Here is a 57,671-nt window from a genome sequence, read left to right on the forward strand (position 1 = left end):
CCTGCCGGATGAAACTATTCCTATCCGCGCCCAGGCCGTGTCGCTACCGGATTACCGAGCACCCAGACTCAATGATGTTTATCTGGCCGAAGGACGGCGACTGGACCCCACCCACAAAAATGAAATTTTGCTATTGCAAGGTTTTGCCAATGCCCGAGGGATTAAACCCGGTGACCATTTGACCGCAACACTGAACGGCACCAGGCGTAGTTTCCATGTGGTGGGACTGGCGCAGGCCCCTGAGTTTCTCTATACCCCGGCGCCAGGGGAAATAGTCCCGGATGACAAACGTTTTGCGGTGTTCTGGATGAGTGAGGATGCACTGGCCGCAGCACTGGATATGGATGGAGCCTTTAATGAAGTTTTGCTGACATTGCCGCTGGGGGCCAACAGCGCGCATATCCTCCATCAACTTGACCAGTTGCTGATGTCCTATGGTGCGCTGGGCGCTTATACCCTGGATGATCATCTTTCTAACCGCTTTATCAGTGAAGAAATACAGCAACTGGCAAATTCAAACCAGGTTGTTCCCCCCGTGTTTATGGGGGTGGCGGCGTTTTTACTTTATATAGTCATATCGCGCATGGTGCAGTCTGAGCGCGAGCAGATAGGCCTGCTTAAAGCCTTCGGTTACACCGGCTGGGAAATTAGCCTGCATTACTTGAAGTTTGTGCTGCTGATTGCCATTTTGGGCGCACTATTGGGCTGCGTTTTAGGGGTGTTGGGGGGGCGCGGTTTAAGCGGGGTCTATCAGCTTTATTATAAATTTCCCTTTTTGCTGTTCAGGCTGGACCCGGCCACGGTTATAAGCTCTTTGCTGGTGTCGATCATGGTGGCTTGTACCGGCGCTGCGTGGGTAGTGCAGCGGGTGTTTGCTTTGACTCCGGCACAGGCTATGCGCCCACCAACGCCCACGGATTTCAGCACCAGCCTGCGCTTTGGGCAAGGGTTGCTGGCCAAATTTGACCAGCCCACCCGTATGGTGCTGCGTACTCTTAATCGCCATCCGTTGAAAACCTTGATGTCGATAAGTGGCATCGCCTTGGGGATGGCCCTGTCGGCCGGTATGCTTAACGTGTTGAGTGCCTTTGACCGCACCCTGGCATTTAGCTTTGAGCAAGTCGATCGCAGTGATCTCAATGTTAGTTTTGTTGAGCCGTTAGGCCCGGACAGTCTGTATTACCTGGCGCGTTTACCCGGTGTACTGGCGGTGGAAGGTGTGCGCGATGTACCAGCGATTTTTCATTTTGGCCGCGAGCGTTATCGGGGCGCCGTTACTGCACTGACGCCAGCACCACAATTGTTCCGGGCGCTGGATAAACATAGCCAGCCGATTGCATTGCCGCAGCAGGGCATAGTGTTATCCAAAGCCCTGGCGGGTCAGTTAAAGGTGCAAACCGGGGATACGCTACTCGTGGATATTCGTCAGGGACGTCGGCCTAAATTACCAATACAAGTGGCGGCTATTGCTGAAACTATGACCGGCGCGCCTGCCTATATGGACCTCAACGCCCTTAACCGCTTGATGTTTGAGCCCGGCCGGGTGAGTGGCGCCCATTTACGAATTGATATGCACTATGCGCAAGACTTATATGCCAAGCTCAAAGATATGCCGGCCATTGCCAGTGTAAACCTGAAAAATCAAAGCCGCCAGGCAATGGAAAAAATGATGGATGAAGGGGCTGGCGCAACCCGCTATGTGATGATGATTATTGCTGCCGTTATTACCTTTGGCATTGTGTATAACAGCGCCAGAATCGCCTTTGCCGAACGGGCTCGTGACCTGGCCAGTTTGCGGGTAATGGGGCTGACCAAAAGCGAAGCGGCCTTTGTACTGCTGGGCGAACTGGGCATTATTACGTTGCTGGCTATTCCATTGGGCTGTGCTTTTGGCTATGGCTTATCCGCCTTGATCTCGGCAGGCTTCAGTAATGATTTGTATCAGGTGCCTGTGACTGTGGTGCCTACCGCTTATGGCAGTGCTGCCATTGCCGTACTGCTGGCAGCGCTGGGATCCGGTTTTCTGATCAAGCGCGATTTGGACCGACTTGATTTGGTTGGGGCTTTAAAAACACGTGAATAAACAGCGAGTATCAGGATGACAACGAAGAGAGGATCACGCTACTGGTTAAGTTGGGCGGCGTTGCTTGTGGTGGCCTTATTGCTGGCGACGGCTTTCTGGCCACAAGCCGTGCCAGTGGATATGGGCAAAGTCAGTCGGGAAGCCCTGCGCATCACCATAAACGAAGAAGGGCGCACCCGGGTACACGACGCGTATGCGGTATCGGCGCCGGTAGCTGGGCGTTTGCTGCGGGTTGAAGCTGAGCCGGGCGATAAGGTGGAAGCCGACAAAACCGTTATCGCCCATATTCTGCCATTGGACCCGGCATTATTGGATATTCGCACCCTAGAACAAGCTCGAGCGGCGGTGGATGCTGCCAATGCCGCGCTACGCATGAGTAAAGCGGATTTAAATAAGGCCTTCGCCGACGAACAGCTGGCGCGCAGCGAACAGTTGCGTTTGCAAGAGTTGTTGGCCAGCGGCGGGGTGAGCCAATCAGCTTATGATGTTGGCGTGCGGCAGTTGCGGGCGGCCTCCGCATCGCTGGATACCGCCAAAGCCGCGGTGTCACTTCGGGAGGCGGAGTTGGCTAATGCCAGGGCCAGATTAGTAGGGTTTGATGGTGGCCAGTCTGGTACCGCTGTCCCCTTAGCGGAACACGCCTCACCTTTTGCTATTAAGGCGCCTATTGATGGACAAGTGCTGCAACTACTGCAAAAGAGCGAAACCATCCTCAGCGCAGGTACGCCTATTATGGAAATCGGCGATATAGGCAACGATTTGGAAGTTATTGTTGAGCTGCTGTCCACTGATGCGGTAAAAGTCGAGCCGGGTAATCAGGTGATTATCGATAGCTGGGGCGGGCCTCAGCAGCTTGAAGGCGAAGTGGTGCGGGTTGAGCCTTGGGGTTATACCAAGTACTCGGCTTTGGGCGTTGAAGAGCAGCGGGTATTGGCGCTGATTCGTTTTACCGGGCCGTCAGAGCCAAGACAAAAGCTCGGTCATGGTTATCGGGTTGAGGTGAAAATTGTGCTCTGGCAGCAACAGGATGCGTTGTCATTGCCATCCAGTGCATTGTTCCGCCAAGGCGAGCAATGGATGGTATTTAAGGTAGTTAAAGACAAAGCCCGTTTAGTGCCGGTCACTGTAGGTTATAACAACGGCACCCGTGCACAGTTGATTAGTGGCTTAAACCAGGATGATATGGTGATACTTTACCCAGGGCCTGAGCTGGTAGATGGTATGAAGGTTCAACCCCGGGTTAATTAGTGCAGCAGTCTTCCCGGGGATCGGTTTATTCGTTCTAAAAAAAGCCCCGTTAAGGGGCTTTTTGTAAATCTACGTGGAATTAAGCGGATTTTCTTCTGCGCATTAAGCCAAGACCAGCTAAGCCTAAAGCCAGTAATGCCAAAGGTGCTGGCTCTGGTACAGGCGTTGATGTGTTGTGATTTAACGCCAGGTTATCTACCAGGAAATTGTTGCCAAAGCCCAAACGCAGTTCATCGATCAGGCCGCTTTGCGCGCCAAAATATTTATAGCTGCCGTTTAAACTGGTATTGATTGACCAGGCCAGAACGCCATCTTTGTAGCCCTGTAGTGTGCCAAACAATGAGTCAGTACCACCTGAATTCTTGCTAGTACCCCATTTCTTAGCCCATAAACCATCAAAGGTGAAATAAGCACCGCTTTCTTCAGTGATGATGCCGATACCATGATAGTTATTGAGAAGCGCGAAATCATTGCTGTAGGCGCCATGGTTCCAGTTAGAACTCTCAACATCAATCCAGTTTAAGGTCGAGGAGAATACGAAACCATTATATACAGGCATACCGCCGACACTATTTTGTTTGCTACCGCCGGGTATATCATCAAAAGTCAATAAAGCTGCATTAGCCTGACTGGTAAGCATGAGTAGAGTGAGCAAAAACATGATCTTTTTCATCGTTACATCCTAAAACGGTTAATCATATGCATGGCAGCTTAAGCAAAGAGCAAGCCATACTTTTATTCTCAATAAATACAGTTGGTTATATGTATTTTTTGCATCGCCGTTTAGTTTTGCTGTAAAGAAAATAGACACATTATCAGCGACCTGAGCAGCTTTATACGCAGTTCTTAATGGGATCAGGTCAGATCTTCATACGCACTGATCACAGGGAATCAGCCCACGCTTTTTTTGTGAATTACGACGGGATTAGCCGGCCGGGCGAGTGATACGAACCGAATTGAATACTTGCTTGGCCAGCTTGTGGTCTACCTCGCCGCTAAATGTCAGCATCATGGATAACGCCATGTCGGCATTCATCACCTCAATATGTTCTACCTTACCTATATATAGGGCGAGCTGACCTGGGCTGGTGATAAGCTCTGCGTCAAAGCCGTCAATTACCAAAGCTTGTCGTTTGGCATCAGGCAACGCAGAAAAATTATCTGAATATATGCCGTAATCGTAAGACAGCTGGACATTTTCACCCTGCATAATGCCGGCCGTGGAATCTACCATACGAAGCTGTTTGGGCTGCCAGTCAGCCGGGTGGGAAAAGCAAAAATGCTGTGCAGGACAGGTTTGTAGCCAAGTGTCAGCCATAGTGGTTTGAATGATAACGAAGCCTGCGATAAGCAGACTTCGTATTAGAAGATTAGTGATCTTAAGCACGGCGACGTAAAGTAGGGAACATCATAAGACCAATCAGCATCAGCAATAGTGGTGGAACAACAGGCACTTCTGCGGCAGCTACAATCAGCACTGGGATAATCTCAATAAAGAGTCTGCCCGCGGTGTCTGTTTGAATTAGTCCGCTCGCCAGAATGGTAGCTACTTCAGCCGCACTCAAATCTGTGCCACCATTAATAAAGGGATCCATAAGATTGGTCGCGCCACTACTATGGCCCAAGCCCAGATTGTGGCCTAGTTCATGAGCCAATAACTCCGCATTAAAACCGCTGTCTGCAAAGACTGACTCAACAACAAAATCGTTTCCTGGGGTTTCACCGCAGCCAACGTAACCGGGATTAATATTGCCACACCAAGTCAGGTCATCCAAAAACCAGAAGTTTACGACATTAGCGGCACCATAATGGGCACCGGTTAGGGTTGCCCATTTGCCGGCCGTGTCCATATTCAACAAGCTCGCATCGACATGCTGAACCGATGGTCCAATACGAATATCAACAGGTGTGTTGCCAAAACTGGCTTGAGAGAAGATAGCGTCCATACCAGTCTCATCAATAGTGATGTATGCCGCGTTTGCAAATCCACTTATGCAAACCAACAACAGGCATAAACCTTGCCGCGTTAGCGACTTGAGTGAGTGAATCTTGGTATTAAACATTGTTTGCCCTTATATGGTGTTTAGTGAAACCTGGGCCCTTGGTGCTTTTAAGTACTTCAACTACTCACTGGGGTGCCGACGAATTTACGAGCATAAAATAAGCCATAAATTTTTTATCTATATATCAAATGGTTAAATTTAAATCTGAAACATAGATGTGTCGAAGTGTAAAAAAATACGACAGATCGTTGAGCGCTTTCTGATAACTCATTCCGCTTTTCTTAGCACTATGCTGCCTGTTTTGCTTGTGCTAAAGGTGAGCCCGAGCGTATCTGCTACCTAAAAAGTCAGTGTAAAGCAGGCACCACCATCTGGTTTATTCGTTGCTTTTACCTGACCGCCGTGGGCAATCATAACCTGACGAGTTAAGGCCAGACCCACGCCTGAGCCATCACGCTTGGTGGTAAAAAACGGTACAAAAATTTTGTCCAGCTGTGCCTCGCTAATACCGGGACCATTGTCTGTAACATCCAGTACCACATGACCTCGCCGATTGGCCGCCGCGTTCAACCAAACCTGACCATTGTTTTGCTCTTGCAGCGCCTGTTCGGCATTCTTCAACAGATTGAGCAGCACCTGCTCCAGCATATGTGGGTCGGCGTTGACTTTTAGACCTTCTGGTTCAACCTGCACATGCAGGGTCAATCCTTTTTCCGGCCAGTCCTGACAAGCCATCTGTGTTAACTGTGCGAATAGCGCGGCAATCTCCAGAGGTTGACGATTAGGTGAGGGCAGGCGGGTTAATCGTCGGTAACTGCTGACAAATTGCATCAGGCTATCACTACGTCTGGCGACTGTGGCAATGGAGTCGCGGATATCACCCAGCTCATGTTTAATAGAGGGGTCTAATACTTTATTGGACAAGTCCTCACTCAACTCTGCTGCCGTGGCTGCCAGCGACGCCACGGGCGTAATGCTGTTCATAATTTCATGGGTCAGTACGCGCACCAGTTCCTGCCATGCCTGCAGTTGTGCCGCATCCAACTCGCTGCCGATATCCAATACACTCAGCAGTTTTTCCCGCTGACCGGCCAAGATAATTTCTGTGGCAAACACCAATAATTGCTGTGGCATCCCGTCAGCATCGAAGCTACAAAGCTGGCGTTGCCCAGGTTGCAGCTTTTGCCACTGTTCTGCCAGTTCCAAACCAAAGGGGGTTAAGTCGTCAAGTTTACAGACCTGAGCTGAACCAAACAGGCGTCGGGCGCTGTTGTTCCATTGGCTTAAACGCCCATCGCTGTGCAGGCTGAGCAGAGGTATGGGGGTATGTTCCACCATAGCCTTAAAATGCCGTAATTGTTGTTCTTGATGCTCGCGCTCTTGCAAAAATCGTTGCATCAACTCGGTAAAAGCCTCGCCAAGCTGTTCAAAGCCGCTGCCAAATCGCTGATAGTCGAAGCGCTGGGTAAATTCACTGTAACGCACTGCGTCTAAAAAGCGTTTTAACTCAGCATTGGTTTTACCCACGAATTTGACGGTTTCCCAAACGCCAAATATGAGGAGTAACAGCAATAATATTTGGGTGGCGTGATAACCGGATGCTACGAGAAGCCAGGCGTTGCTTAATGCCAGCAGCACAATCAACGTGATACGAGCGCTTAGAAGCAGAGAAAAGCGGTTAAAGACCATGTTTTTCCATTCTCCTGTACAGCGCAGCGCGGGTCAAACCCAGTGCCTTGGCGGCATGACTGATATTGTAGCGATGGGTCTTTAGTGCTCCTTCAACTGCCTGGCGCTCAAGCTCCTCAAGATTGAAGGTTTGCATGTTAGATTGCACTGTTGGCACCATGGCTCTATTACTTAGCTGAAAATCTGTGGCGTCGAGTGTCTGATGTTCCGACAAGATCACAGCTCGCTCCAGCGCATGACGAAGTTCACGGATGTTGCCGGGCCAATGGTAGGCCTGTAATTGTGCCATTGCTTCCTGGCTGAGCTGTTTTGCGGGCTTTTGGTACTTACGGCAATAATGCTTCAGATAGTATTCGGCAATCGCGGCAATGTCTTCCTGGCGTTCACGCAAAGCCGGCAAGTGAATTTCGACGGTATTTAAGCGAAATAACAGATCCTGACGGAAACGTTGTTCATCATGTAATTGTTCGAGGGGCAGGTTGGTGGCGGCAATGACTCTGACATCAAAGGACTTTGCCTGGTTACTGCCTAGGGGCGTGACTTGACGTTGGGCCAGGACGGTTAGCAACTTGGCTTGTAAATGCAACGGCAGATTGCCTATCTCGTCCAAAAATAAGGTGCCGCCATCAGCAGCCAGTAAACGCCCTGTCCTGTCCTCATTGGCACCGGTAAACGCGCCTTTACGATGTCCGAACAGCTCGCTTTCAAACAAGCTCTCTGCCACGGCGCCCAAGTCGACCGACATAAACACTTTATGGTGTCTGGGGCTTTGCCCATGAATGGCCCGGGCTATGAGTTCTTTTCCTGTGCCATTTTCACCCAGAATCAATACGTTAGCGTCAGTTGGCGCACTGCGTTCAAGCAGATTCAGGGCCTGACGCATTGCGCCTGACCCGGCGATAATGGGCTGGCTTGATTGACTGGTTACTTCAGCAAGCAGGTTGTTGGCGGTGCGTAACTCGCTGGCTTCTGTGCGCGAGTGAGACAGCTTGACTGCCGAGGACACCGTGGCCAGCACTTTATTGTTGTGCCAGGGTTTAGCCACAAAATCCGTGGCACCGCGTTTCATCGCCTCAACGGCCACTTCCATATCCCCATGTGCGGTGATCATGATCACCACGGCTTGGGGGTCGATGGCCAGAATTTTTTCCAGCCAGCGATAGCCTTGTTCGCCGCTACTTTCACCGGGGCCGAAATTCATATCCAGCAAAATGGCATCGTAACGACTTTCAGCCAGTAGTGCAGGGATCTGTTCTGGTCTGTTACAAATGTCGATCTTGCTGAAATGACGTTTTAACAGCATTTTGCCTGCCACCAGAATGTCCTGATCGTCATCCACAATCAGTATGCGTCCGTCCTGCAGCATGTTCGTTTCCCAATACCCAAACTGTTCAATAGCGTACAGCGAGTGTTCATATTCGTACAGTTTTGTGTCTTTAAACTAGATGTTAATTCATTAAGTAATTGAAAATTAACTTTTTTTAAAGTTGGAACGGGATTTGTTTATATCCAGCCAGTCACTATCACAATATCAATACAAGCAGACGACAATGCAAAAACTCAGTGCAATACAAAATGCCGCCAAACCATCTGGAGCTGACTCGGTCTCAGGGGCTGCAATGGATCGCAAAATCAATAAAGCACGCAATCCGTGGACAGGTCGGTTGGGAGTTGGTGCGGCCATCATTGGGATTGCTGTTGTGGCCTATCTAATCCCTGGCTTTTCGGGCAAAGCCCTGAGTGTGAATGGGGAGCGTATTCTGGTTTCTTCCGTGTCCCGTGGCACCTTTGAGGACTTTATTCCGGTTCGTGCCCGTGTAACGCCGGCCAAAACTCTGTATCTGGATGCGATCGAGGGCGGACGAGTTGAACGCATTTTGGTGGAAGATGGGGCTATGTTGGAAGCCGGGCAACTGATTGTTGAATTGTCTAATGCCAGCTTGCAGTTAAGCGTATTGGGTAACGAAGCCAGGGTGGCCGAACAGCTCAATAACATTCGCTCCATCGAACTGAGCTTGGAACAGAATCGTTTGCAACATAAGCGCGATATTGTCGATATTGAATACCAAATCAAATTGCTGAAACGCAAGCTGCAGCGAGAGGCGCAACTGCTTAATACCCAGGCCATTAGCCAGTCCCAGCATGATGACACCAGGGACACTCTGCATTGGTATGAACAACGTTTGCTACTAACCAGGGAAAGTCAGCAGTCAGACGCCAGTATGCAGGAAGAGCAATTGGCCTTCTTGAAAGCATCGGGTGCCCGTTTGGAGCACAACCTTGAGCTGTCAAGGCAAAACCTGGCCAACATGAATGTGCGCGCGCCGGTGGCCGGCAAACTCTCTGGCTTTGATGTGGAAGTGGGGCAGAGCATTGGCCGCGGTGAGCGCCTGGGGCAAATTGATACCCCTGACGACTACAAACTGACCGCCCAGATTGATGAGTTCTACCTTAGCCGGATTGCCATGGGTCAAACCGCACAGGTGGATGGCTATCAGCTACAGATCAGCAAAATTTATCCACAGGTCAGCAATGGTCAGTTTGAGGTGGATTTGACCTTTATCGGCGAGCAGCCAGCGACTATTCGCCGCGGGCAGACCATGCAACTTAAATTGACCCTGGGGGATGCCAGTCAGGCGCTGCTGATTCCCAACGGCGCGTTTTATCAGGATACCGGGGGCAATTGGATTTTTGTGCTGAGCGCTGATGGGGCAAAGGCCGAACGACGCGACGTACGTATGGGGCGACGCAATAACAACGTCATCGAAGTGCTGGACGGGCTGAACGAAGGAGAGCGGGTGGTAACCAGTTCTTACAGCCAATACCAGGATATCCAGCAACTGAATATTAATAACTAAGGAATCACCATGTTGAAACTAACCAATCTTAGCCGTCATTACCTATCCGATGACGTTGAAACCCTGGCGCTGAATAAGGTCAACATTGAGATCGCCGTCGGTGAGTTTGTCGCCATCATGGGCCCCAGTGGCTGTGGTAAATCTACCTTGTTGAACATTATTGGCATGCTGGATAACCCGAGCAGCGGTGAATACTGGTTCAACGGCGAGAATGTGGCGGGCTATAAAGAAGCGCAACTGGCAGCTATACGTAAGCACCATATAGGCTTCATTTTCCAGAATTTTAATCTGATTGATGAGCTTAGTGTTCGCGACAATATTGAGTTGGCGCTGCTTTATCATGATGTACCAGCGTCTGAACGCCGCCGCCGAGTCGCAGAGGTAATGGATAAGGTGGGTATTGCACATCGCGCCAATCATTTACCCAGCCAGTTATCCGGTGGCCAACAACAACGGGTAGCTGTCGCCAGGGCGGTGGTAGGAGGACAGTCCATGATTCTGGCGGATGAACCGACCGGGAATTTGGACAGTGCCCACGGTCAGGAAGTCATGGCCATGCTGCAGGGTTTGAATGAAGAAGGCACCACTATTGTTATGGTAACCCACAGCCCGGCACATGCAGATTATGCGCGCCGCACTATTAACTTGTTTGATGGTCATGTGGTGACCGAAGACGTCAAAGCGGCCTGAGGCACAGGAGAAGCCAATGTTTGCTAATTATTTTCTGACCGCTTGGCGCAATCTGTTAAAAAACAGGGCGTTCTCGGCAATTAATATCATAGGGCTGGCCGTAGGCCTGGCCAGTTGTATCCTGATCATGCTGTACGTTAAGTCGGAAAGCGGCTACGACCAATGGATACCAGATAATGAACGGATAGTGCGTTTGCATACAGCCTATGAGTCCCCTGGCCGGGCCCCCTTTCTGACCGTGCGCAGCGCTGGCCGGATGATGCCAGCCGTGCGGGATTACCTTAGTGCGGAAATTGAAGACGGCATGCGTTTGGTGGTTTGGGATACAACAGTCCAACAAAATGGCGAAGCCTTTTCTGAGCAGGTGGCTTTTGCTGACAGTAGCTTCTTCAATGTGCTGAATTTACCCTTTGCCAATGGCAGTGCACAAAGCAGTTTTAATAAACCTAATGATTTACTCATTAGTCGGGAAATGGCGCAGAAGTACTTCGGGAGTACCGATGCTATTGGTAAAACTCTGACGGTGTGCTGTTTACGGGGGCAGACGGTTGAGCTGACCGTGAGCGGTGTACTCGAAGATCTGCCGGATAACACACATTTGGCGCTGGATATGTTGGTGTATATGGACACCGAGGTGTTTGGTCAGTTTCCAGGGGTATTGGATACCTGGACCAGCGTCAACGTCTATACCTACTTCAAACTGCGCCCAGGCGTTTCCCTTGAACAGGCTCAGCTGCGCTTGACCTGGTGGGTAGATAATGAAAGTCCTTTCTTGGAATTTGCCAAACAAAACAGCGGTATGCTGCCCGATGGCACGAAGATATCCGACACTATGAAGCATAAGCTGATGAGGTTGCCAGATCTGCATCTGGATGCCCACAATGATGCTGGCAATATGGGCGACTTAACCCCCATGGGTAACCGTAAACTGGTTGCCACATTCAGCTTGGTCGCCGTGCTCATTCTGGTCATCGCCTGTATTAATTTTATGAATCTGGCCACCGCCAGGGCTGGACAGCGAGCCAAAGAAGTTGCCATGCGCAAAGTGTTGGGTGCCAGTAGGGCGCAGGTAGCTGTACAGTTTTTACTGGAAGCTATTGGCCTGGTGATGATTTCACTGCTGTTCGCTCTGGTCGCAGTAGAATTGGTATTGCCCTGGTACAACCAATTGCTTGGCAAGGTATTCGAATTTCGCCTCTTCAGCGAACCAAGTCTCCTGTTTACTTTACTCGGATTGGGTCTGCTGGTGGGGCTGATTGCCGGCAGTTATCCGGCGCTGGTGTTGTCTGGCTATTTGCCAGGACAAATCCTCAAAGCCAGCAAAAGTAACGAGAGTAGCGCCTCGGTGAAATTACGCCATGTGCTGGTGGTGTTTCAATTTGCTGTGTCGGTAACGCTGCTTGTATGCACTGCGGTGGTGTACCTGCAAACTCAACATGCCAATAACCTGGATTTGGGCTATAGCACGGAGCGCAAGCTGGTTGTGGGTATCCGTGCCGCCAGAGATAACCTGGATAGTCTTAAACAACAGTGGCAGGCCATTCCAGGCGTGCAATCTGTAGTGTATTCCTCTGAGGCCCCGACTCAGGATAACGAAAACAACAACTTTGTGACCTTGCTGGGCAGTAATCAGGGCGACAAACCTGTTGAAGAGTTGCTCAATTATCACAATATGGACTACGGCTTTTTTCAAGCCTATCAGGTTCAGCCTCTGGCTGGCCGTTTGTTTGATAAGGCTTATGGCTCTGACACCCTAACACCAGCCGAGCAAAATCAGATTTCTCAGGCTGCCGCCATTCTTAACGAAGGCGCAGTGCGTCGACTGGGCTTCAATAGCCCGCAGGAAGCCATAGGCAGGACCCTGCAAATCAGTGCAAGTGGTGACGGCCTGAATCATCTGACGGTAGTGGGCGTCATTCCTGATATCTATTTTCGTTCGGTTAAATTCGCCATTCGCCCCAGCTTATACATGTTAAACCCACAGCGCTTTAACGTGGCTACTATTACCTATAACCAGGGACAGGCAAGCCAGGTGACAGCTGAGATTGAGCGAGTATGGAAGCAGGCGGTACCGATGCAGCCTATTGATATGCAGTATCTGTCTGACATGCTGGCTGCACAGTATCAAAGTGAAAATGTGCAGATGCAGTTGTTTAGCGTATTTTCGCTGTTAGCTGTGTTGGTGGCCTGCCTTGGCCTATACGGATTGGCTGCCTTTACGGCCGAGCGTAAAACCCGGGAAATCGGTATACGTAAGGTAATGGGGGCCAGCGTTAAGCAGATCATGTTGTTACTTATTTGGCAATTTTCACGGCCGATTATGCTTGCCAACCTGGTAGCCTGGCCGCTGTCTATTTGGTTGATGCTCAATTGGTTGCAGGTTTTTGTGAATCGTATCGACACCTGGTGGTTGTTGCCAATTTGCCTGATGGCTACCCTGGTGTCAGTCTGTATTGCGTGGCTGACGGTGGGGGGAAATGCCGCCAAGGTTGCCAAAGCCAACCCTATCAAAGCCCTGCGCCATGAATAGGGGCAAGCTTCAGGCATTTGTTTGATAACCGAGATTTCAAGGGGCGCTGTAGCGCCCCTTTTTTACACCTGACTCAGCTTTGATCTGCTTTTCTGCCCATATTCATTCCATCGCTTAAAGACCATCAACAGGGTGTTGAGGATAAGTGGCCGTGTTATTTGATAAAAATGGATTTAGGATAGGTGTTTGGTTGTGAAAAAATAAAAACAGGTCAACACGTGCAACTCTCTAAACGACGTTTCTTACAGCTCAGTGCCGGTGTACTGGGTAGCTTACCTTTTGCCTCTTTAGCCTCAGCGAATGCCTCTTCCAGTAGGGATAACGCCCTAGCCGATCTTACCAACGATGTGCAGCCCATCAGCGCCCAGGAGCGTTTGCTTAGAATAGATAAAGCCAGAAGCTTAATGCGAGCCAATAATATGGCCGCTATGGTATTGGAGCCAGGTCCGGCCATGGATTACTTCACGGGTATTCAATGGTGGCGCAGTGAGCGGCTCACAGCCGTGGTGATCCCGGCTGACGGCGACATTGCTGTGATTTGCCCCTTCTTTGAAGAACCCAGTATTCGCGAGTCCTTGGAAGTTGGTGATGATGTCAGAGTCTGGCTGGAGCATGAAAGTCCCTTTGCGTTAGTGGCGCAGGTGCTTAAAGACAGAGGTATTAGCAAAGGCCAAATCGGCTTTGAAGAGTCGGTGCGCTACTTTGTATTGGATGGTGTAATGAGCCAGCTTGGCAATTTTACCCATACCAGTGCCGACCCGGTTACCCGTGGTTGTCGCATGTACAAAACGCCTCATGAGCTGGCATTGATGCACAAGGCCAATGAAATCACCCTGACCGCGTACGCCTATGTGTGGAAAAACCTGCAACTGGGCATGACGCAACAGGATGTTAAGGCATTAATGCAAGGTGCGCAGGCTAAATTGGGCGGTAGCGGTATTTGGAATATGGCCTTGTTTGATCAGGCCAGCGCTTACCCCCATGGCACTAAACAGCAGCATGTCCTGAAAGAAGGTTCGGTGGTGCTGATGGATTGCGGTTGTGCGGTTGAAGGCTATCAATCGGATATCAGTCGCACCTTTGTGTTTGGTGAGCCATCGGCCAAAGTGCGTAAGATCTGGAATACCGTGCGTGAAGGGCAGAATGTGGCATTTGCTGCTGCTCAGCTTGGTAAAGCTGCGGGTACGGTGGACGATGCGGTAAGGGCCTATTACACCAAGCAGGGCCTGGGGCCTGACTATAAACTGCCTGGCTTGTCGCACCGCACCGGGCATGGCATCGGCATGCAGGGCCATGAGCCGGTCAATTTTGTTCGTGGTGAAACCGCGCTGCTAAAACCCGGAATGTGTTTTTCTAACGAACCGGGCATTTATCTGCCGGGTGAGTTCGGTGTGCGTCTGGAAGACTGTATTTATATGACCGAAAACGGCCCGCGTTGGTTTACTGAACCTGCAGAGTCGCTGGAGTCGCCTATTGGTAAGTTGGCAACACCTGTGACTTAAAATAAAACAACAACACGCAACAACGAGGTGAACATGCAAAAATCCATAGTGACCCTGGCATGCCTGCTCGGCATGCCAGCTCTGGCCGCCGACAAGCTCGGTGATGAGCAGGCGCTGTATGACATTGCCGGCCAGGTATCGGCCGCCCGTATTGAACAGGATGTTCGCAAGTTGGTGAGTTTTGGTACCCGCCATACCTTATCTGACACTCAGTCGGACAGCCGCGGCATCGGCGCCGCCAGGCGCTGGATTAAGGCTGAGTTTGATAGGATTTCTGCCCAATGTGGGGGCTGTCTTGAGGTGTATTATCAGTCGCAAACCATTCAGGGCGAAAAGCGCATTCCTGAGCCTGTTGAAGTAGTGAGTGTCATCGCCATACAAAAAGGTCAGACTGACCCAAGCCGTTATGTGGTGATGTCCGGCGATATCGACTCGCGAGTTTCCGATGTAATGGATGCGGTATCGGACGCACCGGGGGCCAACGACAACGCTTCTGGCCTGGCCGGGGTACTCGAAGCGGCCCGCGTGCTCAGTCAATACCAATTCCATGGCTCTGTGGTGTATGCAGCACTGGCGGGGGAAGAGCAGGGGCTGTTCGGCGGCAAGATTATGGCCGAACAGGCGCTTAAAGACGGCTGGCGGGTTAAAGCTGTGCTTAATAACGATATGATAGGCAATATTGCCGGTATCAATGGGGTAATAAACAACACCAGTGCCCGTTTGTTTTCTGAAGGCACCTGGGTAGTGGAAACCCCGCAAGAGGCGAACAAACGCCGTTTTACCGGTGGCGAAGTAGATTCACCCTCTCGCAATCTGGCCCGTTATATCGACAAGATTGCCGATACCTATATTCCCAATCTGGATACCATGATGGTCTATCGTCTGGACCGATTTGGCCGCGGTGGCCATCATCGTCCCTTCAATGATGCCGGTTTTCCTGCTATCCGTATAATGGAAACCAACGAGCATTATGATCGTCAGCATCAGGATTTACGCAGCGAAAACGGCACTGTGTATGGCGATACCCTGGATGGCGTGAATTTTCCATATGCGGCCAAGCTAACGGCCCTAAATGCAGTAAGCTTAGCCAGTATGGCCTGGGCTCCCAGTCCGCCAGCTAAGGTAGAAATCAAAGGGGCAGTGCAGCCTTCAACTACCCTAAGCTGGGCACCCGCCGCCAATGCTGAACGAGACCTGGTGAAAGGCTACAAGATTTACTGGCGTTATACCGACCAGCCGCAGTGGCAGTTCAGCCGTTATGTTGGCAAGGTCAATAGCTTTACCCTGGAAAATGTGGTGATTGACAATTATTTCTTCGGCGTGGCCAGCGTGGGGCAAAATGGCCTGGAAAGCCCGGTGGTATTTCCCGGTGTAGCCGGCGCTTTTGGCGAGTAATGATTTAGTGGCGATCAGTTAGCTGTTTAACTTTGATAGCCGCTAACCGATTGCCGGGATGAGATGTCCAGCTTCCTTATCGTTTCCTTTCCAAATCGCAGGTATCTGTTGGGAAGGGAAAATCCATAGGTTCAGCGTATTATTCAGTAGGCTGAGCGGTAAAACCCTGCTAGTCTGAATGGTGTACTTGCAGCCTTTCGTGAAGTCAGCCGTAGCCGAAAGTCTTTTGCCTCTGAGTCATAAGCTGTTTCACTGTTTCGATGAATATACAACAAAACTTAGCCATTCGGCTGTTACGGGTTCTACGCTACAACAAAGCCCGACATGAGCGCGCTCTGGCATTATTGCCCGAAAACAAGCGTCCGATATTCCATGTGTTGCCCTTTCTTTTGCATGTTAATCATCCTGCTTTGCCTGGTTTTGTTGCCGATGATGATGTTGCTTTTGGTCTGACTAACTATTCCCTGCGTGAGTCCGTGGTCAATTCACTTAAGAGTGTGTTCCCACAGCAGCTATCGTTATTTGATGATTTTCGCCAGCTTTGGCCAAAACAGCGACTGATTGACTCCTTAGTATTGATGGGCAGCGTTGGCACTATTGCGCAGTCGGATGACTCGGACTTTGATTACTGGGTGTGTATTGACCCACAAGTGGTAAAACCTAACGCGCGTAAGCTATTGCAACAAAAACTGCAACTGGTTGAACAATGGGCTGCTCAACATGACATGGAAGTGCATTTCTTTTTATCGGATATCGACAAAATAAGACGCAACGACTTCGGAGAAGCGGATGGCGAAAGCTCTGGCTCGGCACAAGCGGTGTTCTTAAAAGCTGAGTTTTATACCACCAATCTGGTGGTGGCCGGTAAGCTACCTTTTTGGTGGTTGATGCCCGATAAGGTTAATGACAAGCAGTATCAGGAGTTGATGAACAGTCTAAAGCCTGGCGAACCACCTGATCCCAAACTCTTTATGGACTTTGGCAATTTACAGGAGATGGACTCTCGAGAGTTGTTCGGTGCTGCTATTTGGCAGATAGTCAAAGGCATGGATTCGCCGTTTAAGTCGGTGCTGAAGATGGCCAAGCTAGAAGTGTTTTTGGAGAATATTCAGCACAAGCAGCCATTGTGTAACCTACTTAAAAAGTACGTACATACCGGTGCTAACCCTTTGGCACATCAGGAATATGTTGATCCTTATGCGCTGATGTTTGACGAACTCATTGCCCATTACCAGCAGCAGGATAACCAGCAGGTTGTGCAACTTTTACAGTTAAGTCTGTATTTAAAGTGCGGTTGTACGCTCAGCCAGGAAACGGGCGATAAACACCATAGTTTTAAGCGCGAGATGATTAGTCGATATGTTTGGGAGTGGGGGTGGAGTGCAGATAAGCTGCGTAAGATTGATAATATTGCCAGTTGGAATTTTAGTGAGAAGTCCCTGCTTAGTCGCCAGGTGCATGCCTTTTTAATCAACTGTTATCGTCGTATGTCCAGCCGTATTGCCGGACAGAAACAAACCGTTAGTCAGGAAGATATGACGGTTATCGGGCGAAAACTGGATACTTTCTACTCCAAAAAAACGGATAAAGTCGAATATCTACGCAGCGTGTTCGACGACGAGCTGTATTGTCGTACTGTGAGTATTAAAGCCGACCCCGATACCATGCTTAAGCGCAATTGGTCTATGTATGCCGGGGATCAGATTTCGGCTAAGGCCAGCACACTGCGTAATGAACACCTCAAGTCCAGCGATAACCCTATTGATCTGGTCGTCTGGGCGGTTTGGAACAGGATTATGGATAGTAAGACCCGCATCCAACTGGACTACCATACCGAACCGGTTACAGAAGAGGATTTGTATAAGCTGGTCAGTAAGGCTGAAGAGCTATTTCCTCCACTACGGGTCTCCGAATTGCCTCGTCAGGCATTGTTGTCACCGGCTAAAGTAACCAGCTGTCTGGTGGTGCTGAATTTTGAAAGTCGCCGTTTAAAGCCGGAAGTGGATACGGTCAGGGTGATATACAGCAATAGTTGGGGAGAATTGTACTCGCAGTCTGGGATGCAGGCACTGGAGCCTTTGCGTAGGGAGTTGGGCAATGATGGATTGGCCAGATTGGCGCATTTACTGGTGCCGGATGGTTCCCATAAGCAGCGCCTGTACGACAATTTTGTGATGCGTACCGGTCTGGAATTTCGTCATATTGTTTAGCCGTGCCTATCTCGCTTTGTGGCGTGATATTTGGTACTGGAAAGGCCGCACGGCTACCGCTACCATGAGCGTTTTCAGCTAAGGGAACGCCATGATTATCCAACAGCAAACCCAGGACCTGCCCGCACCAACCGGGCTGATGCGTACTACCCTATACCGACCCCAGCAAGCAGGTCGTTTCCCCGCCGTGATCTTTTATTCTGAGATTTTCCAGCAAACCGCACCTATTGCCCGCACTGCTGCCCTGTTAGCCGGTCATGGCTTTGTGGTGCTGGTGCCAGAAGTATTTCATGAGCTAAATCCCATAGGCACTGTGCTGGCTTACGATGATGCTGGAAAAGACAAAGGGAATCAGGATAAGTGGACAAAGCCGCTAGAGGCGCACGATAGCGACACTCAAGTGTTAGTAGATTTTGTCCGGCAGCAAGCCTACTGCAATGGCAATGTTGGTGCTATGGGTGTTTGCATTGGTGGGCACCTTGCTTACCGGGCGGCACTTAACCCAGATATTAAGGCGGCATTTTGCCTGTATGCGACCGATATTCACAGCGACACTTTGCCCGCGAAGCCAGGCAATCAGTCGTTTGAGCGTATGACGGATATCCAGGGTGAAATTCACTTTATCTGGGGCCGGCAGGATCCGCATGTGCCGGCTGATGGACGCTTGAAGATTTATCAGGCGCTACTGACTAGCGGTATCAATTATCAATGGACGGAAGTGAATGCTCAGCATGCTTTTATGCGTGATGAGGGGGAACGTTATGATCCGGCCCTGGCGATGATTATGTATCAACAAGCGGTTGCGCTGTTTCAACGGGTACTCTGGCAATAGTCATTCACTGGCCCGGCGCCCGCGAGGGCCAGTGATAGTCTCATTTATATGGATTTCTTGACTCTCTGCCTTTCTGTGTTAAACAAATAGTTACCTTCAGCCCGCGGAATTCAGGGGAGCACCTAAGGACCGCGGGCATTAACTTGGTAGTACAAAGCCCACGACTTCTCATCATCAGCCTTTGATGAACACCTGTTTTATGGGGCTTGTGCAAGGGCAAACAGCATCTGTGCACCCCGCCTTTGATAAGATAAATAAAACGTCTGTCGACGACGCAGCCTTATCGTCACCATCTTAACGCCAGTTTGCCTGAATTCATTGGCAGTAAAGGGATTATCTGCATATTGCCATTGGCCGTTGAAGCATAGCCTCAGCAGCAGACAGGGGGAAATTAAAGTTGGATGTGCCCCCGGTTTGACTGGCGGATAAAATATCTATGGGGGAAGTTTAGGTAATTAACCTGGCAACCTATGACTTGTCCTGATTTCTCGTCTAAGCTGGAACAACCATCAGTTTTAGGCAGTAACAGAATGATAAACCTAGATAATTTAAGGCTGAAAACCCTACTGGCCGGCGCCATGGTATTGGCATTGTTTCTAACCATATTGATTAGCTCATTTATCAATATTCGGCAGTTCTCGGGGATGTTTTATGAAGTCACTGAAAATGAGCATCTGCCTAATGTCACTGAACGCGCCCGAGCCCAGATAAAAGCAGAGCTGCAAGCGCCCATCGCATTTTCTCAAGGCATTGCGCAAAACGACTACATACAGCAATGGATCTTAAATGGTGAGGATCCTGCGAAGCTCCCGGATTTGCTTAATTATACGCAGCGTTTTATTCGCGACTATGGCGCCGCCTCGGTCTTTTGGGTTTCCAAACCCAGTAACAACTACTACAACCAGGATGGACTGTTCAAACAGGTGTCGGAGCAAGTCGCCCGCGACTCATGGTTTTTTGACTTTGTCAGAGGCAGCCAGGATATCGCATTGAGCATGGACATTGATGAAGTCACAAATAGCCTGACGGTGTTCGTGAATGTGCTTGCCAAGAGCAAGGATGGGCAAGTGTTGGGTGTAGCGGGGTTGGGTTACGATGTGTCTGCCATTATCCGCATGGTGCAGGAACACAAGGTTGGTGAAAATGGCTATATGTTTTTACTGGATGGCGACGGCAATGTGGCGGCACATCGTGAAAATGCCATGCTCAACAAATCCCTGGCACAATTGTCTGCTTACACTGATGTAGCAGGAAAAATTACAGCAAGCTCAGGCGACTTTACTTTATTTGACGGCCAGATTGCCGATGAATCCGTATATATTGCCACCTCTGATCTTAAAGACGTAGGCTGGAAACTGGTTACCGTTCTGCCTAAGGCTGAAATCAGCGATAAGGTAAATGCGGTGGTGCAGCTGTCGGTTATTACCGCAGTGGTGCTGGCGGTGATTTTTATCCTGTTGTCTTTGTATATCGCCAATCGGGTCAGCGGGGCTATCAGTCAGGTTGGAGACAAGCTGCTGAGTATGTCTGCATCAGGCGGGGACCTAACCCAACGCCTGGATGCCAGTACTGACAATGAACTGGGCTACCTTGCCAAGGGGTTTAACGCCATATTGGCAAAGTTTTCCGATCTTGTCAGAGAGATTAAAGAGGCCGAATCGGCAATCAATAGCGGCGTTGGCAATCTGAAAAACACCTCGCTGCAATCGGTGGAGTATTCCGAGGATCAGCGTCGACAGACAGAAATGGTTGCTACTGCCATTACCGAAATGGGGCAAACCATCGGCGAGGTATCTTCTGTTGCACACAAGACTGCGGCGGATACCAGCACGGCGGTTAAGGATACGCACGATACCAACGAAGTTATGCTGAGCCTTGCTGCGACCATGAACGAGTTGGCCGGGGCAATGAAACAAAGTGAAGCCTCAATAACGGAATTGGCGGGCCAGGCTGAAGCCATCAACTCGGTGGTGGATGTGATTAGCAGTATTTCTGAGCAAACCAATTTATTAGCCCTGAATGCCGCTATTGAGGCCGCCCGAGCTGGTGAACAAGGGCGTGGCTTTGCTGTAGTTGCAGATGAGGTACGTACTCTGGCCAGTCGCACACAGGATTCCACTAAAGAAATCCGTGCCCAGATTGAGCAACTGCAAAGCGCGGCTTCAGCCAGTTTGACTACTATAAAAAGTGGCGCGCAAAGTAGTTTGGAGCTGGCCGATAGTGCACAGTCGGCTTCTTCAGCGTTGACCGCTATTCGCCATCGCTTTGACAGTATCAGTGACGGCAACCATCAGGTCGCTGCCGCAACAGAGGAGCAAACGTCGGTAGTGGACCATATCAATGAGTCGGCACAAACTATTGCTACCATGGCTAACAATATTCACTCGAGCGCAGAAAGCCAGTTGCAGGAGATTGACAGGTTGACAGCACGTGCTCAGCATATGCGCCAAATCGTTAGTCAGTTTAAGGTGTAATGACAATGAAAAAACTTATGTATCTAGGCTTATTAGCCCTGCCTACGCAAGCTGATGTGTTATGGTCGGATTTTAGTCTCTCTTACCTAAATGGCAGTCATTACGAAGTAGGGGATACAGACCGAGAGGTCGCTACCTTTGAATATGTGACTGGCACAAGCTGGGGCGGTATGTTTATGTTTATTGACCGCCTTCACTCTGATAATGGCGATAAAGAAACCTACGGCGAGTTTTCACCCAAGTTCACCTTGCTTGAATTTGACCAGTCAAGCTGGGTTAAGAGCATATCGGCAGCTGCCACCATCGAGATTGGTGAAGATTTTACCCATTATTTATACGGGGTTGGGGCGGGTTTTAAACCTGTGGGATTCAATTATCTGAATGTCGATCTGTATCGTCGCAATAACGACAGCGGGAAGGATAACTGGCAAACCACCATTACCTGGGCGGTGCCTTTTGAAGTGGCCTCAAGTGAATGGTTGTTTGACGGTTTTCTGGATTGGAGCTCCGCGATTGGTGAGCAGGGCACAGCGGCCAGCATGAATTGGACATCTCAGCTCAAGTGGAATTTGGCGCCATATGTGGGGCTGAAATCACCACTGTATATTGGGATGGAGTATGTTTTTTGGAACAACAAATACGGCATTCAAGGGGTTGATGAACGCAATGCCAATTTGCTGCTGAAGTGGCACTTCTAAATATCTCTAAAAGTGGGAGCTTAGGCTCCCACTCTCGTTGCTAAGGCATACTTTTCATAAAGCGGTGGAATTTTTCCTGGCCTTTAACCAGCCATCTTGGGGCGGTATCGCCAATGCCGACCAATTTTAATTTCGGGTGATGTGCGACTACTGCGCCAACCAACGGTTCCTGTTCGGGATCAAGATCGACAAACAGCAGATGCTTACCCGCTTTGAGCAAACGTCTGAATCGGCGAAAGCGACGATTCGGCACCTGAATACCGATAAGTCCACCTTCCCAGGTGCAAAAACCTAAAACAACAACGGCCAAAAACACAAAGGGCAACCAGCCCGCGGCGGTGCTCGCCCAACCCAGCCAGTACGCCAGTCCCAATATGAGTGCCGCGCCTAGCGTACCTATTAAGGCACCCGTTTCTGTGGCATGCACCACATCTTGTTTAAATACCGATTCGATGGCATTGAGGTGGTGCTGTTCTACCTCTGCATCTTTATCACTAAGTACATGAAAATGAGGTTTACTGACGCCAAGAGCAAGCATCTCATGCTCTACCACTGACAAGTCACGCAAGTCGTCACTTAAATAGTAGTGTCTTAACATCTCCCACTCCTTTTCTGTTGTAACTAACTCTTATTGCAATACAGCTCGGCCAATCCGCGCTAGTTATGCAGTAAGCTAGTTATTGAAAGTATAGTCTGTGGTGGGAAAGGCGCATTTACATGCGACCAATGGTGGGTTGAACAATATTCGCACCGCCACTAACATCTCGACGCGCTAATGGTCTAGCCCGTCGCAAGCCACTCTAAACCGTGGATTTTGTAAGGGTATAATTATTGGATTTCCTGATAGATCAGGTCGGGAATTGACGGAAATAGCAATTGGAGGGCACTTGTCCAACCCGGAACTACAGTTTGAAGCTATTCAGCAGGCCATAATGGATGCTGCGGTAGATGCCATTATCATCATTAATGATAAAGGGTTGATCAGCTATTTTTCGTCGTCTGCCGAGCGCTTGTTTGGTTATGACAGGGTTGAGGTATTGGGGCAGAACGTCAAAGTTCTGATGCCTGCCAAAGATGCACATGCCCATGACGGATATTTAGAGAATTACACCCGCAGCGGTCGAGCTAAGGTTATCGGTATTGGTCGCGATGTGCTTGGTCGTCGCAAAGATGGGAGTATCTTTCCTATGCATTTGAGCGTTGGAGAGGCTCAGACGGCGGAAGGACGTTTGTTTGTTGGCATTTGCCATGACCTCAGCGAATTCAAAGGCCTTTTGGAACAGCTGAGCTCCGCCGAAAGACGCTACAAAGACATCATCCAATATCAGCGGGAATTTATTTGTCGCTTGAGCAGCAGTTTGCGCCTTAGCTTCGTCAATAATGCCTTTTGTGAACAGCTAGGCTACCAAGAATCCGAAGTGCTGGGGATTTCTCTGATGGAGTTCATCCATGAGGATGACCGCCAAAAGGTGGAGTCGATTCTCAACCGATTGCGTGCTGAACAGGATGAAGCCAGCTTGAGTCTTTCTTGTGCCGTGCTGGACCAACAAGGCAGTACACATTTTATCGACTGGACCTTTAGAACCCTGCCAGCCAGTTCCGAGTTTCACTACGAGATTCAAGCAATTGGTAACAATATTACCGAGCAGGTGAAGGCCAAGCAGCACGCCAAGTTCTTGGCCGAATACGATAGTTTGACCGGCTTTTTCAACAAGGATGGTCTTAACCGGGCTTTTGCGCGCACTTTAGGTAACGCTGAGCATTACGCAGTATTTTTCACCGACTGCTATCGCTTTCGTCTAATTAATGAAAAGTATGGCCAGGATGTAGGCGACCTGATGCTGATTGAGGCGGCGCAGCGTATTAAATCATGCATGCCTGCTGACAGTTTGATATGCCGCCCTGGCGCCGACGATTTTCTTCTGGTTGTACCTCTGGAGGATAAAGCTCAAGCCTTGCAGCTGGCTGAAACCCTGTTGCAGAGCATTATCGAACCTTACGTCCTGGCGGGAGAAAAACTGGTGTTGTCGGCTGTGGTAGGCATCAGCTTTTACGGAGATGGGGCAACAGATCTGCCAGTGTTGGTTCGCCAGGCCGAGTCCGCCATGTTTGAGGCCAAGGCCAGCCATCATCCCGTGCGGGTTTATCATCAGGATATCCATCAGCAACTCACCATGCGTTTGGAGATTGAGCAAGGTATACGCAGAGCCTTGGACTTAAATCTGTTCGAAGTGGTTCTGCAGGCCAAATATAATCTGGCGGACATGAGTCTGGACGGCTATGAAGCCTTGATTCGCTGGCATGATCCGGAGCTCGGTACCGTCAGTCCTCAGGTGTTTGTGGCGATTGCCGAAAAAGTCAATTTGGGTATCGAACTTGACCTTTGGGTGTTGTCCAATGTGCTACAGCAGATTTCCACTTGGCGGAACGCCGGTTTTAAGGTCAAGCCTATTGCGGTGAATATTACCGCCGCGCATTTCTCTTTGCCGGGATTGTTCAGTCAGGTCGAACGAATGACAGCCGAGCTGAATTTGCCCATGAATTGTATTGAGCTTGAGATTACCGAAGGGGTAGCGATGGGAAATTCTCAGGTTATCATGGACAACTTGCAACTGTTCAAACGACACGGCGTCAACATCGCCATCGATGACTTTGGTACAGGCTATTCTTCATTGGGGTATCTCAAAGACTTGCCGGTACAGTTGTTAAAGATAGACAGAGTGTTTATCAAAGATATTGAACATCCGAAGAACTATGGTCTGGTAAATGCCATGATCGCTATGGCCGACGCGGTAGGTATGCGAGTATTGGCTGAAGGCATAGAGACAGAGCGTCAGCGTGATATCTTGTTGAAGATGGGGTGCGATTTAGGGCAGGGTTACTTGTTTGCCAAGCCAGTAAGCTATGCAGAGATTGAAGCTACTCTCCTCTCAGCTTAAGGGCTGGCAAACAATTCAGGATTCATAATAATCAATATTTTGTAAGACTCGACTTTGCTGCTAAGGATGACATTTTCCAGCTCTGTTTCACCGAGCCTGAGGCTGTCGATAATCTCTGCATTGATCAAGTGATCGGTACATTTTTCATTTGGCAGAGCACATTGTAAGGCCAGCCGTACAGCAAGATAAACGATGGCAATATCGGTTTGCTTGAGCGCCAATGCTTCATTGTGCTGATTAGCGATAGGGGTAAAGAGGTTCGACGGCAGATTCCACAGCATGAGAATCTGAGCGCTGCATTCCGCATAGGTAAAGCCCAACAGTTGCTTTTGTTTATCCCAAGGTCGTATCTTTTGTTCAAACTGCTCACATTGAGAAGCCAGCTCAGGGGAACGATTGGCCACTGCCAGTTCACCAAAGTTATGCAATAAGCCAAGTAAAAAGAAACGCTCGGTATCTTTTTGCCCGGTTTCAAGGGCCAGATGTTTCGCGATTAACCCTGCGTACACGCTTTGCTGCCAAAAGCGCTCCAGATCAATAGCATTGTTTTCAAAATGCTTGAAGGCGCTACGCGCAGTTTCGGTCATGACCAGGCTATACAGAGCTTTGGCTCCTATGGCGCTGACAGCACGGCTGATGGTACTGATCTCTGTATTAAAGTTGTACAGCGCACTGTTTGCCAGCTTGAGCAATTTGCTGCTTAGTGAAGGGTCCAAAGAAACGACATTGGCAATATCGGCTGCAGTTGAACTGGGATCTTCCAGTAATTCCTTAATACGCGTACAGGCGTCCGGCAAGGCAAATGAGTCGGTCACGGCCATAGCGTAATCAGTGGCTTGCATAAGTTAATTAGTCCTTTTTAGTCTTCTGATCTCAGGATAGTCGAAAGGTCGAAACTTTAACCACCTAACAACAGTATTTCCCTGGCTAATTATCTCATTGTGCAACATATCTTGCTTGCCAGATGTTCATGCCACGGTATGATTTGACATATCCTTACTAAAGGGAAGTCATGTTGTTGGACTTGTTACGTCACTACTTTACCTACCCTCAGGACAATTTGCTGATGTTCGGCAATTACGATTCCTGGCTAGTACTACTGTCCATTCTGGTTTCTATTTTTTCCTCCTCCATGGCTATGCAACTGGCTGGCCAAGCACGGCAAACAACACAGCGAAGCGCTTTACTCTTATTCGCAGGCAGTGTGGCATTGGGAGCCGGTGTGTGGTCTATGCATTTCATCGGCATGTTGGCCTTTCAATTATGCACAGAAGTAAATTACGCTACTAATCTGACCTTGCTATCCATGCTGCCAAGTATGGGAGCATCCTGGGTAGCCTTGTCATTGATCAGCCGTAAGCAGGTTAGCCTGCTGCAGCTCACATTAGGTGCGGTACTAATGGGGGCTGGCATAGGCACTATGCACTATGTTGGCATGGCGGCCATGCAAATGGCGCCAGCACTGAAATACGACCCCTGGTTGTTCGGGCTATCTATCTTTGTGGCGGTGGCCCTGGCTTGGTTATCGTTGTGGGTACGCTTTGGTATCAGACGTTTTACGGCGGCTCAGCTTTCACCCACCGCATTGAATCTGTTCAGTGGTACCGTGATGGGGCTGGCTATCAGCGGTATGCACTATACCGGTATGGCGGCGGCACGTTTTGTGCCACCGGAGGGGATGCAACTTAGCGAGCAGATTAACCATTCTGAAGTGATGGCGCTCGGTATCGCGATTACCACTATTTTGATGACGACTATGGTGGTCATCGTTAACTTGCTGTTCAAATATAGACAAATCAGTCAGGTGGCAAGACGCAATGAAACACGTCTAAAAGCCATGATGGATACAGCGGTTGATGGTGTCGTTACAATAAGTGAAAAAGGCTTAGTGCTGGGTATAAACCAGGCTGCGGAGAAAATCTTCGGTTGGCGGGCTGACGATATTCAGGGCAAAAATGTCAGCATGTTAATGCCTCAGCCGTTTTCTGATGAGCACGATGATTATCTGGGGCGCTATTTGCGTACCGGCGAGGCCAAAATTATTGGCACTGGACGTGAGGTGCTGGCGCTGCACAAATCCGGCGTCACCTTGCCGGTGAGATTGGCTATTGGCCATGCCAGGCTGCCGGGTGAAAACTTATTTGTCGCCTTTATTACTGATATCAGTCAGCGGCTGCGCATGGAAAAGGCGCTAAAAGACAATGAAGCCAAATACCGTTCTTTAATCAGTAACATTCCAGGTGCTGCTTATCGCTGCCAGGCAGATATTGGTTTTGCCATGATATTTATCAGCGAGGCGGTAGAGCAACTGACGGGCTTTGCTGCCGAGGACTTCATCCTGCCCAATCCCAAGCGAAACTTCTCTGATTTATTTCATCCTGAAGACAGAGACAGACTCTTGGAAATGTCCTGCTATGAAGAGCATTTTTGCGTGGAGTACCGGATTATTGACCGCTTCGGCAATGTGCGTTGGATGCTGGACAATGGCGGCCCGGTGCGCAATGAACAAGGGGAAGTGGTTTGGCTGGATGGTTTCATTATGGACATTACCAGCAGAAAACAGATGGAGCAGGAATTACTGGTGGCCAAGGAGCGTGCTGAGCAGGCTGCTGCGGCTCGTTCGGCGTTTCTGGCGAACATGAGTCATGAGATCCGTACACCCATGAATGCCATCATTGGCTTTAGCGATGTGTTGGTGAATAGTCAGCTTGATCAAGAGCAGCAACGGCATCTGAAAACCATCAATCAGTCAGCCCGATCACTGTTGCATCTACTCAACGACATTCTTGACAGTGCCAAGTTAGAAAAGGGCAAGCTGGAACTAGAGTGGCGGGATTTCTCTATGATGGAGTTAACCGACCAAGTGGTGTCTACCTTGTGGTTACAAGCGCGCAAAAAAGGTTTGGAGCTGACTCTGCATCTTGCCCCTGAATTACATGAATTTTATCGAGGGGCACCTGACAGAATTCGCCAAGTTTTGACTAATTTAGTCGGCAATGCCATTAAATTTACTGAACAAGGCCAGGTTAGGCTGGACGTCGGTGTTGAGCAGGAAGGGGTAGTGCGCTTTTGTATCACCGATACCGGTATGGGGATAGAAGCCGAGCGCTTAAGATATATCTTTGAGCCTTTCACCCAGGCGGATGCTTCCATGAGTCGGCGCTTTGGCGGAACGGGTTTGGGTACAACCATCAGCAAGCAATTAGTGGAACTGATGGGCGGGCAGATTTGGGCCAACAGTACTCCAGGTATGGGAAGCACGTTCGGTTTCAGCCTGCCCCTGAATGAAGGCCAACCTGTTGTCGCCGTTGATAAACGTACGGCGGCCAGATTACCTAGTCTGCGCATATTGGTGGCCGACGATATTCAGCAGAACCAGGATTTGCTGAAGCTGTTGCTTGGCAATGCTGGTCATCAGGTTGTGGTGGCTAGCAATGGACTTGAGGCTCTGGAGCAGGTTAAGCAGCAGAGCTTTGATCTGGTGTTGATGGATATTCAAATGCCCGAGTTGGATGGGTTGGCTGCCAGCAGGGCGATTCGTGCCTGGGAAGCAGAGGTTGGCCGCGGGGCCTTACCTATCATTGCCTTAACGGCCAGTGTTCTGGATGAAGACAAACAGGCTGCCAAGGACGCAGACATGCAAGGCTTTGCCAGTAAGCCTGTGGATATGCCGGCTTTAATCCTTGAGATAGCTAAGGTTCTTGGGCTTGATTTAAAGCCCGAGATTGAGCATAAGCAACCCAATGGTGAAGCCAAGTTGGTTAATATGGGGAAGGCTTTGCAACTGTGGGGGCAGGAAGCCACTTATATTAAAGAGCTGCTTAGTTTCGTTGGTCGCTATTCAAGCTTGCCAGAACAACTCCAACAGATGCTTGAGAATGCTGATACGGCAGCTCTGCTGGAACGAGCCCATGCGCTAACGGGACTCTGTGGTAATTTGGCGCTTGAGACCCTGGCGGAGTTATCCATGCAGTTGGAGCGTCAGGCCAGGCAGGGCCAGCTGGCGCAGAGTGATAGCATTATTCAAGCTTTGCAAATACAAATGACTGCACTAGAAAACTGGCTAGGTGAGCAGAGTGATATGCAGCTCACTATTGCAGAACAGCAACTGGTCGCAGACCGTGGTGAATGTCTGGACATACTGCTACGGCTACAGAAAGCGGCCGCTGCCAATGAGTTTGATGATCAAGCTCTGAATGACTTAACTGCGCGTTGTGCGGGCGTTTCCGGTCCTTTAATGGAGGCCATTGCAGAGGCCTTTAATGAATTTGATTTTGTTGCTGCAAGTCAATTGCTTGAGCAGGCGTTGACCATTATTAATGAGGGGAACAAGCAATGAGTGTGGCAGACCAACCCAGCATTCTGATAGTGGATGACGAACCGGCTAATTTGAAGGTGTTGAAACTGGTTTTGCAGGAACAATACCGTTTGATTTTTGCTCGTTCAGGCGAGGAAGCCCTAAACATTGCCAAGCGTGATAAGCCCGATTTGATCTTACTGGATGTGATGATGCCTGGTATGACGGGGTTTGATGTTTGCTTGCAACTAAAAGCTGATACGGCGCTGGCAAGCATCCCCGTGATATTCGTTACGGCGTTGAAAGATGAGGTGGATGAAACCCGTGGCTTTGATTTGGGCGCCGTCGACTACATCACAAAACCTGTTACCCCTGCGGTAGTGAGAGCCAGAGTAAGAACTCACCTGTCATTGGTTAAAGCGGATGAGATCAAACTGAGTCGTCTTAGGATAATTCAATGCCTTGGACGCGCCGCTGAGTATAAAGACAATGAAACCGGCAACCATGTGCTGCGCATGAGCCACTACGCCAGGATCATTGCGCTGGCGTATGGGTTTTCTGAGCAGCACGCCGAAGAGTTACTGCATGCGGCACCTATGCATGATATCGGCAAGATTGGCATTGCAGACCATATTCTACTTAAGCCCGGTAAGCTAACCGCCGAAGAATATCGTGTCATGCAGGATCACCCTGAAATTGGTGCGGAAATCCTCGGAGAATGTGACTCCCGCTTAATGCAGATGGCCAGGACAGTGGCACTCTGCCATCATGAGAAGTGGGACGGCAGCGGATATCCAAAAGGCCTGAAAGGCGAAGCTATTCCTATCGAAGCCAGAATTGTTGCGCTGGCTGATGTGTTTGATGCGCTGACCAGTGCAAGGCCCTACAAGGCGGCTTGGTCCATTGAAGATGCCTTAGCGCATATTCGTGAACAGCAAGGTAAGCATTTTGATCCTGCACTGGTTCCTTTGCTTGAACAGGAAATAGACAGCATTCTGGAAGTCAAAGCGCGCTGGGTAGACAGCTAGCATCTTTTATTTTTGACAAATGCCTAGTGATCAACTGGTTTGATGGGTCACTAAGCAGCGCATTTCTTTTGCTAACCATCTTGTCATATTAATTCGCGTTTACGGGGAATGTTTTCGCTCGTCTGGGCTTGTTGAGCCTCGTAAACCGGGACAATGATCTCGTTAAAATCATTCATAAATATGATGTATGTGTTGGTTATGTATTTTTAATTTGAATTGAAAATACTCATCCTCATAATACTGATACATCTGTTTTGTGAATGTATTTTGCTGTGAAATATATATTTAATTTGTTAATAGGGGCGGCTTTTCTGTTTACACCTAGACTGATGGCAGACCAGGGCATTGCCATTGATTTGTTGCGTGGTGAAGGTGACCTGACTGGCGTCAGACTGGCTTATCGTCCTTACTATGGACAGTTGACCAGCATCGACTGGCTCGGAGAAGTAGATATTTACTTTGAGCTGAGTTTGAACATTTGGGAGTTTAGCGCCGACAGTTTCGACGAAAACAATTTGGTGTTGGCGCTTTCACCAGTGATCAGCAAACAATTTACCACCTTGTATGGCTACCCATTGAAATGGGAGTTTGGCATAGGTTTTTCTTTGGTGGATGACACCCGTTTTGCCAACAAAGACATAGGTTCACACTACCAATTTGAAGATCGTCTGGGATTGGTACTGCAACTGGAAGACAAAGAATCGCTGTCGCTGCGCTATATGCATTATTCCAACGGTGGTCTGAATGACAAAAACCCTGGTATGGATTTTATCAATCTTTCCTATGCCTGGCGCTTTTAAAACAAAGCTGGTGTCAGGCGTTAGATGATGCGTCGGCAAATTGCCACTGTATAAGTTTATCTGCGGCCAACGGACGGGCAAAATGGTAGCCTTGAAAGCGTCTGCATCCCATGTCACGCAGACGCTCAACCTGCCATTGCTGTTCGACACCCTCACAGACGATTTCCAAGCCGAGATGATGACTGATATCAACAATAGCGCTGACCAACTTATGAGTACTGGCAGTTTGGAGATCATCCACAAAGGACTTATCGATTTTTAAAATATCCAGTGGCAAATCTTTAAGATAGGACAGTGAAGAATAACCTGTACCAAAGTCATCCAGTGCAAGTTTGAAACCCAGTTCGCGAAGCCTATGCAGTTTCTGCAGTGTATCAGTTTTATCATTGAGTAAACCGGTTTCCACCAATTCAATCACGATTTCGGTTGGGTTGATATCGTAGTACAGCATCTGCTTTTGCAGATTTTCCACAAAGTCGGCATCAAGGAATTGCAAGGGAGAGACATTGATAGCCAAATGTTTGGGGTAGCTAATATTTTGTCTTCGCCAGGTCTGGATCTGACGAAACACAGCATCAAATAGCCACTGACCCAAAAGACGGATCAAGCCGGTTTCTTCGGCCACACTGATAAACAGGTCGGGGCGAATCATGCCTTTTACCGGGTGTGCCCAGCGGATCAGTACCTCCGCACCCAATAATTCGCCCTTGGAGGTGGTCTGTGGTTGAAATAATAGGAAAAACTCGCCTTTTTTTATGGAATCGGCCAGTTCTTTCTCTAATAGTAAGCGATCATCTAGCAGACTTTGTAAGGCCGGGTCAAAGCGTCGTATACCGCCGCTGCCTTCCTCTTTGGCTTGTTTTAGGGCGGACTCGACAAAGCGCAGCAACTCCTCCTGATTGTTGGCCTGGCACGCTAGCGCTGATCCTATGCTTGCAACCAGTTTAAGCTGTCTGCCAGCAAGCTCTATGGGGGTTCGGATCAGGCTCGCGATGGTCTCGCCATGCAGTTTTATCATCGGGTCGTCTCTACCCTCTATGCCTTGTTTGATAAAGGCAAAGCTGTTACTGCTGTAGCGAACAATCAGATCCTCTTCCTTTGCATCGGCTTTGAGGCGTTTAGCCACCTCTTGTAGTACCCGATCGCCAACAGCCTGGCCGTGTAGTTTATTGATATCTTTAAAGCCGTCGATATCGATCAGCAGTAACTGGAAGGTTGGATAGCGTTGCCAGGTATTTGCAGGTTGATTAGTCAGCCAATCCCAAAGCGCCTTACGGTTCGGCAAATTAGTCAGACTATCAGTGTAGGCCGCACGTTTTAGCCGCTGCTCTGCACCTTCTCGCTGTATTTCTGCGGCGGTGCGCGCGGCAAACAGCATGAGGGTCTGTTCAAACTCTTCAATAGGTTCTATTTCGTGTCGAAACAGCAACACTATCAAGCCAATAGGATTACCGCTGACATCTTTAACCGGCATCCCCAGATAAGCCTGAATATGTTCCTGGGCCAATATTGAGTCCTGAGGAAATTGTTGCTGTACATTCTGGTAGTAAGTGCAGATCTCTTTGTTTCTAAGTCCCTGACAAGGTGAGCCGCTAAGCGGATATGTAAATCCCTCGACAGGCTTGCCGTCTTTTTGCATGGCTAACACTTGTACTTGTGCCGCCTCTTCAATATTTGTTTCGAATTGCCCGATAAAGCAAATATCAGACTGGTAGAGCCGTTGTAATTGCTCAACCTGATTGGCATAAAAGCTACTGCCGTCCTGATACACCATACCGCGCATCAGCCCTTGCAGCGCTCCGGCAACACGTTCACTGGTAGTTAACGCCAACTGAAGTTTTTCACGCTGACGGTGCAGTTGCTTGGCGACGTTAATGCACACTAAAAGCAAAAAGTAGTTGAAGGTAAAGCCAACCAGCTGCACTGAATTGATTCGACCAGTTTGAATGCCTGCCGCAAGTACCCAGGTGACCATCAGCAACATTACGAAGAAGCTAATGCCCATGGCCATCAACCTTTTGCCCTGTTTGAGTAATATCCAGCAGCGCCAAAGCAACCATAAGATAAGAATCAGCCCGGTCAAATGCAAAAGAATACCAGCCCAATGTAATGGGCCGACAAAATTTTGCAGCATATAACCTGTATCACCTGACCAGGTGACAACCTGGTCAATATGGCTGAATTTTAGGCCGTAAGGCAGTACAAAGTTGAGTACCGCTAATATCAGCGACCACACCAAGAGTAACTGTAGCCATATTCTTGTACTTGTCTGGCCGGTCCAGACCGCAAAACAGAAATATGCCGCTGGCAGTATGGCGACATAACAGGCAGTTTGCAGCTTCAGCCAGTAGACAGCTGATTCCTGGTCTTGTATCTGGTGATATTCAAAGGTGGACCATTGATATAACGACACAACCAAACACAGAAAAATGAAGGTCGGATACGCCTGATGATTGTGCTGATACAGGCCGGAAGCCAGAACCAACAAAGACACCATAAGAATCATGGCGATAGAGGCGGCAAACAGGGCTGGTGTAGACAGAAGACTGATATGCATATGACCTGTAATCCCTTGCGAAACAACAAAGCGTCTATGTCAGTATCATTCATTCTGCTCATCTATCAAGGTGACACACTATAGTGAATTCCCCCGCGGCCTTGGTATAGAATAGCCGTTTGTGTTTGTAGTCCATGGGCCATGCGGCCTGCCTCCGGATGGATACGCCATCCGTGTACAAGGAACTTTATGCCTGGATTAGTCCGCCTGATACTGATTGATACCCACCTGCCAGGGGTGGTTGAACTAAAACTAGATGGTCACACCAACATATGCGGCACCAATGCCTCAGGTAAAACCACCTTACAGCGCTTGATTCCGGTTTTTTACGGTGAATATCCCAGCCGCGTAGTACCCGCCACTCGTGATAGCTTTGAACGTTGGTATTTACCCCGCGAGTCGAGCTTTATTATTTATGAATATCGCAGTGGTGAAGAAGAGCTTTGCCAGTTAGTACTGACTTCCACAGGTAATGGTGTCAATTATCGCTTCATTGCCAAGGGCTTTGATCTGGATGACTACCTGTACCAGAACAAAAGTGGTAAACACACCAGCCTGCCGGCTGTTGAGCAAGCCAGGGCATTGGCGCGAAATGGCTTTACCGTCAGCAAACAGCTTAATACCAAAGATTTTCGTGCCGTGTTGCAGAATGATCGGGGCGTGATGAACTCGTCCAGCAATGGCCGTGAACTGCTGGGTTATGCACGCATTTTCGCGCTGTGTGAAGCGCAACAGAGCCTGCGTCATATTGAAAAATTGGCCAAAGCTGTGCATTCCCGTGAAGGCAAGATGGAAACCATCAAGGCCATGATCGCCGCCATTTTGGAAGAGGACGGCGTACAGCCGCCCAGCTCGGGTCTGAGCCGCAACAAGGTGGAAGATTGGATCCGCGAGTGTCACCTGATCAAGGAATTTGACGCCATTCGTCCGCAGTTTAGCCGCTTGGAACAGGCTAATCATGAGTTAAGCCAAAGTGAGTTGCGCCTGGCACAGCTGCGCCAACAATTCTCAGTGGACCTGACCCAATTGGCGGCCAGCATAGTGCAGCATGATGGCAAGCTGGAAGAAACCATATTGACTCTGCGTAAGCAGGAAAGCGACTGGGCTATCACCCGTGACGGTCTGAATCAGCAACTCTCCGAAGCCAAAGCCGAAGTCCGTACCTATGAAAGCGATCTGGAAAGGGTCGAAAAGGAGTACCTGGATTGGCAGGATAAAGACATTGAAAGCCTGCAGAAGAACCTCAACCAACTAACGCAGTGGCAAAGCCAGTTAGATGGTGCGCAGGCTCGCTACAGCTTGTTGACCGATCAGCATCAGGATGTGGAGTCCAGCTATAACAAACAGTTAGCTGGCATCAGCGAAAAGCTTAGCCAGGAGCAGGAGCTTTATGGTGAGAAGCAGCAGGAACTGAAAGAGAAACTGGCCGATGCCCGTACCGACGAACAGCGCAAATTGGCTGAGCTGCGCCAGGACTACCAGCAGCAACTGAGCACTGCCCAGCAGGACTATCAACTGCGCTTGCAGGAGCTGAAAGTACAGCATGCAGAGTTGTCTGCGGCCCTGCGCAATGCCGGTTTTAACGAGTTTGAACAAAGCCAGGTGGTGCTGCTGGAAGAGAGCATTCAGGAAGCCGCCGAACTGGAAGACAGTGGACGTGACAAACAGCGTCGTCTGAATCAGGAGCTGAGCCAGGCCAATAAGGCGCGCAGTCAGGCAGTCAATGAGCTTGAACAGGCCCGCAAACAGTTTGCCAAGGCCCAGCAGCAGGTCGACAAAATTGAAGCGCTGCTATATCCGGGCCAGGGCAGCTTACTGGAATTTGTGCGCCGCGAGTTGCCGGATTGGCCGCAATCGCTGGGTAAAGTCATCAATGCTGAGCTTTTGTCCCGCCAGGATTTAAAACCGCTGTTCAGTGAAGCGCAAGACAGCCTGTTTGGGTTGAAGCTGGACTTATCCCTGCTGGATACCCCCGAGTATGCCCACAGTGAACAGCAATTACAGGCGCAGCTTGATGAGGCGCAGCGTTTACTGGCTGAAGCAGTGGAACAACAGAATCTGGCCGAGCAGAAGCTGGCACAGGCATCTGAAGCGGTGCGTAATCAGGAACTGAAACAAGCCCAGGCTGACAGCGAACAGCGTACCCTGGAAGCCAACCGTAAGCGTTTGCAACAAGATAAAGAGCAGCTACTGCAGGAGTATCGTGCGGCCCTGGCGGAACGTAAGCAGCAGAACAAAGACCGTCTGAAGGACAATGAAAAACGCCAGCAGCAGGTCGAAGGCCAGCAACAGCAAGCTCTGGCTGAAATCCGTGACCAGCAGCGTGACGCCGAAACCGAGCTGCAGTTCCATTGGCAGCAGGTGACAGACGATTTACGTAGTCAGATCACGCAGGTTGAGCAGCATATTCAACACAGCCGTCAGCAAGCCTCCAATGACAAGAAGCAGGCACAGCTGTGGCTGCAAAATGAATTGGCCAAACGTGGCGTGGATGTGGACGAAATCGCCGCGTTGCGCAAGCAGATTGAGACCCTCAAAGCCGACATTCTGAAAACCGAGAAAAGCCGTGGGCTAGTGAAAGATTACGAGCACTGGCATGCCACTGTGTATCTGCAGCACAAGGTCACTTGGCAGCAAGGCCTGGCTCGCGCCCGTAAGGTGCTGGCGGAATCGGAACGTGAACTGGCTAAGCAGGAAGGGGCCTACAAAGAGCAGCGTATTCAATTGAAAGAGCTGCAAACCCAGATGGAGCAGTTACTGAAAAATGCCCGTGAGCAGGAGCTGGATGTTAAGAATCTGCATGCGCAGTTAAACCGCCTAAGCCTGCCTAAAGCCGAGGTGGCGGCGGATAAAGCCAGCATCGGCCAGCGTTTGGGTGAAGGTCAGCAACTGCTACAACGCCGTGACAAACTGCTCAGCGACATCAAGGCCTATGTGGAGCATTTTGATTCTCTGATTGCCAGTCAAGCCGGAACCGGCTTGGCCGAAACCTGGGAGCGCTCCAGGGAAGAATGTGCGGTGGTGAATGCCCAAGGCGTGCGCACTGTGGAGCATCGCCGTCTGGTCAGTCATTTGGATCAGTTACTCAATGTATTGATCCCGCAAAAACTGCAAGGCTTGCGGGATTTGGGTCGTACCTTTGGTGCTGACCTGAGCCAGTACTACAAGGTACTGGAAGATATCGACAAGCGTATCGTCACCCAAAGCCGTCGTATCAGTCAGGAAGTGGAAGAAGAGCTGTTCCTGGATGGCGTTTCAGACTCGGCCGTGCGTATTCGTTCCCGCATCAGCGAGCTGGAGTTCTGGCCTGAGCTGACTCAGTTTAACCGTTTGTATCAGGAATGGTTGGAAGATGGTGCCGCTGATCTACCGCCCGATGACTATGCCATGAGTATGCGCCGGGTGATGGACATTCTCGGTCGCGCGGCACTGGCCGGTGGCATTGGTAAGCTGCTGGATATTGAATTGCAGCTGAGGGAAGGCAAGAGCGACCTGGTGATTCGTACCGACCGTCAGCTTAACGAGTCGTCCAGCCATGGTATGGCCTACCTGATTTTGTGTAAGTTCCTATTGGCCTTTACCCGCTTATTGCGTGGTAAGGCGGATGCGGTGATCCACTGGCCGATTGACGAGTTGGGTACTTTGCACCAAAGCAACGTGAAGAAGATCTTTGATGCCTGTCAGAACAACAATATCTCCGTTGTCGGCGCTTTCCCTAATCCGGAGTCCGAAGTCTTGACCTTGTTTGATAACCGCTACCTTATCGATAAAGCAAGCCGCAAGCTGCAAGTGGTACAGCCTAAGGTCAGCGCCATTAGTGAGCGCTTGCGTCAACGTAATCAAGAGCAGGAGAAAAGCGCATGATCAGTGAACAAGGTCGTATTTTAGAACGTTTACTGTCTGGCGATTTTATCTGCGAAATCAGTGATGAAGACGGTTGGCGTTATTTGAAACAAAGCGCCAATTTTGAGGCTGTGGACCAGTACCTAAGCACGCTGAATCGCAGCTTATCATCGGCTGCCGATGGGCAGGTCTACTTTGCTGCATACCGCACTTTGGGTGAGGGTGAGCGAAAAGTCTTATCCAGTCAGTTCCAGGAAATTGCCGCAGGTTTACTGCCCTTAGTGGAATGGTTGTTGTTAGTGCAGCAAAGCAGTGGCTCGGACGTTCCTGTGACTCAGGGCAGCACCATTCGTTCCAATGAACTGCAAACCACTATCGAAGACACGCCAGCCTATAAAGAGCAACTGGCTAAAATTGCGCGTTACCGGTTGTTTAATTCCAACAGTACCGAGGTGGTCGGTCAGCTTAACCTGGTGTTCAAGCGGTTAACCGAATTGGGTTACCTGCTCAGACCTAATCCTGACAAGCAGATTTATATTGCTACCGGCAAAATAGATTATCTGTATGAAGTGCTGCGCTTTATCGATGAAACCGAAGCCTTGTCACTGGCAGAGCAGGCTGAGTCTGCCATTGCTCAGGGGAGCCTGCTGTGAACCAGAACCTGCATCAGGCCGGGGTAAAACTGCTTAACGCCTTGTCGCGCAATGCTGATTTGATCATGCAGGTGTACTTAAGCGGTACCCTACATGAAGGCGATGCCAGCCCCGGTGCGTTGGATAACCTCAAAAAACTGGGAATTTTATGGCGCCCGGAGGCTGGTGGCCCGCTTAGGTTAAAGAAAGCTGTCCGTACGTTACTGGAAAGTAGCTTACAGGATGAGCGCAATCGGCAGATAGACACCAACATAGGGTCGACTCTGGCCAGCCTGAAAACCCTGGCGCAGCACTATAAGGAAGCCCTGGCTCACCATCGTTATGCCGAAGCTCAGGCACATATGAACGATTTGTCCGAGCATGTTTATGCCCTGACCGAATCTCTGGGCAATAGCGTGCGAGCCCTGTTCAGCCGGATCAATAACGAGTTTGGCTATGTGGCCTCCATTGATGCCAAGATACGGGAAAACGAGCTGGCGCAAAATCAGGTGTCCGAATTACTCAGCCAACTGGAGATGTTTCGCTTTGACGAACTGTCTGATGTGGCTGGCAGCATACGTGAACTTCGCCATTTATTGGTGGTGGCCTTGCAGCAAAGCTTTGCGCGCTGTACCCAGGAACTGAGTATCGCACAGTCTCGTTTGTTGGAGTTACTGGGGCGTTTTCGTGAATTTCGTGGCAAAACCCGGCTGCTTAAGGGCTTTTTACTGCATATGGAGCAGCAGCCTGATTTTGCTCCGGCGAATTATGCTAACCACAGTCAGGTGCCAACCTTATTTAATCTGGCCAAGCCCTTGTTACAACCAGCGGCAGTGGATGTAAATCGGGTTGATCACGAGCAGGACTTGCTGCTGCTGGTTGGTCGCATTAAAGCCCTGCACCGTGCTGACAAACCCATCGATGAACAGCGTGCGGCACAGAGTATTGAGGTTGAAAATCAGGGCCAGGTGGAATTGGACGACAAAGCCATTCACCAGGCGGTGGAAGCCTACTTCTGTGAGGTTATTGATACAGGCCAGCGGTTGACAGCCCTGCAATACCTGACCAAGCAAGGGCTGGATTTTGATCCCGAAGTCTGGATTTATCAGGTAATTGGCGGATATCAGGGCCTGGCAGAAGAAGACCGTAAATTTTTTGCTCTGGAGCCCGAGGTTGAGAACCATCCCATCTTCACCGGTAATAATATTGTCCGTGATATTGAGCTGGGCCTCAGATAATTTCGCATCTACTGATAGTTAGCAGCCGGTATTCTTCCGGCTGCTGTATCGCATTTTTGTCGCTTTTAAAAACCTTGTTTGATGTCAACAACCTGTCAGCAAAAACCTGATAGAGTGACACTTCAATTGCACCTTTGTACCTGAAAAAACACAAGGATAGGGTTACCCATGGCAAGTAAAAAACACATCGCTCTGTTTGCTATCGCAATCGTCTCCGTTGCCGCTGGACTGTGGTGGTGGAATCAGCCAGATTTGCCACAAGGTATAGTGACGACTAACGGCCGTCTGGAAGCCACTCAGATAGATGTGGCCAGCAAGGTGGCGGGACGGGTAGAGGAAGTGTTGGTACAAGAGGGTCAAATGGTACAAAGCGGTGATCTATTGGTTCGCATTGATAACCAGCAGCTTGTTGCCAAGCAGGCCGAAGTGCAGTCTAAGGTCGAGCAGGCGTTGTTGGCGGTGGAAGAGGCAAAAGCGGGTGCCGAGCAGCGCCAGAGTCAACTGACCCTGGCGGAATCGGAGCTGGCACGTATTCAGGCCCTGGTGGCAAAAAAGTTATTGTCACAGGATAAGCTGGATCAGGCCCGCGCCCAGTTTGACTCAGCCTCCGCGGCATTGAGGCTGGCCAATGCCAGTACCGAGCGGTTGCAGGCCAGTGTCAATGAGGCGAAAGCTGCCCAACAGGAGCTGCAGAGTCTGCTGGATGACACGCAAATTCGCGCGCCGGGCAGTGGCCGGGTTCAGTATAAACTGGCGCAGGCCGGAGAAGTACTGGCTGCCGGTGGCCGGGTAGTAACCTTGCTTGATCTCTCTGATGTGTATATGACGGTGTTTCTGCCAGCAGATGTGGTAGGTAAGCTGGGTATCAATGATGACGCGCGCCTGATCCTGGATCCCATTCCCCATTACGTGGTGCCGGCCAAGGTCAGCTTTATTGCTGCCGATGCGCAGTTTACTCCCAAGTCAGTGGAAACCCGCGATGCCCGTGACAGCTTAATGTTCAGGGTTAAACTGGCTATTGATCCGGCGCTGTTGAAGAAATATCAGGAGAAGGTCAAAACCGGTGTGCGCGGTATGGCCTATGTGCGTGAGTCGGCGGATATCCAATGGCCAGACAGCCTCAACGTTAACTTGCCATGAGCCAGCTAACCTCTTCGAGTGACGTGGTCTACCTGCAGAACGTCGCGCATCGCTTTGGTGAGCAGCCTGCACTGACACCTCTCAGCCTGTCCATTCCAGCAGGCTGCATGGTGGGAATCATCGGCCCTGATGGGGTGGGTAAATCCACCTTGCTGGCGCTGATTTGTGGCGTGAAACGCTTGCAACAGGGAAGGTTGCAGGTGCTTGGCGAAGATATGGCCACTCCACGCGCCCGACGTCAGCTTTTACCTCGTATTGCCTATATGCCGCAGGGCTTAGGTAAAAATCTTTATCCCACCCTGAGCGTGCAGGAAAATCTGCGTTTTTTTGCCCAGCTTTTCGGTTTAAGCCACAAGGCCAGCGAACAGCGCATTAACCGACTGACCGAGGCGACCGGCTTGGCCCCGTTTCTGGACCGTCCTGCCGGTAAACTGTCTGGCGGTATGAAACAAAAACTCGGGCTGTGCTGTGCGCTGATCCACGATCCGGACTTGTTGGTGCTGGATGAGCCCACCACCGGCGTGGACCCGCTTTCCCGACGTCAGTTCTGGCAACTTATCGATGAAATTCGTGCGGCCAGACCAACCATGAGTGTGCTGGTCGCCACCGCCTATATGGAAGAAGCACAGCGCTTTGACTGGCTGATGGCCATGGATGATGGCCAGGTGATTGCCACCGGCAGTCCGGCGCAGTTGCTGGCGAAAACCGCCAGTCAGGATCTTGAGCAAGCCTTTATTGCCCTGTTGCCGGACAGTAAACGCCAGCATCATCAGGCCGTTGAGGTTACCCCGCCCGGGAATTTTGATGGTCCGCCAGCTATTGAAGCTAATGAGCTGACGCGTCGCTTCGGGGATTTTGTGGCAGTGGATAAGGTGTCATTTCGTATCGAGCAAGGGGAGATCTTTGGTTTTCTCGGCTCCAATGGCTGCGGTAAAACCACCACCATGAAGATGCTGACCGGCCTGTTACCCTTTTCCAGTGGGGAGGCCAGATTATTCGGGCGTTTGCCGGATGCCGGGGATATGCAAACCCGTAAGCAGGTCGGCTATATGTCACAGAGTTTCTCCTTGTACGCGGAACTTTCTGTGTTGCATAACCTGACCTTGCACGCCCGCTTGTATGGATTGGATGAGGCCTATGCCAAGCAGCGTATTGCACAGCTTTTAGTGGACTTTGAGCTTTCTCAGGTAAAGCATAGCTTGCCGCAAAGCCTGCCACTGGGGATACGTCAGCGTCTGCAACTGGCGGTGGCGGTGTTGCATGAACCGCAGGTATTGATCCTCGATGAACCCACCTCGGGCGTGGATCCAGTAGCGCGGGATCAATTCTGGCGACAGTTGCTCAGGCTTTCCCGCGAGCAGGGCGTCACCATTTTTATTTCCACCCATTTTATGAATGAGGCGCTGCGCTGTGACCGTATTTCATTGATGCATGCCGGTAAAGTGCTGGCGGTGGGGAGCCCTGCCGAGCTAACCGCGCATCGTAACGCGATAAGTCTTGAGCAGGCCTTTATTGCCTATCTGGAAGAAGCCGCCAATACGCAAACCCAGGGCCGGGTGCAAGACGCCAATTGGGAAAGTGAAGTACCGCAAGTCAAGACGGTATCACCGCAGAGAAATGCGCTGAAACGTTGGTGGGCCTACGCTTGGCGGGAAAGCCTGGAAATCCGGCGAGACCCAATACGTTTAATGTTTGCTTTACTGGGTCCGCTACTGCTTATGCTCACCTTTGGTTATGGCATTTCATTTGATGTGGATAATTTGCGTTACGGGGTGCTGGATTACGATCAGTCCAGGGAAAGCCGGGTGATGCTGGAAGGGCTGGATGGCTCAAACTATTTTGCCCGTCAACCCGCCCCTACCGATATTAATGAGGGGTTAAATCAGCTGCGCACCGGCGAACTGAGTTTGCTGCTGGAAATCCCCCCGGCATTCGGACGGCAGTTAATGAGTGGCCAGCAGCCGCAGATTGGCGCTTTGATTGATGGTGCAATGCCGTTTAAGGCCGAAACCAGCGCAGGCTATCTGAATGCCGTGTTGCTTGGCGAACTTACCCGTTTGCAGGCTGGGCAATTGCAATCAGCTGACCTCAGCATGCCGGTAGAAGTGCAGAGTCGCTTTCACTTCAATCAAGCTTTTGAAAGCCGTTTTGCCATAGTGCCAGGGGTGGTGATGCTAATGTTAGCCTTGATCCCAGCCATGATGACGGCGCTTGGCATTGTGCGGGAGAAAGAAACCGGCTCAATTGCAAACTTTCAATCCACTCCCACCAGGCGACTGGAGTTCTTATTGGGTAAACAAGCGCCTTATGTGCTGATTGCCTTTATCAGCTATCTGCTGCTGATGCTGATGGCGCTGCTGGTGTTTCAAGTGCCGGTAAAAGGCTCGTTTTGGGTGCTGAGTTTAGGTGCGCTGCTGTATGTGACGGCGACTACCGGCTTTGGTCTGGTGCTGTCCTCCTTTACCCAGACACAAGTGGCGGCGCTGTTTGCTGCTGCGGTGCTGAGTATTCTACCGGCGGTGAATTTCTCCGGCTTGTTAACCCCGGTGTCATCGCTGGAAGGGGCTGGGCGCTACCTGGGCTTGGCGTTTCCCTCTGCCTGGTTTCAGCAAATCAGTATCGGCAGTTTCACTAAAGCCTTGTCTTTTACGCAGCTGTGGCCCAATCTGCTGGCGCTGGCGGGCTTTGTTGTACTCTTTACCTGGCTGGCGTGGCTGGGTCTGCATAAGCAGGAGCGCTGAGTATGCAGTGGCGTCATGTATGGCAATTAGGCGTAAAAGAGCTTTTCAGCCTCAAGGCGGATCCTGTGCTGCTGGGTCTGATCTTCTATATTTTTTCGGTGGCGGTGTATACCGTGGCCACCGGGGTAAATTTTGAAGTGCGCAATGCCGCGGTTGCTGTAGTGGATGAAGATGACTCACCGCTATCCAGGCAAATTGCTTCAGCTTTGTTAGCTCCTCAGTTCCAGAGCGCTGTGAAGATCTCTGCCCGGCAACTGGACAGGGTATTGGAGCAAGGAGAGTTTGTTTTTGTGCTGGTGTTCCCGCCTGATTTTGAACGGGACTTGTTACAGGGAAAACGGCCCCAGGTGCAATTAAATGTGGATGCCTCGGCCATGACTCAGGCGGGCAATGGTGCCACTTATATTCAGCAGATTATTCAGGCCGAAAGCCTGGCTTATCTGGCGCCAGGGCTGGATTTCGCAGCTGGCCTGCCGGTCAGGCTGGAAGTGCGTAAACTGTTTAATCCTAACGCTGATTCGGCCTGGTTCAACTCGGTAATGCAGGTCATTAATAGTGTGACCATGTTGGGCATTATTCTCACCGGGGCGGCGCTGATCCGCGAGCGGGAACACGGCACTATAGAGCATTTGCTGGTGATGCCGGTAACCCCCGCGGATATTATGCTGGCTAAAGTCTGGGCAAACGGTCTGGTGATTCTAGTGGCGACGTTACTGTCTTTGGCCCTGGTGGTGCATCAAATGTTGGGTGTGCCCATTCAAGGTTCGGTGCTGCTATTTACTCTCGCCACTGCCTTGTATCTGTTCTCTGTTACCTCGCTGGGTATCATGCTCGGCACGCTGACCCGCACTATGGCGCAGTTTGGCTTATTAGTGATCCCTGTGGTGGTAGTGATGTATTTGCTCTCTGGCGGAACCACACCGCAGGAAAGTATGCCGGATTGGCTGCGCTGGATAATGCAACTGTCGCCGTCCACTCACTATGTGTCGCTGGCGCAGGATATCTTGTATCGGGGTGCTGGCTGGCAATTGGCCTGGCCACTGCTACTGGTGTTACTGGCGATTGGTATGGTGTTTTTCGGGATTGCCCTGTCGCGTTTTCGCAAAGCCATTGTCAGTATGGGGTAGCCTATGTCCAGGGATATAAAAAAGCGCCGCGTAGCGGCGCTTATAAAGCCTATTTCTTGACGAACTTCAGGGTCATACGGTCACTTTCACCTATGGCCTGATATTTGGCCTTATCTTCCTCACCTAAACGCAGGCTGGGGGGTAAGGTCCATACGCCTTTGGGGTGGTCGGCTGTGTCTTTGGGGTTGGCATTCACATCTGACTCAGCCGCCAGGGTGAATCCCGCTTGCTCAGCAATACGTACGACAAAAGCCTGATGCATATAACCGCTACGGTCCTGGTCTGATGCAGGGCGATCGGCCGGCAGTCTATGCTCAACGACACCTAATACGCCGCCCGGTTTCAAGGCCTTGGCGAAGGCTTTAAAGCTTGCCAGCACATTCTCTTCGCCGCCATTCATATACCAGTTATGTACGTTGCGAAAGGTCAGCACCATATCTGCACTACCGGCCGGAGCGATATCCAATTTTGCCGGTGGCTGGAAGATACTGACTTGCACCTTGCCATACATATCCGGGTTGGCGGCCAGCTTTTCGCTGAAACGCTTGTGGGCATTCTGGTAATACTTCACCTCGGACTCAGGATCGAAGCCCGCGGCATAGTAAGTACCACTATCTTTGAGGTAAGGCGCCAGAATTTCGGTGTACCAGCCACCACCGGGGGAGATTTCCACTACTGTCATATCCGGCTTAATACCAAAGAACTCCAGGGTTTGCTTGGGATGACGATACTGGTCACGGGCCTGATAATCAGCAGTGCGCTGGGCACCGTTAATGGCACTGTCCAGGCCGTCGGCCATGGCAAAGCCACTGACACCCAGGGCAAGGCTCACCGCGCATAAAAGCTTTTTCATTGTCACTATCCTTTGTTGTGTTGTTGATTTTATTACGGCTTAAAAAACCTGTTCAGCTTACAGAGCAATCAAGGCTTTGAAAACTTTCATCGACCAGGGTAGTTAGTTGTAACAAGGTGTTTAGCGAGGAGCAGATGCAGGTCAATTACATTCGAGGTGACCGCCAATCGGGTTTTCATATTGACAGTCGAGCCTATGCACTTGACCAGATGGTGCGCGCCGAAGTGCACTTTCCCTTGGATAACAGTCGTTTTGAGTTGAGCTTACATGGCCAGATAGTGCCGCCACCAGTGGAATATAAAACCGAGCAGAAGCTCATCGCCATTTCCGATGCGGAAGGCGGCTTTAAGGGATTCAGGAATTTCTTGCTTGCCCATAAGGTTATCACTGATTGCCTGTGCTGGGCGTTTGGCAAAGGGCATCTGGTGTTGGTTGGTGAATTCGATTTTCATATGCCGCCTAAGATTGTTAGAACAAGGCATTAAGCGCCTCACATGTTCAGGTCATCTAGTTGCTAAGCGAATATTGCTGGTGTCTTGCGGGATGGCCTTGAATAAATGACTGCACTCCAAGCACTATTGAGGAGTGGTAAATACCGTTAAACCGAAATCCTCACCAAGGCCATTCAATATTCGGGCTGGGCCGAATATATACCCTGTACCTGATTGCCAGCGGCATCTCAGGCAGCTGGTGCCTTTTCTCAGTTGGCATTGCCATTTTGCCATTGCCGGGTTAAACCCCTGATAGTTGTCTGTGATTTCCCAACCGTTATCCATATGGGTCTGCAAGATTTCAGTAAAACGCTCTGCGCTGATGCCCTGCACAATGCGCCAGTCATTACGTCTGAATTTCCAATCTTGGTATCTGCGGGTAATAGCACTAAAGGGGTTCATGAGGATCCTTATTTATTGAACTGAGCTTTCCTGTTCTGGTGCTATCTTGCCAAACTCCACGACCAGTTTCTATGTCTGGATGTGTGAATGTAAATAGATTGTTTAGAGAAGCGAAGAATCAAGGGATTCTGTGCTATTGGCGTATAACAACTATTGATAACTGCTGCATTGCTTTCACCAATACCATATGAAGGGCCTCAGGGCGTAGTAAAGAGAAAACTGTCCGCCGCTTAAGTTGCCATTGGCTTTATCTTTTCTCACTCTTTGGTAAAACGGCCCCTGAATTTGTCCTGCTCCATCAGCAGCTCAGCGCCATTCTCAGAAAAGCTAAATAGAATCGCAGGGCCGTACATTTGCTCGAACAAGAACTGGCGCTCACCTTTGTAAGTCAGGGCCTCTTTAAACTCGTTCTGAATAACATGCACCAATTGATTACCATCTCGGATAAATACCACTTTGTCTGACTTCTCTGTGTTCGAAACGTAGGTACCAACATACCTATCCAGCTCATCAGCCGCTACCGCTAAAATCGCATCATTAAAAAATGCTTTAAGTAAGGCCTCGTAGACAAGATTAATGTTGTCATTTTCGCCATTAGAGGTAACAACCAGCGTTACCTTGTCATCCGGAAAATGTATTGCCGTCGCGCGATACCCATCCAAGGTGCCGCGGTGACCAAAACCTACACGACCGGCCAGGTCGTAACGCATAATGCCCATACCAAATCCATCTTTAATTGCTTGCATGGTGGCAAGGTGTTGCGCTGACACTAGCCGATCGTTAAAAAGGGCGTCTAAAAATAATGCAGCTTCGGTGGCTGTAGAGACTACATCACCCGCACCTAAGGTTACCGACATATCAGTTTGTGGTAACAGCTGCCAGCCGGCTTCGAAACGATAGGAGTAACTTTCATTTTGCTCTGGCGTAACCTGATTGCCCAGGTAAGTACTGGTTAAGCTAAGAGGCATGACTATCTGCTCTTGGAGTATTTGCTCCAGTGGTTTGCCGTGAAGCTTTTCCAGAATACAGGCCAGTAAAAAGTAATTGGAGTTGCTATATTCAGCGCTACTTCCAGGCTCAAAGTCACTTTGGTAACTGAATATCATCTGCAGCATCTGCTGCCGGGTTTGAGGCATAGTGTGGTACTTAAAAAAACGCGGATCTTTTGTATAACTGGCTATACCACTGCGATGCTGCAGCAAATCGGCAACACGAATTTTTGCGGCATTTTCAAGTTCAGGAAAAAAAGCATCAACCCTTTGCTCTAGGGTTAACTTCCCTTCGGCAATGGCTTTAAACACCATTACTGCGGTGTAGGTTTTAGACACTGAGCCTAGGCGATATTTAGTGCCCATATCAGCTGACTGCTCAGTGCTGATGTTTGCAAACCCCGTTGCACGGCTAAATAGCAATTCACCCTTATGCAGTAATGCCACGTTGCCCATAAACTCATGATTTGCCGTCACTGAATCAAAGGCCTGATTTAGTCTTTCCGCTGCGCTGGCATTGGCTTCATTTAATTTAACGGTGTTTGTATGCGGAGTAGGGTCTGAGCAGGCTGTTAGAAACAGCCCCCAACATCCAAGCAATAAGAACCTGTACATCGTTAGTTTGGGGAGAAATCCATTCATTGCCTACTCTCTTATTGCCGGAAAGTTGCCGCTACTATCAGTGCTAGTTTGGCCCTTTAGTTGATTTTGAACTTGGCATAAAAACATCTACTAACTGGGCTTTGAGATACTAGCGAACCAACACGCAAGCCGTCAGGCAGATTATTGTTAATAGATATTTCGAACGTGCGACCCGTTTGTTGGATTCAGGAATACTTGGTGAAAAGTCTGCTGCAAGGCAGCTTTAGCTTAATAGTGTGTTTGGTTGGGCGCAGATTGTTATGGATGTTCAACCCCTGATTGTTATGCTTTCTGGTGAGGGCCATCAGCATGGTTTTTCACATACCCATATTGGCGCCTCACTTCTGGCCGTGTTTGCCGCCTTATCGGGCAAGTATTTATCTGAAATTGGCTTTTCGGATGGTGATTGTACCTTGTTGAGATGGCTAATTGTTAGTGATCATTCGCTAAGGGTAAATAAGCCCTAAGTCTGGGAGCTTGGTATCCTTGGTTCTGCAAAGACTATGTTTATTTAGTGCGTAAAGTTTGAACTTTTGCTCTGGTTGGTTGAATAATGAGCTGTTTCTGTCAGGGAAAACTCAGTTATGTCGAAGAGCGATGACAAACAGCGAGAGGGCTTTAAATCATATTTTAAATTGCCCCCCTTTTGTCCCAAGGCTGGTGAAACAAATAAAGTTGATGAAGCCAAAAAGAACTTTCAAAGCATGTGGGTAGGTGGGCTGCTTGGATCATTATTTTTTGCCTTTACCTTCAATATCTTAAAAGATTTCTCCGATATAGATTTTAGCCAGCTTTTTGCACTTTATACCTGGCAGAGGGGGCTGGGCTATGCGTTTTTACTCTGGTGCATGATTTATTTCACCATTTCCAACTTTCTCAACTCCCATGCCACCCCTCATATTGTCGATGTGCTATTTGATATTGGCCAAACGAGCTTTGCGTTCTTTGTCCTCTACAACTTCGGGCTCATTGATAGTTCACCTGTTATCGAGCGACCATTTCTAGTAATGAACCTTTATTTTATGACCCTCGGGTTTAGTTCGTTACTTTTATACAGTGGACGTTGGTGCAAGGAGCTGTCGGACAAACAACCAGCGGTAAACGCTTGTCGACTTATCATTTTATTGCTCGGTCTTGTGGGGTTGGTTTTGGCCTGTTTTCTTAAGCCGGAATCGAACTCATTGGGCTTGTCTTTGCAGTGGTTGCTAATGGGTTGCCATGGGCTCTTGATGTGGTCTTATGCTTTACAAAGGGTGAGCAGTGATTAGCAAAACCGGCTCAGAAAATCTCCCTTAGCTGGCTCAATAGAAGGTTCAGTGAATTCTATAAGCAAAAAAGCCGGGATAAAAATCCCGGCTTTTCTTGGTATTCAGTGCGTAGTCTTAGTTAATAACTACGTTAGCAGCCTGAGGTCCTTTCTGACCTTGTTCTACGGTGAAAGATACAGACTGACCTTCTTTCAGGGTTTTGAAGCCTTCAGAAGCGATAGAACGGAAGTGTACGAATACATCCTTACCACCGTCTTCCTGAGAAATGAAACCGAAACCTTTTTCTTCGTTAAACCACTTAACAGTGCCTTTTACTGAATTAGACATGTAATAAACCTTTTTAAAACTTAAATTTTGGTGAAATTCACCGGTGGAGCATTAGATAAGACTTACCAAGAACGCATATAAATGTCTAATATCGACTTTACAAAAGGACGAAGATAAAACAGTGCAGTAGTTGAAAGTGCTTTAACTATCTAAAGCCCCTGTATTGTACGTTTAATACCCAGAGCTGTCCATAGCCCCCATAGAAAAATCCTGTTGAGTTTTTCTCGGTCAGAAAACGCGCTAACGAGCCATCTACGATGAGAATGATCCCAGGCATTCTGCTTGAGTCATCAACCTAATGTCTGGAATAGGCCTCTGCCAGCGACGTCATTTAATTATCTGACTACCCGGCGTTATGCTGCTTTTTGTATTCGCTGGGGGTCATGCCGGTGGATTGTTTAAACGCCTTATAAAAGGATGAACGGGCGTTGAAGCCTACTGCCAGGGCAATATCTAATACGGTTTGGTCACTTTTTAGCAGCATTGGCTTGGCGTTTTCAATGCGGGCCTGATTGATAAAATCAAAAAACGTGGTGTCCAGATGCTGATTAAGCGTCTGAGACAGGTATTGTGACGGCACTCCCGTATGTTTTGCCAGCTTTAGCAGATTCAGCTCGGCATCTAAATGCAGGGCATCCTGCGATATGGCATGCACCAGCTTAGTAGCAATACGTTCAAAATCATCCTGGTTGAGTGCAGAGCGCTGGTACTTTGCTTTATTTGTTTGTGCGCCGACTTCTGAGTTGTCCGGTGCTGGAGAGAATACCTCGACGAACCCTGGCTGTTGACGAAACCCATTGGTTGCCATCAGCCAGACCAACACCAGTAGTAACAGGAAAACCCCGGTATCTGACAAGCCATATTGTGCAAAGCGATTCCCCAACGTGAGCACTGCCAGGGCATAAATCCAGGTGAACACTAACAGCAGCGAAAAGCTATGCACCCACAGCAAGGTTTTGCCGCTTTCATTTGCGTACATCTGTTTTATGCGGGAGCGGTATTCAATTGTTCTTTTGAACATGCCGACGACATACACCAGGCTAAGTACGCACCACAGCACCAGCAGTGCGAAAAAGCTGGTGGCGGTCATTTTTGCCATTGTGTTTTCAAGCGGAATTTCTGAGAAAAACAGGTTGTCAAAATCCTGCTCTGGCAATAGTAAAATCAACAGCGAGACAAGCAAGGCGAAGAGAAGAGGCAGAAAGTGTTTATTGGTGTTTTTATGCCACTGCCATGGGGCTGATGAGATAAGCGCCTCATGGTATAGCCAAAAGCAAGGCAACAATAGGTAAAAAATAACGGGGATCGCGGCGATATAAAGCTGCCTGAAAGCGGGAAAGGTAGAGAATATTACCGGGCCACTTGCCAACAGGGCTAGGCAGGTAAGCACGCAGACAAACGGTCGTTTTGCCGGGTTTTTATGCTGCGGCAGCAAAAGGAAAAGGCTGAAGGCGGCAACCGCCAATGCCATGGATGAAAAGTACATATCGAGCATATAAAACCGCTTCATCTAATAGTCTTTCGCTACCTTAACATAGCTGGCTGCATCCACAGGCAGAACCAATATCTCTGTGACTTGTTCATGCCAGGGCTGACCAGAGATCGCTAACTGCATGTACGTTTTCTTGTTTTTTGGTTTTGCGCGGGGCTATCAATCTCAGCCAAGCTGAGTTGAGCTTTAGCAAAACAGAATTCGCTGGTTGTGAATTTAGCCCCAAAGGGGAATGAATCTGTCCTGGCCGAATATCCCGGACATTCGAATGGTGAGTACAGTGAAACATCAAATGCCGTTGAAGCCTTTGTCATCAAAGCGCTGGGGTTTTGTGTCAGTCAATTGAAAACATCTGGTTATTCACATTCCTCTGAAGTTTTTGTGTAAATACTTGCTCACATTGTGCGGCTGGATGCCCCGCGTCTCGGGTGACTTTTTGTCCTCGCCATGTTGCGCGGACGATTCTTTTTGTCCCGCCCATTACTGTGCAGCGAAATTAACCACTACTGAAAGGTAATCACTATGACGCTATGCACAGAACACTCAGTTAACCCTGTTTTGCAGAACACAGGGGCGGCCGCTTCAATTGGGATGGCACTATGTTATGTTTTTATGTTTGTCCTGTTTGGCGCGATGCTGTCTTTCCCGTCCTCAGAGAATGTAGCGGATAAGATTCAGTATATTGGCGAGCAAAAGTTATTAATAAGTCTTGCCAATATTGTCGGCTATCTGGTTTTTGGCGCGCTTTTACTGGTTAGCGTTCAGGCGCTGCAAAACAAAATGCAGTTGGTTAATTCCAGTCTGTTAAATACCGCCAGCTTGTTTGGCATTATCTGGGCGGTATTGATGATGGCGTCCGGCATGCTGTCGTTGGTGGGGATGAACACCATGTTGGGGCTGTTTGATAGGTCACCGGCGCAAGCCGAAAACCTTTTTTATACCTACAACACTGTTGTGAATGGTCTTGGCGGTGGCATTGAATTGGTTGGTGGATTATGGGTATTGCTGGCCAGCATCTGTGGGTTAGTTAAGCAAAAGATGTCTAAAGGTCTGCATATTTTAGGCTTGGTGGTTGGCACTTTTGGGGTATTGACGCTGATTCAAAGTGTGCCAGAAATGAAAGAACTGTTCGGATTAAGCCAAATTGTCTGGTTTATCTGGTTGGGGTTATCTCTGCGTTCACCCACTAAAGACAAATCAGGAAAGGCGAAACATTAAGGGCGAACTCAATCCATTGGTATTCATGTTGAACTTTTTCGACATGCCTATGTGCTGCTGATAGCAATGATAACCCTGATACTAACGACTCTGGTGTAGAGCCCTAGATTTAAACAGTTGGTTAGAAGGCCTGCGTAGCAGGCCATATTATTCCGACACTTCGAATTCACAGCGCTCGTCCGTTGAATCCTTTGGCCTGATGACTACGCGCTCAGGGCCAGGAGTTCGCGATACTCATCCAGGGCATACTGGTCTGTCATGCCGCTGACCATATCCTGAATCAGTCGGCAGCGGTAGTAGCCCTCCCACAAAGGGATGTCTGTATCTAAGTGTTTTACCGCCAGTTGATAGGCGCTGATATGTTTATTGGCCAGGCGTTTAGCCAGACGCGATTCAATCAAAAGGTCGCGATGACCACCGTCAATAACTTGTTGGAAATCGTCTGCCGAGAGTGCCAGCAGAGGCCGGTACTGGTTGAGCAGCTCACTGATGATTTTGTAGCCTTGAAGCTCAAGGGTTTCAACCTCTGCCACACTGAAAATATGCTTGATGGCGACTTTTTTGAAGGTCTCGATTAAACGGTGGTTAAGGGAATCATCTTCCAGCAATGCGCGGTTAAAATTACCGCTATAAATGCTCTCAATATTTTCCACAAAGGCCTCGACAGCATGTTGAACCAGCGGGTGAATTAAGCTAACCCGCAGCCACATAAAATACTGGTGAGCTTTGTTCAGCGGCTCTTGTTCGGCGCGTTTTAGTACATAATCCATTACCTGGCGAAAACTGCGTGGTTCACGGCCATTGCCGGGGAGGAAGGGCACATTGGCCAATCCTTCTGCGCCGTCGAATTCCTCGATGAGTAATTGGGTTAAATGCGGATAGTTCAGCAGCCCTTTTTCTACCCCATCTTCAATATCGGCCAGGCAGTAAGAAATATCGTCAGCAGCTTCCATTAAATACGCCAGGGGGTAGCGACAATACTGGCCCAGTTCAAGCTCCTGTTGCAGGGCTTCAACATAGCTTAGCTCGGATAAATAATAGCCGGGTTTTTTACGCAGATAGTTAAGTGGCTGGTCTTTAGCTGGCTTGGCCTCATAAGCGGGGCGGGTATATTTCAGCACACAGGCGGCCTGCATATAAGTCAGATTCAGCCCCAGCAGTGAATGCACCAGGCGAATCGCCTGGGCATTGCCTTCAAAACTGGAAAGGTCCGCTATTATTTTATCTTTCAGCGGGCTGTCGGGCTGCTTATCAAATACCGGCAGAGTACTGAGATGATCACGAAACCATTTGGTAATGGCCGCTTCACCAAAATGACCAAATGGAGGATTGCCGATATCGTGCATCAGGCAAGCCATCTCCACCAGCGACTCGACCGCCCTTTCAAAGCCATCCAGGCCATAGTCGGCCGCTTTGTCACCTAACTTATCGTACAGCGTGCGCACCAAAAATCGCCCGGTCTGCTGTACTTCCAGACTGTGGGTCAGGCGTGAACGCACCGCAGCATTGCGCTCCAGCGGGAAAACCTGGGTTTTTTGCTGCAAACGGCGAATGGCCGCTGACTGAATGATTCTGCCGCGGTCACTTTCCAGCGCTCGTTCCAGCTTGCGAATGTCTAGTGGTAAAGTTTCACTGTGTTTCCCATAAGGGCGAGCAGTACTGAGTTTGCGGCGAAAATCGATTGGCATAGACAACTGTGATTAGCTGAACTGAATGGGCTAATGCTACCTGTTTTGTGCAGGCTGTTGTCAAATTATTACATCTGACAACAGCCTGCCAACCGGTAAGATTACAGATAGGAGTTAAGGAAACCCTCAAGCTCCCGCAATACCGTCAGGCGATTTTCTTCAATCTCCAGATAGTGGTTACCTTTAGGTAATTCCACATAACGAACATTCTTTTTCAGATCCTGCAGCTCTTCTGCCATTTCGCGGCTGTGTTTGACCGGTACAACCCGATCTGCCTCACCATGTAACAGCAATACTGGTGCTTTAATGTTCTCTGCCAGATGCAGGGGCGAGGTGGCGCGCAGTTGCTTGGTGTTTTCGCCTAACTGCTTCTTCACTACTTTGTTATTGGTGTAGCGACGGGACTCTCGCAGGATCATGGTTAAGTCTGTTACGCCATTGATACTGGCTGCGCATTTAAAGGTATCCCCTTGTGTTGCCACGCCCATTAAGGCGGCATAGCCGCCATAGCTGGCACCCACCAGACAAATACGTTCTGGTAACGCCAGTTTCTGAGCAACAAGCCAATCCGCCGCATCTTGCAAGTCACGTTGCATCTCTTTACCCCAGCCCTGGACTGAGGCTTGCTCAAAATCAAAGCCGTAACCTGATGACCCCCTAAAGTTGGGTTGCAGTACCAGATAGCCCCGGTTGGCGAGAAACTCCGTTAACCAATCAAAGCCGCCATAGTCGCGGGCCATGGGGCCGCCATGGGGTAGGATAATGGCAGGAAGTGGTTGCTGTTCGGTGATATGTCTGGGGTAGGTCAGATAGGCTTCAATGGATAAGCCGTCCTGGGCTTGGTATTGCACTTTAACCTTGCCGGACAGGTTATTCTCATCCAGCAATGGATATTGAGACGACAGTACATCTAACTTGCGAGTATCACGGTCACCAACGAAGTATATTCCGGGTTGATCATCAATAAAGCTCAGCAGTACATACTGGCGCTCGTTGTTGCTCATACTGACGATAATGTTTGATGCGTTGGGCAATACTTTATCCAGGGCTTTTTGAAAATCCTGATAACTCTTATCCCAATAGATGCGGCCATTATCAGCTTCGCCATGTGTTACACCAATAACATCACCGGTTTTATATGAATACAGCAGACGGCCTTCAATATCGTAATCAGGATCCGCGTAGACCAGTTCTTTGTGTGCTTTATCTTTGCTCAGATCAACTTTGAATATGGCGTATCTGTTGTTGTGCAGGGCTCGGATGTAAAGAATATTGGGGTCTTTATCAAAACCCAAAATGTTAATATCGGGTGCATCAAAAATCTGGTACTCCCACAGGGTCTCCCACTCATCGGTTTGCAGATTTTTATGCACATAGAACACGCGGGTATCGTCCAGTCCAACCCCTAGCCTGACTCGCCCTTGTCTGTCAGCATGCCAATCGTGAATGTCTTCTTTGGCTTGTTGAAGTTTCTGGCGGCCAGTGTGCTTTAAGCTTAACTTGTATACGCTCGGAAGATTGGGGATATCGGCATCTACAGCCAGTAAAAAGTGCTCATCGTCCTCAGGAAGCAAGCTGACGACGTTATCCTGAAATTGGCTGGCATGATCATCAGACAGTCCGGATGTTCTGGCCTTAAATGCTGGCTCAAGTTCACTGTCCCCCCTGATATTCACTTTGAGTAAGCGGGTTTCGGTTACCTCAACCCGGTAGCGTTTGGTGGGGAAGCGGGCACTGATTAGTAAGGTGTCATTATTCGCCCATTGATACCAGTTAATCTTGAACTTCTGATTGTCGGTAACGGCCAGTATCTTCGGCTCCATGCTTTGGAGATTGACACTCATAATTAAGGTATTTCCCGACTCATTTCTGAGCATGGCCAGATGTTGTCCATCAGGCGCAAGCTTTACCTGGCTGACTGCTGGTAAACTGCCGAAAGATTCAAGTGGGAGTTGGTGCTGATTGGGGTTTGCTTCGGCTTTAATGGCTGCAAATACAACCAGGCTAAAGATCACTGTGGATAGTAAGGCGTGCATAGCAAGTTCCTTTGCGTACTATTATTATTTTCCTATTACTGATTGATTTTAAATAGATTCCACTTTTGGTCTAGTGTTTTCTTTGCCCAGTAGTGACGAGTTTGGAATACACCAAACTGCCCATAATTGAGGAACACAGATGTCAGCTTTGGCAACCGGATTAGTCTTTCTTATCGCCGCCGTGATAGCAGTGCCACTGTTTAAGCGCCTTAAACTTGGTGCCATCCTCGGCTATCTGGTTGCCGGGGTGATTATAGGGCCATCTTTGATGGGGCTTATTCACGAGCCTGACCATGTTCTGCATGTTGCTGAGCTTGGGGTTATCCTGCTGCTGTTTGTGATTGGCCTTGAGCTTGAACCGAAAAAACTGTGGTCTATGCGCCAGGCTGTGGTGCTTACCGGTGGTGGCCAACTACTGATTACTTCACTGGTGTTGGTGGGGGCATTGGTATTCGGAGCCTCGCAGCAATGGCAACCCTCCCTGGTGATAGGCTTGGCGCTGGCATTGTCTTCTACCGCCTTTGCTATTCAACTGATGGCAGAGCAGGGCATTCTTAAAACGCCACCGGGTCAACAAGGTTTTGCCATCTTGCTGATGCAGGATCTGGCGGTCATTCCCATTCTGTTGCTGGTGGAATCTCTAGCCGGCAGTGATGGCACTGCGCCGCCCTGGTGGCTGAGTTTATCGGCTATTTTGATGGTGTTGGTGGTTGGTCGGTATCTGTTAAATCCTTTCCTCAGGTTGCTGTCCCGCTATGGCAATGAAGAAGTGATGACGGCGGCAGCCCTTTTGATTGTCATCGCGACCGCTCTGGTAATGGAACAAGCCGGTTTGTCTATGGGGATGGGCGCATTTCTGGCCGGTATGTTGCTGGCTAACTCCAGTTTCCGTCATCAGTTGGAAACCGAGATAGAGCCATTTAAAGGCTTGCTGCTGGGGCTGTTTTTTATTGCCATAGGGATGAATCTGGATTTGCAATTATTGCTGGATGATCCGGGCTTTATTGTCGGGGCCAGTTTACTGCTGGTGGTGATTAAAACCTTGATTATAGGTGGTCTGCTAATCATGGCCGGTCAGAATAACGGCGATGCTGTCAGAGTGGCGTTGATGCTGTCGCAAGGCGGTGAATTTGCCTTTGTGGTGATGACCACGGCTGCCGGTAAGGGACTACTAGATGCAACGCTGGCTAATCAGGTTAGCCTGATTGTGGGGATTTCCATGGCGATGACATCGCCCCTGGTTATTTTGTACAGCCGTTGGATAAACAGTCGCCAGTGTCCACCTGTGTATGATACGGCCAGTAATGTCGATGACCCTCAAGTGGTGATTGCTGGTTTTGGCCGATTTGGCCAGATGAGCGCCAGGATCCTGGCGGCTAACCAGATCCCTTTTACCGCCTTGGATAAGGACGCCGCGCATATCGCCTTTGTTCAACAGTTTGGCAATAAGGTGTTCTACGGTGATGCTACCAAATTAGACCTACTCCGGGCTGCGGGGATAGAGCAGGCCAAAGTGCTGCTGATTGCCGTTAACCGTGAAAGCGATGTAATGAAAATTGCTGAACTGGTGCGGGAGCATTTTGGCCATATCCATATTATCGCCCGGGCACATAACCGTCTAACGGTGCGCAATCTCCATCGTATCGGGGTAACCGATCTGGTACGTGAAGTTTATTCCGGTAGCTTGGAAGCGGCTAATCATGTGCTCAAA

Annotated in this window: 41 protein-coding genes (2 of these 41 only partly in view); 26 read left to right on the forward strand and 15 right to left on the reverse strand. The window is 49.6% G+C overall.

All coding sequences use genetic code 11. The features are described 5' to 3' along the window. Together J0A65_RS01575 and J0A65_RS01580 are read left to right on the forward strand one after the other, a co-directional pair. Positions 1–2,083: the 3' portion of an ABC transporter permease gene (locus J0A65_RS01575; protein WP_206592351.1), read on the forward strand. Its footprint begins 284 nt before the window's first position; the window shows 2,083 of its 2,367 coding nt (coding positions 285–2,367); the start codon falls outside the window, past its left edge; the stop codon is at positions 2,081–2,083. A gap of 15 nt (positions 2,084–2,098) precedes the next feature. Then, on the forward strand, positions 2,099–3,331 hold the full coding sequence (locus J0A65_RS01580; protein ID WP_206592352.1) for an efflux RND transporter periplasmic adaptor subunit: 1,233 nt from the start codon (positions 2,099–2,101) through the stop codon (positions 3,329–3,331). Positions 3,332–3,410: 79 nt separating this feature from the next. On the opposite strand, the gene J0A65_RS27240 is transcribed toward J0A65_RS01580, so the two are convergent. The 5 genes from J0A65_RS27240 to J0A65_RS01605 all read right to left on the reverse strand — a co-directional run bounded on the left by J0A65_RS27240 (position 3,411) and on the right by J0A65_RS01605 (position 8,389). Beyond that, the gene (locus J0A65_RS27240) at positions 3,411–4,004 is read right to left on the reverse strand and encodes a PEP-CTERM sorting domain-containing protein (protein WP_232849673.1); all 594 of its coding nucleotides are present in this window, start codon (positions 4,002–4,004) and stop codon (positions 3,411–3,413) included. Positions 4,005–4,256: 252 nt separating this feature from the next. Next, positions 4,257–4,649, reverse strand: a complete 393-nt coding sequence (locus tag J0A65_RS01590) for a hypothetical protein (protein WP_206592353.1) — start codon at positions 4,647–4,649, stop codon at positions 4,257–4,259. A gap of 61 nt (positions 4,650–4,710) precedes the next feature. Beyond that, positions 4,711–5,394: a matrixin family metalloprotease gene (locus J0A65_RS01595; protein WP_206592354.1), complete on the reverse strand. Its 684-nt coding sequence runs from the start codon at positions 5,392–5,394 to the stop codon at positions 4,711–4,713. Positions 5,395–5,673: 279 nt separating this feature from the next. Then, a complete protein-coding gene (locus tag J0A65_RS01600; RefSeq protein ID WP_206592355.1) occupies positions 5,674–7,023 on the reverse strand; it encodes a sensor histidine kinase in 1,350 nt (449 codons plus the stop codon). Next, entirely contained in the window at positions 7,013–8,389 is a 1,377-nt protein-coding gene (locus J0A65_RS01605; protein WP_206592356.1) for a sigma-54-dependent transcriptional regulator, read from the reverse strand. Before J0A65_RS01605 ends, J0A65_RS01600 begins: the two co-directional genes overlap by 11 nt. 253 nt (positions 8,390–8,642) lie before the next feature. Here J0A65_RS01605 and J0A65_RS01610 point away from each other — a divergent pair, with 253 nt between their 5' ends. The 9 genes from J0A65_RS01610 to J0A65_RS01650 all read left to right on the forward strand — a co-directional run bounded on the left by J0A65_RS01610 (position 8,643) and on the right by J0A65_RS01650 (position 22,212). After that, complete coding sequence (locus tag J0A65_RS01610; protein WP_206592357.1) at positions 8,643–9,881, forward strand: efflux RND transporter periplasmic adaptor subunit; 1,239 nt, start codon at positions 8,643–8,645, stop codon at positions 9,879–9,881. A 9-nt stretch (positions 9,882–9,890) separates the two neighbouring features. Then, entirely contained in the window at positions 9,891–10,571 is a 681-nt protein-coding gene (locus J0A65_RS01615) for an ABC transporter ATP-binding protein (RefSeq protein ID WP_206592358.1), read from the forward strand. A gap of 16 nt (positions 10,572–10,587) precedes the next feature. Beyond that, the gene (locus J0A65_RS01620; RefSeq protein ID WP_206592359.1) at positions 10,588–13,101 is read left to right on the forward strand and encodes an ABC transporter permease; all 2,514 of its coding nucleotides are present in this window, start codon (positions 10,588–10,590) and stop codon (positions 13,099–13,101) included. A gap of 218 nt (positions 13,102–13,319) precedes the next feature. Beyond that, on the forward strand, positions 13,320–14,603 hold the full coding sequence (locus J0A65_RS01625) for a M24 family metallopeptidase (protein ID WP_206592360.1): 1,284 nt from the start codon (positions 13,320–13,322) through the stop codon (positions 14,601–14,603). Between the two features lie 72 nt (positions 14,604–14,675). Further along, the gene (locus J0A65_RS01630) at positions 14,676–15,998 is read left to right on the forward strand and encodes a M28 family metallopeptidase (RefSeq protein ID WP_232849696.1); all 1,323 of its coding nucleotides are present in this window, start codon (positions 14,676–14,678) and stop codon (positions 15,996–15,998) included. Positions 15,999–16,258: 260 nt separating this feature from the next. Continuing rightward, on the forward strand, positions 16,259–18,208 hold the full coding sequence (locus J0A65_RS01635; protein ID WP_206592362.1) for a class I adenylate cyclase: 1,950 nt from the start codon (positions 16,259–16,261) through the stop codon (positions 18,206–18,208). A gap of 91 nt (positions 18,209–18,299) precedes the next feature. After that, a complete protein-coding gene (locus J0A65_RS01640) occupies positions 18,300–19,040 on the forward strand; it encodes a dienelactone hydrolase family protein (RefSeq protein ID WP_206592363.1) in 741 nt (246 codons plus the stop codon). Positions 19,041–19,570: 530 nt separating this feature from the next. Then, the gene (locus J0A65_RS01645; protein ID WP_206592364.1) at positions 19,571–21,514 is read left to right on the forward strand and encodes a methyl-accepting chemotaxis protein; all 1,944 of its coding nucleotides are present in this window, start codon (positions 19,571–19,573) and stop codon (positions 21,512–21,514) included. Positions 21,515–21,519: 5 nt separating this feature from the next. Further along, entirely contained in the window at positions 21,520–22,212 is a 693-nt protein-coding gene (locus tag J0A65_RS01650) for a nucleoside-binding protein (RefSeq protein ID WP_206592365.1), read from the forward strand. Between the two features lie 40 nt (positions 22,213–22,252). Here J0A65_RS01650 and J0A65_RS01655 read toward each other — a convergent pair whose 3' ends face one another. Beyond that, entirely contained in the window at positions 22,253–22,810 is a 558-nt protein-coding gene (locus J0A65_RS01655; protein ID WP_206592366.1) for an NAD/FAD-utilizing enzyme, read from the reverse strand. 289 nt (positions 22,811–23,099) lie between these two features. On the opposite strand from J0A65_RS01655, the gene J0A65_RS01660 reads away from it, so the two are divergent. Continuing rightward, the gene (locus tag J0A65_RS01660; protein ID WP_206592367.1) at positions 23,100–25,151 is read left to right on the forward strand and encodes a putative bifunctional diguanylate cyclase/phosphodiesterase; all 2,052 of its coding nucleotides are present in this window, start codon (positions 23,100–23,102) and stop codon (positions 25,149–25,151) included. On the opposite strand, the gene J0A65_RS01665 is transcribed toward J0A65_RS01660, so the two are convergent. Beyond that, positions 25,148–25,993 (reverse strand): HDOD domain-containing protein, encoded by an 846-nt coding sequence (locus tag J0A65_RS01665; RefSeq protein WP_206592368.1) that lies wholly within the window; start codon positions 25,991–25,993, stop codon positions 25,148–25,150. The genes J0A65_RS01660 and J0A65_RS01665 overlap by 4 nt on opposite strands. Positions 25,994–26,163: 170 nt before the next feature. Here J0A65_RS01665 and J0A65_RS01670 point away from each other — a divergent pair, with 170 nt between their 5' ends. From J0A65_RS01670 to J0A65_RS01680, 3 genes are all read left to right on the forward strand, one after another. Continuing rightward, positions 26,164–29,490, forward strand: coding sequence for an MHYT domain-containing protein (locus tag J0A65_RS01670; protein WP_206592369.1), 3,327 nt, complete (start codon positions 26,164–26,166; stop codon positions 29,488–29,490). Next, the gene (locus J0A65_RS01675) at positions 29,487–30,476 is read left to right on the forward strand and encodes a response regulator (RefSeq protein WP_206592370.1); all 990 of its coding nucleotides are present in this window, start codon (positions 29,487–29,489) and stop codon (positions 30,474–30,476) included. Before J0A65_RS01670 ends, J0A65_RS01675 begins: the two co-directional genes overlap by 4 nt. Positions 30,477–30,805: 329 nt before the next feature. Continuing rightward, a complete protein-coding gene (locus tag J0A65_RS01680) occupies positions 30,806–31,276 on the forward strand; it encodes an acyloxyacyl hydrolase (RefSeq protein ID WP_232848477.1) in 471 nt (156 codons plus the stop codon). 13 nt (positions 31,277–31,289) lie between these two features. On the opposite strand, the gene J0A65_RS01685 is transcribed toward J0A65_RS01680, so the two are convergent. Continuing rightward, the gene (locus J0A65_RS01685; RefSeq protein ID WP_206592372.1) at positions 31,290–33,833 is read right to left on the reverse strand and encodes a putative bifunctional diguanylate cyclase/phosphodiesterase; all 2,544 of its coding nucleotides are present in this window, start codon (positions 33,831–33,833) and stop codon (positions 31,290–31,292) included. Positions 33,834–34,022: 189 nt separating this feature from the next. Here J0A65_RS01685 and J0A65_RS01690 point away from each other — a divergent pair, with 189 nt between their 5' ends. The 6 genes from J0A65_RS01690 (at position 34,023) to J0A65_RS01715 (ending at position 44,554) form a co-directional block, all read left to right on the forward strand. Further along, entirely contained in the window at positions 34,023–37,697 is a 3,675-nt protein-coding gene (locus J0A65_RS01690) for an ATP-binding protein (RefSeq protein WP_206592373.1), read from the forward strand. Then, a complete protein-coding gene (locus J0A65_RS01695; protein WP_206592374.1) occupies positions 37,694–38,329 on the forward strand; it encodes a condensin complex protein MksE in 636 nt (211 codons plus the stop codon). Before J0A65_RS01690 ends, J0A65_RS01695 begins: the two co-directional genes overlap by 4 nt. After that, on the forward strand, positions 38,326–39,546 hold the full coding sequence (locus J0A65_RS01700) for a phosphoenolpyruvate carboxylase (protein WP_206592375.1): 1,221 nt from the start codon (positions 38,326–38,328) through the stop codon (positions 39,544–39,546). Before J0A65_RS01695 ends, J0A65_RS01700 begins: the two co-directional genes overlap by 4 nt. Positions 39,547–39,714: 168 nt before the next feature. Continuing rightward, positions 39,715–40,686, forward strand: coding sequence for an HlyD family secretion protein (locus J0A65_RS01705; RefSeq protein ID WP_206592376.1), 972 nt, complete (start codon positions 39,715–39,717; stop codon positions 40,684–40,686). Further along, a complete protein-coding gene (gene rbbA / locus J0A65_RS01710) occupies positions 40,683–43,427 on the forward strand; it encodes a ribosome-associated ATPase/putative transporter RbbA (protein WP_206592377.1) in 2,745 nt (914 codons plus the stop codon). Before J0A65_RS01705 ends, rbbA begins: the two co-directional genes overlap by 4 nt. Before the next feature lie 2 nt (positions 43,428–43,429). Beyond that, entirely contained in the window at positions 43,430–44,554 is a 1,125-nt protein-coding gene (locus tag J0A65_RS01715) for an ABC transporter permease (RefSeq protein ID WP_206592378.1), read from the forward strand. 49 nt (positions 44,555–44,603) lie between these two features. On the opposite strand, the gene J0A65_RS01720 is transcribed toward J0A65_RS01715, so the two are convergent. Then, positions 44,604–45,353, reverse strand: a complete 750-nt coding sequence (locus J0A65_RS01720; RefSeq protein ID WP_416135292.1) for a class I SAM-dependent methyltransferase — start codon at positions 45,351–45,353, stop codon at positions 44,604–44,606. Positions 45,354–45,541: 188 nt separating this feature from the next. Here J0A65_RS01720 and J0A65_RS01725 point away from each other — a divergent pair, with 188 nt between their 5' ends. Next, the gene (locus J0A65_RS01725) at positions 45,542–45,892 is read left to right on the forward strand and encodes a hypothetical protein (RefSeq protein ID WP_206592380.1); all 351 of its coding nucleotides are present in this window, start codon (positions 45,542–45,544) and stop codon (positions 45,890–45,892) included. Positions 45,893–45,982: 90 nt separating this feature from the next. Here the strand turns inward: J0A65_RS01725 and J0A65_RS01730 are convergent, their stop codons facing one another. Together J0A65_RS01730 and J0A65_RS01735 are read right to left on the reverse strand one after the other, a co-directional pair. Further along, positions 45,983–46,300, reverse strand: a complete 318-nt coding sequence (locus J0A65_RS01730; RefSeq protein WP_206592381.1) for a hypothetical protein — start codon at positions 46,298–46,300, stop codon at positions 45,983–45,985. A gap of 257 nt (positions 46,301–46,557) precedes the next feature. Then, entirely contained in the window at positions 46,558–47,931 is a 1,374-nt protein-coding gene (locus J0A65_RS01735; RefSeq protein WP_206592382.1) for a serine hydrolase domain-containing protein, read from the reverse strand. Positions 47,932–48,191: 260 nt separating this feature from the next. Between J0A65_RS01735 and J0A65_RS27245 the strand changes: the two genes are divergently transcribed. Both J0A65_RS27245 and J0A65_RS01745 read left to right on the forward strand, forming a co-directional pair. Beyond that, complete coding sequence (locus J0A65_RS27245; RefSeq protein ID WP_232849674.1) at positions 48,192–48,398, forward strand: hypothetical protein; 207 nt, start codon at positions 48,192–48,194, stop codon at positions 48,396–48,398. A gap of 117 nt (positions 48,399–48,515) precedes the next feature. Then, positions 48,516–49,199 carry a hypothetical protein gene (locus tag J0A65_RS01745; protein WP_206592383.1) on the forward strand — a complete coding sequence of 228 codons (684 nt, stop codon included), beginning with the start codon at positions 48,516–48,518 and terminating at the stop codon, positions 49,197–49,199. 114 nt (positions 49,200–49,313) lie between these two features. Here the strand turns inward: J0A65_RS01745 and cspE are convergent, their stop codons facing one another. Together cspE and J0A65_RS01755 are read right to left on the reverse strand one after the other, a co-directional pair. Then, on the reverse strand, positions 49,314–49,526 hold the full coding sequence (cspE, locus tag J0A65_RS01750; protein WP_206592384.1) for a transcription antiterminator/RNA stability regulator CspE: 213 nt from the start codon (positions 49,524–49,526) through the stop codon (positions 49,314–49,316). Between the two features lie 343 nt (positions 49,527–49,869). Beyond that, positions 49,870–51,036: a helix-turn-helix domain-containing protein gene (locus J0A65_RS01755; protein WP_206592385.1), complete on the reverse strand. Its 1,167-nt coding sequence runs from the start codon at positions 51,034–51,036 to the stop codon at positions 49,870–49,872. Between the two features lie 594 nt (positions 51,037–51,630). Between J0A65_RS01755 and J0A65_RS01760 the strand changes: the two genes are divergently transcribed. Further along, positions 51,631–52,236: a hypothetical protein gene (locus tag J0A65_RS01760; protein WP_206592386.1), complete on the forward strand. Its 606-nt coding sequence runs from the start codon at positions 51,631–51,633 to the stop codon at positions 52,234–52,236. 203 nt (positions 52,237–52,439) lie between these two features. On the opposite strand, the gene dgt is transcribed toward J0A65_RS01760, so the two are convergent. Next, positions 52,440–53,924, reverse strand: a complete 1,485-nt coding sequence (gene dgt / locus J0A65_RS01765) for a dGTPase (RefSeq protein WP_206592387.1) — start codon at positions 53,922–53,924, stop codon at positions 52,440–52,442. Between the two features lie 101 nt (positions 53,925–54,025). Beyond that, positions 54,026–55,960 (reverse strand): alpha/beta hydrolase family protein, encoded by a 1,935-nt coding sequence (locus J0A65_RS01770; RefSeq protein ID WP_206592388.1) that lies wholly within the window; start codon positions 55,958–55,960, stop codon positions 54,026–54,028. A 139-nt stretch (positions 55,961–56,099) separates the two neighbouring features. Between J0A65_RS01770 and J0A65_RS01775 the strand changes: the two genes are divergently transcribed. Next, a protein-coding gene (locus tag J0A65_RS01775) for a monovalent cation:proton antiporter-2 (CPA2) family protein (protein WP_206592389.1) crosses the window boundary here: on the forward strand, positions 56,100–57,671 show its 5' portion. It continues 186 nt past the right edge of the window; the window shows 1,572 of its 1,758 coding nt (coding positions 1–1,572); it begins with the start codon at positions 56,100–56,102; its stop codon lies beyond the right edge, outside the window.

Source organism: Bowmanella yangjiangensis, from assembly GCF_017255015.1.
Taxonomy (GTDB): Bacteria; Pseudomonadota; Gammaproteobacteria; order Enterobacterales; family Alteromonadaceae; genus Bowmanella; species Bowmanella yangjiangensis.

What these genes read in the sequence shown, in the direction of transcription:
- J0A65_RS01580 (WP_206592352.1), top strand. Translation starts at nt 2,099, where the DNA reads ATGACAACGAAGAGAGGATCACGCTACTGGTTAAGTTGGGCGGCGTTG.
- J0A65_RS27240 (WP_232849673.1), bottom strand. Translation starts at nt 4,004, where the DNA reads ATGAAAAAGATCATGTTTTTGCTCACTCTACTCATGCTTACCAGTCAG.
- J0A65_RS01590 (WP_206592353.1), bottom strand. Translation starts at nt 4,649, where the DNA reads ATGGCTGACACTTGGCTACAAACCTGTCCTGCACAGCATTTTTGCTTT.
- J0A65_RS01595 (WP_206592354.1), bottom strand. Translation starts at nt 5,394, where the DNA reads ATGTTTAATACCAAGATTCACTCACTCAAGTCGCTAACGCGGCAAGGT.
- J0A65_RS01600 (WP_206592355.1), bottom strand. Translation starts at nt 7,023, where the DNA reads ATGGTCTTTAACCGCTTTTCTCTGCTTCTAAGCGCTCGTATCACGTTG.
- J0A65_RS01605 (WP_206592356.1), bottom strand. Translation starts at nt 8,389, where the DNA reads ATGCTGCAGGACGGACGCATACTGATTGTGGATGACGATCAGGACATT.
- J0A65_RS01610 (WP_206592357.1), top strand. Translation starts at nt 8,643, where the DNA reads ATGGATCGCAAAATCAATAAAGCACGCAATCCGTGGACAGGTCGGTTG.
- J0A65_RS01615 (WP_206592358.1), top strand. Translation starts at nt 9,891, where the DNA reads ATGTTGAAACTAACCAATCTTAGCCGTCATTACCTATCCGATGACGTT.
- J0A65_RS01620 (WP_206592359.1), top strand. Translation starts at nt 10,588, where the DNA reads ATGTTTGCTAATTATTTTCTGACCGCTTGGCGCAATCTGTTAAAAAAC.
- J0A65_RS01630 (WP_232849696.1), top strand. Translation starts at nt 14,676, where the DNA reads ATGCCAGCTCTGGCCGCCGACAAGCTCGGTGATGAGCAGGCGCTGTAT.
- J0A65_RS01635 (WP_206592362.1), top strand. Translation starts at nt 16,259, where the DNA reads ATGAATATACAACAAAACTTAGCCATTCGGCTGTTACGGGTTCTACGC.
- J0A65_RS01640 (WP_206592363.1), top strand. Translation starts at nt 18,300, where the DNA reads ATGATTATCCAACAGCAAACCCAGGACCTGCCCGCACCAACCGGGCTG.
- J0A65_RS01645 (WP_206592364.1), top strand. Translation starts at nt 19,571, where the DNA reads ATGATAAACCTAGATAATTTAAGGCTGAAAACCCTACTGGCCGGCGCC.
- J0A65_RS01650 (WP_206592365.1), top strand. Translation starts at nt 21,520, where the DNA reads ATGAAAAAACTTATGTATCTAGGCTTATTAGCCCTGCCTACGCAAGCT.
- J0A65_RS01655 (WP_206592366.1), bottom strand. Translation starts at nt 22,810, where the DNA reads ATGTTAAGACACTACTATTTAAGTGACGACTTGCGTGACTTGTCAGTG.
- J0A65_RS01665 (WP_206592368.1), bottom strand. Translation starts at nt 25,993, where the DNA reads ATGCAAGCCACTGATTACGCTATGGCCGTGACCGACTCATTTGCCTTG.
- J0A65_RS01670 (WP_206592369.1), top strand. Translation starts at nt 26,164, where the DNA reads ATGTTGTTGGACTTGTTACGTCACTACTTTACCTACCCTCAGGACAAT.
- J0A65_RS01675 (WP_206592370.1), top strand. Translation starts at nt 29,487, where the DNA reads ATGAGTGTGGCAGACCAACCCAGCATTCTGATAGTGGATGACGAACCG.
- J0A65_RS01680 (WP_232848477.1), top strand. Translation starts at nt 30,806, where the DNA reads ATGGCAGACCAGGGCATTGCCATTGATTTGTTGCGTGGTGAAGGTGAC.
- J0A65_RS01685 (WP_206592372.1), bottom strand. Translation starts at nt 33,833, where the DNA reads ATGCATATCAGTCTTCTGTCTACACCAGCCCTGTTTGCCGCCTCTATC.
- J0A65_RS01690 (WP_206592373.1), top strand. Translation starts at nt 34,023, where the DNA reads ATGCCTGGATTAGTCCGCCTGATACTGATTGATACCCACCTGCCAGGG.
- J0A65_RS01695 (WP_206592374.1), top strand. Translation starts at nt 37,694, where the DNA reads ATGATCAGTGAACAAGGTCGTATTTTAGAACGTTTACTGTCTGGCGAT.
- J0A65_RS01705 (WP_206592376.1), top strand. Translation starts at nt 39,715, where the DNA reads ATGGCAAGTAAAAAACACATCGCTCTGTTTGCTATCGCAATCGTCTCC.
- rbbA (WP_206592377.1), top strand. Translation starts at nt 40,683, where the DNA reads ATGAGCCAGCTAACCTCTTCGAGTGACGTGGTCTACCTGCAGAACGTC.
- J0A65_RS01715 (WP_206592378.1), top strand. Translation starts at nt 43,430, where the DNA reads ATGCAGTGGCGTCATGTATGGCAATTAGGCGTAAAAGAGCTTTTCAGC.
- J0A65_RS01720 (WP_416135292.1), bottom strand. Translation starts at nt 45,353, where the DNA reads ATGGCCGACGGCCTGGACAGTGCCATTAACGGTGCCCAGCGCACTGCT.
- J0A65_RS01725 (WP_206592380.1), top strand. Translation starts at nt 45,542, where the DNA reads ATGCAGGTCAATTACATTCGAGGTGACCGCCAATCGGGTTTTCATATT.
- J0A65_RS01730 (WP_206592381.1), bottom strand. Translation starts at nt 46,300, where the DNA reads ATGAACCCCTTTAGTGCTATTACCCGCAGATACCAAGATTGGAAATTC.
- J0A65_RS01735 (WP_206592382.1), bottom strand. Translation starts at nt 47,931, where the DNA reads ATGAATGGATTTCTCCCCAAACTAACGATGTACAGGTTCTTATTGCTT.
- J0A65_RS27245 (WP_232849674.1), top strand. Translation starts at nt 48,192, where the DNA reads ATGGATGTTCAACCCCTGATTGTTATGCTTTCTGGTGAGGGCCATCAG.
- J0A65_RS01745 (WP_206592383.1), top strand. Translation starts at nt 48,516, where the DNA reads ATGTCGAAGAGCGATGACAAACAGCGAGAGGGCTTTAAATCATATTTT.
- cspE (WP_206592384.1), bottom strand. Translation starts at nt 49,526, where the DNA reads ATGTCTAATTCAGTAAAAGGCACTGTTAAGTGGTTTAACGAAGAAAAA.
- J0A65_RS01755 (WP_206592385.1), bottom strand. Translation starts at nt 51,036, where the DNA reads ATGAAGCGGTTTTATATGCTCGATATGTACTTTTCATCCATGGCATTG.
- J0A65_RS01760 (WP_206592386.1), top strand. Translation starts at nt 51,631, where the DNA reads ATGTTTGTCCTGTTTGGCGCGATGCTGTCTTTCCCGTCCTCAGAGAAT.
- dgt (WP_206592387.1), bottom strand. Translation starts at nt 53,924, where the DNA reads ATGCCAATCGATTTTCGCCGCAAACTCAGTACTGCTCGCCCTTATGGG.
- J0A65_RS01770 (WP_206592388.1), bottom strand. Translation starts at nt 55,960, where the DNA reads ATGCACGCCTTACTATCCACAGTGATCTTTAGCCTGGTTGTATTTGCA.